This is a genomic window from Imperialibacter sp. EC-SDR9 (assembly GCF_902498805.1).
Taxonomy (GTDB): domain Bacteria; phylum Bacteroidota; class Bacteroidia; order Cytophagales; family Cyclobacteriaceae; genus Imperialibacter.
Map to the genome: position 1 here is coordinate 1 of NZ_LR701610.1, position 49,133 is coordinate 49,133.

Annotated in this window: 29 protein-coding genes, 1 tRNA gene and 1 other RNA gene; 12 read left to right on the forward strand and 19 right to left on the reverse strand. The window is 45.2% G+C overall.

Annotated features, from left to right (window positions below):
- Nucleotides 1-197: 197 nt before the first annotated feature.
- From GC130_RS23665 to GC130_RS23675, 3 genes are read right to left on the reverse strand one after another with little or no spacing between them, the layout of a single operon-like run.
- The gene (locus GC130_RS23665) at nucleotides 198-983 is read right to left on the reverse strand and encodes a hypothetical protein (protein ID WP_152000847.1); all 786 of its coding nucleotides are present in this window, start codon (nucleotides 981-983) and stop codon (nucleotides 198-200) included.
- A gap of 4 nt (nucleotides 984-987) precedes the next feature.
- The gene (locus GC130_RS23670; RefSeq protein ID WP_152000848.1) at nucleotides 988-2,379 is read right to left on the reverse strand and encodes a hypothetical protein; all 1,392 of its coding nucleotides are present in this window, start codon (nucleotides 2,377-2,379) and stop codon (nucleotides 988-990) included.
- Entirely contained in the window at nucleotides 2,372-2,929 is a 558-nt protein-coding gene (locus tag GC130_RS23675) for an RNA polymerase sigma factor (RefSeq protein ID WP_226940593.1), read from the reverse strand. The genes GC130_RS23670 and GC130_RS23675 overlap by 8 nt, the downstream gene beginning before the upstream one ends.
- A gap of 223 nt (nucleotides 2,930-3,152) precedes the next feature.
- Here GC130_RS23675 and GC130_RS23680 point away from each other — a divergent pair.
- Nucleotides 3,153-3,227 (forward strand) — tRNA-Pro (locus GC130_RS23680).
- A gap of 248 nt (nucleotides 3,228-3,475) precedes the next feature.
- Here GC130_RS23680 and GC130_RS23685 read toward each other — a convergent pair.
- Nucleotides 3,476-3,892, reverse strand: coding sequence for a RidA family protein (locus tag GC130_RS23685; protein WP_152000849.1), 417 nt, complete (start codon nucleotides 3,890-3,892; stop codon nucleotides 3,476-3,478).
- Nucleotides 3,889-5,181 (reverse strand): aminopeptidase P family protein, encoded by a 1,293-nt coding sequence (locus GC130_RS23690; protein ID WP_152000850.1) that lies wholly within the window; start codon nucleotides 5,179-5,181, stop codon nucleotides 3,889-3,891. The genes GC130_RS23685 and GC130_RS23690 overlap by 4 nt, the downstream gene beginning before the upstream one ends.
- A 32-nt stretch (nucleotides 5,182-5,213) precedes the next feature.
- On the opposite strand from GC130_RS23690, the gene GC130_RS23695 reads away from it, so the two are divergent.
- The gene (locus GC130_RS23695; protein ID WP_152000851.1) at nucleotides 5,214-6,695 is read left to right on the forward strand and encodes a S8 family serine peptidase; all 1,482 of its coding nucleotides are present in this window, start codon (nucleotides 5,214-5,216) and stop codon (nucleotides 6,693-6,695) included.
- Nucleotides 6,696-7,432: 737 nt separating this feature from the next.
- On the opposite strand, the gene GC130_RS23700 is transcribed toward GC130_RS23695, so the two are convergent.
- Nucleotides 7,433-8,176, reverse strand: coding sequence for a hypothetical protein (locus GC130_RS23700; RefSeq protein ID WP_152000852.1), 744 nt, complete (start codon nucleotides 8,174-8,176; stop codon nucleotides 7,433-7,435).
- Between the two features lie 1,072 nt (nucleotides 8,177-9,248).
- Nucleotides 9,249-10,370, reverse strand: coding sequence for a hypothetical protein (locus GC130_RS23705; RefSeq protein ID WP_152000853.1), 1,122 nt, complete (start codon nucleotides 10,368-10,370; stop codon nucleotides 9,249-9,251).
- A 247-nt stretch (nucleotides 10,371-10,617) separates the two neighbouring features.
- Here GC130_RS23705 and GC130_RS23710 point away from each other — a divergent pair, with 247 nt between their 5' ends.
- Nucleotides 10,618-11,517: a hypothetical protein gene (locus GC130_RS23710; protein ID WP_152000854.1), complete on the forward strand. Its 900-nt coding sequence runs from the start codon at nucleotides 10,618-10,620 to the stop codon at nucleotides 11,515-11,517.
- A gap of 48 nt (nucleotides 11,518-11,565) precedes the next feature.
- On the opposite strand, the gene GC130_RS23715 is transcribed toward GC130_RS23710, so the two are convergent.
- The 4 genes from GC130_RS23715 to GC130_RS23730 all read right to left on the reverse strand — a co-directional run bounded on the left by GC130_RS23715 (nucleotide 11,566) and on the right by GC130_RS23730 (nucleotide 15,526).
- Nucleotides 11,566-12,207 (reverse strand): class I SAM-dependent methyltransferase, encoded by a 642-nt coding sequence (locus tag GC130_RS23715; RefSeq protein ID WP_193217976.1) that lies wholly within the window; start codon nucleotides 12,205-12,207, stop codon nucleotides 11,566-11,568.
- A 280-nt stretch (nucleotides 12,208-12,487) separates the two neighbouring features.
- Nucleotides 12,488-13,615 carry a glycosyltransferase gene (locus GC130_RS23720; protein ID WP_152000856.1) on the reverse strand — a complete coding sequence of 376 codons (1,128 nt, stop codon included), beginning with the start codon at nucleotides 13,613-13,615 and terminating at the stop codon, nucleotides 12,488-12,490.
- A 56-nt stretch (nucleotides 13,616-13,671) separates the two neighbouring features.
- Nucleotides 13,672-14,490: a glycosyltransferase family 2 protein gene (locus GC130_RS23725; protein ID WP_152000857.1), complete on the reverse strand. Its 819-nt coding sequence runs from the start codon at nucleotides 14,488-14,490 to the stop codon at nucleotides 13,672-13,674.
- Between the two features lie 58 nt (nucleotides 14,491-14,548).
- Nucleotides 14,549-15,526 (reverse strand): AraC family transcriptional regulator, encoded by a 978-nt coding sequence (locus GC130_RS23730; RefSeq protein WP_152000858.1) that lies wholly within the window; start codon nucleotides 15,524-15,526, stop codon nucleotides 14,549-14,551.
- Nucleotides 15,527-15,617: 91 nt separating this feature from the next.
- Between GC130_RS23730 and GC130_RS23735 the strand changes: the two genes are divergently transcribed.
- Complete coding sequence (locus GC130_RS23735) at nucleotides 15,618-16,493, forward strand: cytochrome c (protein WP_152000859.1); 876 nt, start codon at nucleotides 15,618-15,620, stop codon at nucleotides 16,491-16,493.
- A 204-nt stretch (nucleotides 16,494-16,697) separates the two neighbouring features.
- Nucleotides 16,698-17,948, forward strand: a complete 1,251-nt coding sequence (locus GC130_RS23740) for a pitrilysin family protein (RefSeq protein WP_152000860.1) — start codon at nucleotides 16,698-16,700, stop codon at nucleotides 17,946-17,948.
- 11 nt (nucleotides 17,949-17,959) lie between these two features.
- Here GC130_RS23740 and GC130_RS23745 read toward each other — a convergent pair whose 3' ends face one another.
- From GC130_RS23745 to GC130_RS23760, 4 genes are all read right to left on the reverse strand, one after another.
- Entirely contained in the window at nucleotides 17,960-18,433 is a 474-nt protein-coding gene (locus GC130_RS23745) for a hypothetical protein (protein ID WP_152000861.1), read from the reverse strand.
- 60 nt (nucleotides 18,434-18,493) lie between these two features.
- On the reverse strand, nucleotides 18,494-22,042 hold the full coding sequence (locus GC130_RS23750) for a VCBS repeat-containing protein (RefSeq protein ID WP_152000862.1): 3,549 nt from the start codon (nucleotides 22,040-22,042) through the stop codon (nucleotides 18,494-18,496).
- A 197-nt stretch (nucleotides 22,043-22,239) separates the two neighbouring features.
- The gene (locus tag GC130_RS23755) at nucleotides 22,240-23,979 is read right to left on the reverse strand and encodes a RagB/SusD family nutrient uptake outer membrane protein (protein ID WP_152000863.1); all 1,740 of its coding nucleotides are present in this window, start codon (nucleotides 23,977-23,979) and stop codon (nucleotides 22,240-22,242) included.
- A gap of 65 nt (nucleotides 23,980-24,044) precedes the next feature.
- Nucleotides 24,045-27,311 carry a TonB-dependent receptor gene (locus tag GC130_RS23760; RefSeq protein ID WP_152000864.1) on the reverse strand — a complete coding sequence of 1,089 codons (3,267 nt, stop codon included), beginning with the start codon at nucleotides 27,309-27,311 and terminating at the stop codon, nucleotides 24,045-24,047.
- Nucleotides 27,312-27,939: 628 nt separating this feature from the next.
- Between GC130_RS23760 and GC130_RS23765 the strand changes: the two genes are divergently transcribed.
- The 3 genes from GC130_RS23765 (at nucleotide 27,940) to GC130_RS23775 (ending at nucleotide 31,237) form a co-directional block, all read left to right on the forward strand.
- The gene (locus GC130_RS23765; protein ID WP_152000865.1) at nucleotides 27,940-28,584 is read left to right on the forward strand and encodes an O-methyltransferase; all 645 of its coding nucleotides are present in this window, start codon (nucleotides 27,940-27,942) and stop codon (nucleotides 28,582-28,584) included.
- 155 nt (nucleotides 28,585-28,739) lie between these two features.
- Nucleotides 28,740-30,689 carry a LysM peptidoglycan-binding domain-containing protein gene (locus GC130_RS23770; RefSeq protein WP_152000866.1) on the forward strand — a complete coding sequence of 650 codons (1,950 nt, stop codon included), beginning with the start codon at nucleotides 28,740-28,742 and terminating at the stop codon, nucleotides 30,687-30,689.
- 122 nt (nucleotides 30,690-30,811) lie between these two features.
- On the forward strand, nucleotides 30,812-31,237 hold the full coding sequence (locus GC130_RS23775) for a response regulator (RefSeq protein ID WP_370455845.1): 426 nt from the start codon (nucleotides 30,812-30,814) through the stop codon (nucleotides 31,235-31,237).
- Here the strand turns inward: GC130_RS23775 and GC130_RS23780 are convergent.
- Together GC130_RS23780 and dnaX are read right to left on the reverse strand one after the other, a co-directional pair.
- Nucleotides 31,234-31,662 carry a hypothetical protein gene (locus GC130_RS23780; protein WP_152000867.1) on the reverse strand — a complete coding sequence of 143 codons (429 nt, stop codon included), beginning with the start codon at nucleotides 31,660-31,662 and terminating at the stop codon, nucleotides 31,234-31,236. The two genes, GC130_RS23775 and GC130_RS23780, sit on opposite strands and share 4 nt — an antisense overlap.
- 137 nt (nucleotides 31,663-31,799) lie before the next feature.
- The gene (dnaX, locus tag GC130_RS23785) at nucleotides 31,800-32,918 is read right to left on the reverse strand and encodes a DNA polymerase III subunit gamma/tau (protein WP_152000868.1); all 1,119 of its coding nucleotides are present in this window, start codon (nucleotides 32,916-32,918) and stop codon (nucleotides 31,800-31,802) included.
- 489 nt (nucleotides 32,919-33,407) lie between these two features.
- On the opposite strand from dnaX, the gene GC130_RS23790 reads away from it, so the two are divergent.
- Nucleotides 33,408-35,318: an AAA family ATPase gene (locus GC130_RS23790; protein ID WP_152000869.1), complete on the forward strand. Its 1,911-nt coding sequence runs from the start codon at nucleotides 33,408-33,410 to the stop codon at nucleotides 35,316-35,318.
- A gap of 200 nt (nucleotides 35,319-35,518) precedes the next feature.
- Here the strand turns inward: GC130_RS23790 and ssrA are convergent.
- Nucleotides 35,519-35,923, reverse strand: a transfer-messenger RNA (tmRNA) gene (ssrA, locus tag GC130_RS23795).
- Between the two features lie 94 nt (nucleotides 35,924-36,017).
- Between ssrA and GC130_RS23800 the strand changes: the two genes are divergently transcribed.
- The 3 genes from GC130_RS23800 (at nucleotide 36,018) to GC130_RS23810 (ending at nucleotide 44,201) form a co-directional block, all read left to right on the forward strand.
- On the forward strand, nucleotides 36,018-38,405 hold the full coding sequence (locus GC130_RS23800) for an alpha-amylase family protein (protein ID WP_152000870.1): 2,388 nt from the start codon (nucleotides 36,018-36,020) through the stop codon (nucleotides 38,403-38,405).
- 143 nt (nucleotides 38,406-38,548) lie between these two features.
- Nucleotides 38,549-41,344: a TonB-dependent receptor gene (locus GC130_RS23805; protein ID WP_193217977.1), complete on the forward strand. Its 2,796-nt coding sequence runs from the start codon at nucleotides 38,549-38,551 to the stop codon at nucleotides 41,342-41,344.
- A 31-nt stretch (nucleotides 41,345-41,375) separates the two neighbouring features.
- Complete coding sequence (locus GC130_RS23810; protein WP_152000872.1) at nucleotides 41,376-44,201, forward strand: carboxypeptidase-like regulatory domain-containing protein; 2,826 nt, start codon at nucleotides 41,376-41,378, stop codon at nucleotides 44,199-44,201.
- 55 nt (nucleotides 44,202-44,256) lie between these two features.
- Here GC130_RS23810 and GC130_RS23815 read toward each other — a convergent pair whose 3' ends face one another.
- Nucleotides 44,257-48,750: a T9SS type A sorting domain-containing protein gene (locus GC130_RS23815; protein WP_193217978.1), complete on the reverse strand. Its 4,494-nt coding sequence runs from the start codon at nucleotides 48,748-48,750 to the stop codon at nucleotides 44,257-44,259.
- Between the last annotated feature and the right edge of the window lie 383 nt (nucleotides 48,751-49,133).

Consider the following 49,133-nt stretch of genomic DNA (forward strand, 5'->3'; position numbering starts at 1 on the left):
TTGGCGTATGAACATGCATAAAGCTAGCAAAAGCCTCTCTGGGACACCCAAGACACCGTCAAAAACCCCTCTATTTTAACTTAATTGAGGATTTTCGATAATCTTATAAAAAAGTGCGGAAGTCAGGAGGGGGCCAAATGGCCCCTTTTTTAGTAATACACACGCTTCAGTCGCAAATCAAAATGCAAAACACCATTTTAATTGTCTTTGGCACCGTCGTCGACCCAGCAAGCTATTGTTTGAATTTCCAAATCAGTTAATGAACCCACCTTTGGCATTGTTTTGTTGCCCGTTTTCACCTTTATAGTGGCAGCATTTTCCTGAATAGCTCCAAATGAAGTGAAGTTTGGTATGCCGGCGGTTCCATTATGGCATGTGGCGACGGCGCAATTGGTGGAGATAATTGAAGAAACCTGATCTTTGAAACTCACGCCTGACAACACCAAAACCTCTTTGTCTTCTTCACAACCAATCTCATCCTTAACTGTGACAATGTGAAGTCCGCTTGAAACCCCGGTGAACTCACTTGCGCTGCCGAAGGCACCATCATCCAGCCTGTACTGGAAATTGCCACCATCACCCGTGGCTTCAACGGCAATTGCACCAGTCGACGCCCCACAGGTCGAGGAAGTGGAAGTAGCTTCGATGGTGAGGCCGCCTTCATCAGAGAGACTTGCAGTCACAGTCTTCATGCAGTCATTGGCGTCCCTCACGGTTACTGTGTAGGCACCTGCCTCTAACCCGGTAAAAAGCCCACTGCTTTGAAACGATTGCCCGTCGATAGAAAACTCATAGCTCCCGGCTCCATCAGTTGCCGCTGCTTCTATTTCCCCTATTCCTTGTCCGCAAACATCGTTTGACGACCCTGCAATGGATACGACAAGGTCGCTGACAGTGCAGTCTGGGGTGGCATCTTCGTCGCCTCCCCCGCAAGAGGAAAGAAATACGGCGAGTCCTGTTAATAAAAGTAAATTTCTTCTCATAGTCTTAGTTTATGGTTTTTTTTAAAAAATGATATTTGGCTGTGACCAGGGTTCCTGTGGTGAACAAATGCACATCACCGTAACCAACTCCACCCAGCGGGGCTTTTACAAAAGGCTCTAGCTGCACTGAAAAATGCCTGGTCAGATAGGTCTCGATGCTGAATGAAGCTGAAACCACGCTGAGGGGATGGTTGCTCCAATTTTCGCCGGACCAACCTTTGTAGCGCCCCTCCACGCCGTCCTCGTAGACGTAGCTATAGTTTTCTGACAGCATCCAGTAAGATGACATACCTGCGCTCACCCAAATCCGGGTTCTGCCAATATTAACCACCTGCAAGCTGACAGTTATGGGTACGTCCAGCACACTACACGAAGCGTCTGTGCGAATCGGTTCTATCCCACCGGGCCAGCCCGACCCAAACGGTGGGTTGTAGTCGCCTGCACCGGCGGCATATACCTTGTCGAACTTATACACACCACCGGATAGCTTCCATCGCCTGCCAGGGCTATACTCAGCTAAAAACCCAAACCCCTTACCTATTTCTTTCAAACTAGGGTGAAAGCCGATACTGCTTACATCCGGAGAGGCGGCCAGTCCAACCGCAAACCGGTAAAAACCTTCGTCAGGAATTGCCTCTGGTGGATTGGGCGCATACAGCGGTGCCAGGTTAAGGGCTGCCTTGTAACCGACCAGCGGGGAATGTGCCAATGGCTTGCTGCTCAGGTGGGTGATTACCGCCGGACGCTCTCCATCTTTGAGACCTATTTCTGAAAAATCATTTACGTTTCCCACACCGGGGTGATCTGCTGTTTGCAGTGTTTGGGGCACCACTTTGTTTCCATTTGATACTTGTGACTTGTCGGCATCAAAGATGGCTCCGGCTGGCTCTTTTGCTCTTGTTTGCTGAGAAGAGGATCCTCTTTGCTCCGCCCGGTCTTCACTGGCAATACCCGCTGCCCTCGAAGCCGAAACTTCTCCGTTTCTATCTGACAGCTCCTCTATGCCGGGAAATTTGGCGTCGGTTTCCGTTGGCTGATTCTCGTTTAAAATTTTCGGCTTGCTTACGCTTTCCTCTGTTGCCGGGCTATCCATTTGAAGAGTTGATGCGCCACTATTTTTTGGTTGGATTACTCTTCCGATCTCTCCATTTTTGCTCTCCCGGTTATCAAAATACTCTTTAAGAAACCACCCTGATAAGAAAGCGATGACGGTAAGCACTACTACTGCTGCAACAGCCTTCAGCCCTACAAAAGAACTCCCTCCTCCTCCTGTAGAAATAGCAGATGCGTCGAGCCGGGCCTCCATCAGCAGCCAGTCTTCTTCCCTGAAAGGAAAGTCCTTTTGGCCAAGTCTCTTCTTGAAAAAGTTTTCGATATTTTGCTCCTTATCAGACATTTTCCGATTCAAAGAAGTTTTTCAATTGTTCCTGAAGTCTCTTTCTGGCTTTAGCATAGTTAGATTTTGACGTTCCAACAGATATCCCCAGCTGCCTGGCTATTTCCTCATGCTTGTAGCCCTCAATGGCATATAAGTTAAACACCGTCCGATACGCTGGTGAGAGATTTTTCAATATCCCAAGTATCTCTTCATGCGAAATACCTGATATTACCGTGTCAGCGCTTTCCGCCGACTCCGCTTCTTCGAGGTCCTTCATCTCATTAAATCGAAGATCCTTCCGTGTTCGGTCGATGGCTGCATTGATCATGATCCTCCGCAGCCAGGGAACGAACGGCCTGGAAAGATCGAACTTGCCGATGTACTTAAATATTTTCATAAAGCCGTCATTCATAATTTCCACCGCATCTTCCCTGCTTTCTGCGTAGAGTACACAAATATTCATAGCATAGCTGTAGAATGACTGATAGAGCTCTTTTTGCTGAGCCCTTCTTCCATTCATGCAGCCTTTAATAATTCGCTTCAGCTCGCTATGATCAGAATCTTTCAATGACGGTGGTTGAGGTCTTTATAAACAGTACATGGTAACTAGTTGAAAAGGTTGCCTGCTAAAAAAACTATACTTCTTACAGTCAAAACAACAGAAGCGTTGCCTCACCGGAGGATATCATACAATACCGGGAGAAAAATTGTCACCTCTTCTCTAATTTAATGAGAGTCGACTTTTAGAATGTACGGGTGTTTTACTAATATTGCAATCCCTTTTGGGGAATCGAGGTGTAGCGCAGCCCGGTTAGCGCACCACGTTAGGGACGTGGGGGTCGGAAGTTCGAATCTTCTCACCTCGACAAAAGGCCAGCAGAAATGCTGGCCTTTCTGTTTTATTCAAAGCCAAATTATTGCAGGGACGTGGACGTCGGAAGGCTGGGCGCCCCCGTACGAATCTTCTCACCTCGACAAAAGGCCAGCAGAAATGCTGGCCTTTCTGTTTTATTTAAAAGCCAAATTATTGCAGGGACGTAGACGTCGGAAGGCTGGGCGCCCCCGTACGAATCTTCTCACCTCGACAAAAGGCCAGCCATTGTGCTGGCTTTTTTCATTCAACAGTGGCTATGCACTTTAGCTCAATTGCAATAGGCGTGGGCAAAGCAGTTACTTCCACCGTGGTTCGGCAGGGCTGGTTGTCTTTGAAATATTCTGCGTAAAGGCGGTTGTAGGCAGCAAAGTCGTCTTTCATGTTGGTGAGAAATACAGTCACATCCACCAGGTTTTCCCACTTGCTACCCGATGATTCAAGAATCAGTCTTACATTGTTAAAAACCGAACGGCACTGCACTTCAATGTCGTAGGAGACTATATGTCCGGCCTCGTCTAGTTCGACGCCCGGGATTTCCTTCGTCCCCTTTTTCCTGGGCCCCACCCCAGAGAGAAAAAGTAAGTTTCCTACCTTGCGGGCATGTGGATAAAGCCCTACCGGTTCGGGAGCTCCTTCTGCGTTGAAAGCATTTTTCACGACCTGTTCATCAAATCCTCGATCTCCTCTGCATGGCAGGGCGCACCTGCCAGCAAGTTGATATGGCCCTCTCCGGTGATCACAATATTGTCTTCAATTCTGATTCCAAGCCCTTCTTCACGGATATAAATCCCCGGCTCAACTGTGAAAACCATTCCCGGTTCAAATACCTTGTAAATACTGGCTACGTCGTGTACATCGATACCCAGATGGTGGCTTGTACCATGCATAAAGTATTTCTTATAAGCAGGCCACTCAGGGTTCTGGTTCTTAATATCTGTCTTGTCGAGCAAACCAAGCCCCAAAAGTTCGCCCTCCATAATTTTCCCAACCTCCTTATGGAACTCAGGTATCACGCCACCAGGCGTCAACATATCAATGGCCTCGTTCTTGACACGCAGCACCGCATCATACACCGCCCTTTGCCGTTTAGTAAACTTACCACTTACAGGCACAGTGCGGGTAAGATCAGCATTATAGTTGCCGTATTCAGCGCCAACGTCCATCAACAGCACATCACCGGATTTAAGTTGCTGGTTGTTTTCGATGTAGTGCAACACACATGAATTGGCGCCCCCTCCTATAATAGGGGTATAGGCAAAGCCTCTGGAGCGATGAAGAACAAACTCATATATATACTCCGCCTCCACTTCGTATTCCCACACACCTGGCTTGATCAGCCCCAGCATTTTTCGAAAGGTGTTAGCGGTGATATCACAGGCGTGTTTGATGATTTCGATCTCCTTCTCTGATTTTATGCATCGCAAGTCATATAGTATCGGAGCAAGTCTTTCGTAGTTGTACAAGGGATAGTGCTCCATGCACCATTTTACAAAGCGCTGATTGCTGGTGGTTACTTCTGAAGCTGCCCTTATATGCTCATTCGATTCCAGGTAAATGTTGGTGCTCTCCGCCAGAATGGTGTACAACACTTTATGAAATTCATGCGACCATTTCACCGTTGTGATACCGCTAATCTCACGGCCTTCCTCTTTTGTAAACTTGTGCCCCTCCCAAATCGCTATCTCTTCGCTCGTCTCCCGTAGAAAGAGCACCTCTCTGAGGCTCTCATCCGGGAAATCAGGTGCGAGCAGCACGATGGTATCCTCCTGATCGATTCCGGTAAGATAGAAGAGATCAGCGTTTTGCCTGAAGCCCATGGTGCCGTCGGCATTGGTTGGCATAATATCGTTGGCTCTCACAATAGCCACACTATTGGGCTTCAATCTTTTCTGTAGCTTTTCTCTGTTGTAAGTAAAAAGCTCCTTTCCTGCCGGGCGATATCTCATTCTATTAGTTAGATTTAATTCATCATTGGACAATGTCTGACTCAAAGATAGCACATCGGAAACATTTCAGAAGATGGTACGGGCTGTTAAAAGTCTCGTTCATCGGTCTTTTGCTGCTCGAATTCCTGCCTGTTCGTGCGCAAGACAAGTATTGGTATTTCTTTAGCGAAGATATTTCGAAAACTGAAAGCCGAAAAATACTTGAAAACCACCAACTGGAACCGGTGACCTGGAGCAAGTGGTTTCACGCATGGTCGGCCCATGGAGCTCTTGGTCACGTGGTGGATGGCGTAGACAGCAGCAGAATCGTGACTCCGCTGAAACTGCTGCGAAGTTCATTTGACGAGCCTGCGCTGGGCTTTGCCCTGGAGCAAATTGGTGCCAAAGCGATTATCGAGGATGGACTGACCGGAAAAGGTGTTAAAATTGGCATCATCGATGGCGGCTTTCTGGGGGCTGACGAGAATGCATCTCTGGCATCGATTATTGCAGATGGCAGGCTAAAAGCATTTCGCAACTATCTACAGCCGTCAGATACCATTCCGTTCGGTGGCTCCCGAAGTTTGGATGATCAGCATGGCACTGAGGTGTGGGAGCTGACGGGCGGATACAATGCTCAAAAGCGAATTCAGTTTGGCCTGGCCACGGGTGCTGACTACTACCTGGCCCGCACAGACCACGGAGCCCGGGAGCAGCGGCAGGAAGAAGATTTCCTCATCGCAGCCCTGGAGTGGATGGACAGCCTGGAGGTAAAGCTGGTCAATATTTCGTTGGGCTACAATACCAACTACGACAACCCGGCAGAAAACTACACGCCTGCAATGATGGACGGAAAAACCGCATTGGCTAGCCTTGCCTGCCAAAGGGCAACAGAAGAAGAAGGGATGCTCATTGTGGTGGCAGCGGGAAACGACGGCGACAGCGACTGGAAGGTGGTTGACGTACCGGCAGATGCCCCAGGTGTGCTGTCGGTTGGCTCGACCGATCTAAAGTTCTGGCGAAAAATGCCCTTCAGCTCAACGGGTACTGACTTTACCCAGTTTTTAAAACCCGACATAAGCTGCTTTGCCTCATCCGGCACGTCGTTTTCTGCACCAGTGATCACCGGCCTGGCTGCCTGCTTGTGGGAGAAGTCTCCGGCTCTGACAAATACTGCCCTCAAAGCACTTATTTTACAATCTGGCCACCTCGCCGGGGCTCCAAACAATTATATTGGCTTTGGTGTGCCCAGTTCAAACTGGCTGCTCTCGAAAATTACCCAGGGCCTGACGGAGATGACCGAACCACAGTTCGTCGCTCCAATATCAGCGAATAAGAAGAAGTCAATTAGGCTAGAGAGCGAAGGCAAAAAGAGCATAGTCCTTTATCATAAAAAGGACAGGTTCAACGTGATAAAACAGGAGTTTTTCAGCATCGAGGCAAACAGCCTTCAGGTGAAGCAGTTTGAAAATTCAAAGTTCACCACGGTAGTGGTTGATCACGAACTGGTGATGGAGGTGGAGTGGCTTAAATAGACCGATAAGTGGTAAAAGAGAGCAGGCATAAAAGTATTTACAAAACGAATTTATCGCAGTGAGCACCAAACTTCATCTGGCTGAGGGTGGCCTCTACCAACCAAAACACATTACTAAAAGTGCTCAACCTCCCGAAAGGGCGATATTCTTCTTTCACAAAGGACTTATCACCTATCGCTAAGTTAATCAACGTGCTGAAAGATCTAAAGACCGCTCTCAAACATTATGGATTAAAAATTTCCAGGAAATAATACTACGATGTCTCCCTGTTGTGACCCTGGCTTAGGTAAGAAATTACAGTTCTTTCCAGTTTGGTAGGCTATATTTTTACGACTATAGGCCTCCAATATCAGAGCTGGCTGGTCATAGAAGTTCTTTTTAGGCAGGCGAGACCTTAATTTGAACTCAAATGCCTTTTGTCGAACAGTTAGAACAGTATCAAATCGAAAATTTGGGTCTCATTGATACTATACTTACTCTTCACTCTGCTTCCCTGCATGATCAACAGACAGAACACTTTCGCAAGTTGGTCATGCAGCGGCAAAACCTTCGCTCTATACTAAACTCTATGCATTCCAGATTAACACGGAAGCACACTCTGTTATTGGTTTCAGCCGGATAGTGTAATTGAAAATTGAGTGGTCGAGTTAGGGGTGTTTTTTTGAAACCTAAAAACACCCCAAAAAAACCGTATCTCAGCCTCTTTCTATTCAAAGTAAAGGTTCGTCGGACAGTAATTAATATTGTAATATATAGAATGCGAATGCTTCCATTCTTTTGTTAGTTACACCTGAAAACTGTCCATCGCTCTTCCAAGGTTGATTCCATCCGACAGTAGCGTTATGTGCCTTGTACCACGTTGAAAAAGACGGATTAGTAGACCAAATTTTAAGCCCAATAGTTGCTTTGGACTGCCCCCTGGTGCCAGTAAACTGCCCCCAAGTTGCATTTGCAGACCATGTCAAATCTCCATACCTAAGTGCATAGTAAACAGCTGGTCGAGTTGGAACTAGAGCCGCCGAAGTTGTTAACCACATTCCCTCAAGCTTTTTTGACTGACCGGTATGCCCAACATATTGAGTGGGCTGCTCAACTCCTAAGTACTCAGCCTGGCTGAAGGGCCCAATGTCTCCATAATCCTGTTGATGACAATATCCAAATACATCATTAGGCCCGTATTGCGTATCATTCATTCTCCCATTACTCTCACCTTTTGGTAAATAGGCACTGTTTAGCTGACCAGTTGAAGCGTCATAAAGTTTGAAGACTTGACTGGCTTTTGCCAACTTGCCCTTGCCTATCAAATCAATTTCTATTGATTTAAGTAAATCAACAGGGAGTGCCTTAACAAGTTCACCATTAATATCTCTTATTCTGAATTCTGTGTCTATTTCCTCGATTTCAATTTCAGCAAAATCGTCATCGACATGACAAGATACAAACACCAACCCCATTAATACTAACATTAAATAGTTTTTCATATAGCTGTTCTTTAGTTAAAATTTTACAATTATATATGCAATAAATGGCATATACTATACCTCTTAATAAAAAATTTTTAACTGATAACAACCTTCCAACTATAACTTGAATATAGTTAAGTGCAGATTAAGCACGGGCGAGTTAGCAACCATTTCATCTTCTTGGTCATGTTGTGTAAGATTGCCTTCAAAGTATCGATGCCCTCTTTTTTCGCAGCAAGGAGTTGGAAAAACCAGCTACCTCAACCACATACGCCCTTTTAATCCCTGCTTTAGTACCTTTTCAATAACTACACTCTTTTCTTGCCTACAGCTCCTCTGTCCGGCTTATCTTCCTTCCGGCCGGCCACCAATGAGTATTTCGTCTAATTCACAGGTACCAGTTATTGTGAACTGGACGCTACTGGCCATCACCTTTCTTACCTCGGCCATAATTAATCAAGCTGCGGTTTGCTAAATCCTGTATTTTCTGGCCATCACCCGATGAAGAGCAGCCTTTTGCAGTAGTAGACATCTCAAAAAGAAGTTTGAGCGCTTTTCGCAAGACCAAGCTTTCCCTTATAAAATGAAGCATCAGATGTCGCTGAATTAATATTTCTGTAACCTTTGCAAACCCGACCGTGGTCTTTTTTTCTTCATCTAGAACTTCGAATCGTTAAATGCTACAAACAAAGTCCTCCCAATTTGATAGCGGACAGGATTCTTTGCACTTTTTATCATTTAAAACCTATTTATAAAATCTGCTAAGTTCAGGCCTTTAAATTGCCTCTATTCAAGCTAATTTAGCCAGCATGCTACCCATAATAGTGTTAGCTAAATAGCTAGTGATAGAGTCTTACTAGACGCCAAAACCTAGGAATTGGCTTGATATGGCCAAAAAGGAGGTTAATGTAATGACGAGGGAACGTCCTACAAGAAGGATAAGAAGCTGAAAACTTGAAAAATTAAATCAATTATTGGTCTAGAAAAGGAAATGAAGCGAAGAAAAAAATTCAGTAGTAGTCATCTACCAGCCAGGGTGCAGATCAAAAATTTTTTAAACATTATGTCGCATAATTAATTTGTACATAAACTAGGAGATGATGCTGTCATTGACGGCCCAAGAATTAAATGACAAATTTCCTTCGGTATGAATTGACTGAGTTTTCATTCTAGAAACCCAACTTTCTGGTGCTAGAAATCGATCATAGTATTCAATCACTCCTTTTCGTAATTCATCAATCTTGCTTTCCGAAAAATTAAGAACCTCCCTGATTTTTGTATGCACATTCTCCGTTCCCTCGAAGGTGATACAATTAACGCCTGGAGTAAGTGATGGATGAAAATATTCAGGGTATTCAAGTATTGGAATCACGCCAACCGCCATGGCTTCAATAACATTGTGACACATCGGCATGTGCGCACCCGGACAGGCTAGAAAAAAATCAAAACGACTAAGCCCCGGTAACCACTCCACAAAAGGAATAAAAACCGCCTCGCTCCTTGCAATAGTAAGTGCGTTTGAAAAACCATCACTCGACAATACTTCCTTATCTTTATTAATAATTCTTAGCTCATTCTGCATCAAAGTACTTTCGAGGAAAGATAACAACTCGTATCTCGGCACTTTACCAAAATAAGAGTCCACTCTTCCTGAAGAGTACTGCTTTTTATTCACATTCCCCGCAAAAATAATTCGGCCAACTTTCTCATTTTGTCGAAGATCAATCAATCCCAAATCTATCTCATTCGCATAAATCTGTGGATGCATCATATAAGGAAACGGCAAATAGTTCTCGCCTAATGACTTATTTTTTGATCTAGTTCCGAGGTTAACTATAATAATTGTCTGCTTCGTAAAGGGGAACCACAGCGCATCTCTATCGAAAGGCAGGTTGCTTACAATTCCGAAGTCTTCTGCCAAAAGCAACTCTTTATACTTCGTCAGTCTCGACAGGAACGAAAAGTTGTTGCTCAAGTAAACTTTGAAACCCGCTCTTTTCAGAGCTATGAACAATAAGTAGGCATACCTACCTCTGTCATAATGCCAATACTCACTTTTATAATTGATTACAACCGCCCGCCCATCATGAGATTGTTCATCTATTCCAGTTATTGACCGATTGAGCATCAACGATCGGTATCTTCGATGGCTTTTTACATCTATATTATTGAGTACTCTTTTTATGGTTCGTTCTGCTGACTTGAGGTTCATTGAGTATAGTTAGTTTTGACAAACTAAAGTTTTTGGAAGAGCTGGCTGCGACTGTACTTGTCAATAACCAAGGGTCACGCCATCACAAATCTCCACCAAAGTAAGTGATGTACCTCTCTAGTCCAACTCAATATCTTGAAGCAATTTTTCATTCAATCTTTTTTAAATAAAATGTGCTACTCGGAAAATATTTATACTTTTAAAAAAAGATTACAAACTTCAAATAGCCCAAAGCTTTCCTCACTTCATGGTAATTCTTGGCAAAAAATATGGCCGCCTAGCCAACCGACTATGGATTTTCAGTTATTTTGTATCGAACGCCATAGAGTATAAGTATTCATTGATATACAGAAATTTCGACGAATACATCAAACACTTCCCGAGTTGTAAGGAAAATGACTTTTTAGGCTATCCTATCAAAACTACACTTCACAAACTTAAGCTTGTAGACACCCTTTGGTATTGGTTTATGCAAGCCAAAATTGAGATTTTAGTTCGCATTAAGCCCGAAGGTAAAAAGCACTTTATTTATCACCTGGCCAAGCATGAGTTCCTTGATTTGAACTCTGAAACCTACTTGCAACTGGTAGGAAGAAAACAAGTAATAGTCAGAAACGGTGGTTTTCGCTATCAGGATGATAGAAACCTGAATAAGCATAAGAAGGAAATTCTTAAAATTTTTCAGCCAGAGGATCGATACCTGCAAAATATCGACGCCCTATTTTCTAAGTACAGAAATCACAAAAAAGTCTTGATAGGAGTGCATATGCGCAAATATGACTACAGAACATTCAGAAAGGGAATATTCTTTTATACGGATGATATTTATCTTTCAAACATGGCCTATCTACAGTCCCACTTTGCAAGCAAAGGAAAAGAAGTTCAGTTTTTGGTTTGTTCAGACGAAGCGCTTGATGAAAACTTTTTTCAAGGATATGATGCTTTTTTAGGGGCCGGCAATCTAATTGAAGACCCATACTCCTTTGCTAAATGTGATTATCTAATTGGGCCTCCAAGCACATATACGATGTGGGGTTCATTTTACGGGAATAGCGAACTAGCGTTTATTGAACCGGACACAAAGCTTGTCGACATTGAGAAGTTTCACGTTATGGATGGCATTGGATTTATTTTCAACTACCACTGATAGTTAAAACTAGGGTGAGATTTTTCTGGCTAGTACTTACTGTGGGGATTAGTCTGCTGGTTTCCACCCTTTTTCAGGTTTGTTACTGCGAAAGCGATCTGAAATAAATCTCAACTGCACGACCCTCGAAATCGTAGTTTGCACTTTCCATGCCTTTTTGTGGTGTTCAATATCAATGACAGATTCCAGAGGCAGTGCTTTAGATCCAATCCACATTCCGCCCTCCTTGGTGCGATAGTCTTGCAACAAAAGTTGATGTGGAATATCCCGCATGTACTTGAGGTAAGACTCCCTATTGGCATCGTGAATAACCACAACGCCATCATCTGCGATCATCTCAAACGCCTTTTTGGCGCAGTGTTTTCGGGCTCTTCCGTCAATAAGTATAAAATCATAAGGTTTTCCTTTCTCAGGCGATTCTATATAACTCTTGTATTGATCAAACGTTCCTTCTCCCTTAGCACCAGGAACGTCTGAAGGTACATATCTTATTTCAACATTATCTCCTTTATTCTTTTTTCTAACCACAGCTGCCCACTCCTCAATATGTTCAATACTTGTCCACTTAAAAGACCCTTTTAACAGCCCCGTGAAGTATGAAGTACTATAACCGCAGCCCCATTCGAGGCTATTTTCAGGTCTTCTGTTTTTCAAGATTTCCCACAACACTTCTATTTCTTTTTGCTTCATCCATGGTAGCTCAAGGTCTCTTTTCACCTTTCTGATTAACCTATTACGTGTATGGAGAAGAAATTGTATTAGACCTGATTTCCCAGACCTATACTGTAGTGAATACGAAGGCATAAATTTTTAAGATTACGAAGAATGACCATACTTTCCCATTAAACCATTACATAGCATATTAATAAAAATACTTAAGCTTACAAGACTGTTCCGTGTTCAGTGAGCTTCATCAATACCGGCTTTTGCGTTTAGCGCCGAGTAGCGAGAGAAATAGGTAGGTGTGAGCTTACTTGGATTCGTCTGCCACAGTCTGTAGGAGATGGAAGAGCTTATCAGCCTGAGTGTGAATATTGTAGTCCTGTTCTATGCGCAGACGGGCCTTTCTCCCCATCTCAGCGGCCAAATCTGAATCTTGTGCGAGCCTCAGCATTTGTCTGGCCATTCCCTCAATATCATGCTCTGCCACCAAATAGCCTGTCTCACCTTCAACTACGGCGTCCTTAATTCCTCCATGTAAAGTACTAACTACCGGAAGTCCACACGCCCCTGCTTCAAGAATGCTATTGGGCGTACCTTCCATGTCGCCGTCTCCGGACTGGACAGAATGTTGGACAAATACTGTTGCCCTGTTCATGAAATCGATAATCTCCGCATGAGGCATGCCCCCGGCAAATACTACTGACTCTTGAATGCCTAGTTCATCAATAAGCTGAACACATTTGTCGAATTCTCCTGACTTGTCGCCTACCATTATTAACTGACACTCTGGCATTGACTTAAGCACGATTGTAAAGGCTTTGATCGTGGATTGTGGAGACTTCTTTTCAACAAATCTCCCAACAGTCAGGAATACTGGCCGGTCAGTTTTGGGTTTGTCCGATGGCTTGAAAATGGACAAATCAACGCCATAGGGTATGATGTAAATCTTGTCGGCACTGGCTCCCACCTCTATCAACTTTTTCTTCATCTCGGTAGATACGGCGACAATGGCAGCGGCATACTTGAACAACCGCTGGTAGCCATATGCATACTGCTTGAAAACCTTGCTCTTGGAAGCATCTCTTCCGTGAAAATGAGCGACTAGAGGAATGTTTGCTTGCTTACAAACAGGAACAAAGTGTGAAGCCGTTGTTCCAAAATTGACCAGCACCACCTGAATTTTATTAATCTTCAAAAGCCTTGATATCCCATAATTTCCAAAATAGTTGCTTTGATGCCCGGTAATCCACTTATAAACCTGATGAATGAGCCAAAATGGATATGGCGACAGCAGCTTTCCATCGTCGGAACGCTGCGGAAGTCTGCCCGAATAAATAGGAAATACTTCAGCTCGCTCTGACAGTCCCTTGATCTGATTTCTAATGAATGTCTGGGTTAAGACATTCTTATGGGAGCGAGCGATACAAATTCTCATTTTCTATATTGAAGTGGAGGGTTTCGGTTTACTAGCTATCAATTTAACAGGTTTTGTCAAACATTTTCTCTGACAATCCCAAACTCAGTCCTCTTCTTGCCGGAGTCCCTGGTATTCTTTCGTATGGCTCTGTTTTTCAACACCGACTCCTGGGTTCTATAACCTCTTTTATGGTCAAGGTGAACGACAATCGCACTGTATCTTATTTGAACACCACTTATCCCCATGTTTACAAGCCTTTCCCCAAGCTCCCGATCCTGGCCGCCATACTGCATCCTTTCGTCGAACCCATTGGCTTCCAGAATGATACTCTTCCAGCCAGACGAATTATGACCATTCCAGGTAGGTTTGGTTCTAGTCAACCCGTTTAACAGGTATCGAAAAAGTCCCTTTGCCGATAGCTTCAGCGTTTTGATGCTTCCCTTCAGGCCATGCGCCTTAAGCCAACGTACTTTAAAGCACCTTTGCGTCAAAATATCTTCCTTCGCAATCGTTATGCTCGTTTGCATGGGAAGCAAAAAATACCCCCCGCTCAAAAAATGACCCTGCTTTCTCCTTTTTAAATGGACCTCAACAAAATCTTTTCTGGGAATGCAATCACCATCGGTGAAAATCAAATAGTCGGCTTCAGCCGCCACAATGGCCTTGTTAAGAATCCGTGACTTCTGAAAGCCATCGTCTTCCTGCCAAATATGTTTGACGGGCACTCCCATTTCCGGGCGCAGCCTTTCAATCAACTCTTTGGTTTCCTGCCCCGAGCCATCGTCGGCAATCACTATTTCGAAGTCTTTTGTCGTTTGCACGCTAAAACCCCATAGCACCTTTTCAAGCCAGGCGGGTGAGTTGTATGTACTGAAGATGACCGAAGCCTTCATGCTTTCACTTTTGATGGCAAAATGTAACAAAGGCCTCAAATTTACCAACGTCACATTACTAACTCCTCACATTGCTAGGACTTTCGCCAAAATATTTCTTGAAGGCAGTGGAGAAGTGATTGGCATTCCGATAACCAAGTTTATCCGCTACAAGGCTTATGGTGGTGCTTTTTTGTGAAAGTAATTGCCGTGCAAACTCCATGCGAAGCTCCTGGATATAGCCAAACACAGTCCTTCCGAAGTGAGCTTTGAACCCACTTTTTAGTTTACATTCATTAATTCCAAACTCCTTACCAATCGCTTTCAAGCTTAAATCGTCCTGGAAGTGCAATTGAAGATACTCTCGTATGGCATGCATCAATTCAACATCTTTGGCCGCAGGCTGGTGAAAGTCAGATGTTTCATACTCCCTTTGCCAAACCTCAATTTGCAAAGCCAGCAACTCGAAGACCTTCGACTCAATAAACAAGCGCCTGGCAGCTCCCTTTAGCGAGCAAAACCTGATGGACTGAATAATTGACTTTACTTGCACGGTAAGAGGCAAACTTGTTCTAAAGCCAGGAATCCCATTTTCCTTTAAAATACAATCCGCAAAACGATCATAAAGCGGGTCACCCTCGCCGATCAGCGAAAGTAACTTTTCCGCCTCAATGGTCATATGAAAAATGTTGTATGAGCTGCCGCTATTAAAATAATGAGCCTTGGCTGGATCCGGATCGAAAAAGAAGTTGTAGTACCCTTTCCCAAGGTCATAGCGTTGCCCACAGTGCCTGGAGGCTACGTTTCCTTCAAAATTAAAGCAAAAGCTAAAAGTGCGCCTGGGCTCTTCATAAGAGATTTCCAATGCACTGGAAAATTCAGCTAACAAAAATGAAGTTTGGATTCCTTCGAAAAAATGATTGGTGCAAATGTGGCTGCCAAAATCGGCCTTGAGCTTGAACTCTACATCGAGGCTAGATTGCACTTTGGGCTCAGCCTCAGGGGCAAATGGAAATACATCCGCATAAGCCAATTTCAAAAAATTATTGGATGGCATAAAAAATACTTTTTGCGTAGCAAACCCTCCGTTTTACGTAGCACCATGGCAAAGGTTTGCCCGTTAACCGCCTAGTCACAACAAATTTTTTATGCTAAAGAAAACATTTAAATGGGTCGGTATTGTTCTGGCCTGCATTTTTTCGCTGTTGATAATCGCTTACGCTTACATCTATTTGAGCACCGAGGCGAGGTTCAATAAAAAGTATTCGTTTCGGGAAGATCCTGTTACACTGTCTACAGACTCCGCTGTACTATCCAGAGGAGCCCACCTGGTGGCGATCAAAGCATGCGACGATTGCCATGGACCCGATTTGGCTGGCAAGGTGTTTATTGACGACCCATTACTTGGGAGAATCGTTTCCTCGAACCTCACATCCGGTAAAGGCGGTCGCCCGTCGGACTACGGCGTAGCTGATTGGCTCAAAGCGCTTAGGCACGCAGTAAACAAGGAGGGCAAACCTTTATTGTTTATGCCATCGCACGAAATCGTTCAGCTTAGCAAAGCGGACATAGTCGCTATTTTGTCATACCTCCAGACAATTCCACCTGTAGATAGCGACCTGCCAACACACGACATCCGCTTTCTTGGAAGAATACTCACCCATTTTGATAAGGTCCCGTTGCTGCCCGTCGACATGATCGATCATAACATGGGCTGGCCCAAAGAAGTAGAGGAAAATGTATCGGCTGCTTTTGGCAAGTATCTGGTAGCTGTATGCACCGGATGCCACAGAGAGAACCTCAAAGGGGGAGGACCAATCGCTCCCGGATTGCCCCCTGTTGCTGATATCACCTCCACAGGCAGAGCTGGTCAAATGACAGAAGAGCAGTTCATGAATACCCTAAGAACCGGAATTACTCCAGAAGGAAGAACTCTTGATCCAAAAGAAATGCCCTGGCCCATTACCTCAAAGTATACAGAAACAGAGCTAAAAGCCATTTATGCTTATCTCAAATCAATATAAGAGAACGTCATTTTTTTGTCTGTACGTCGGAAATCAATGAGCATGTTTGCGTAGTGTGAACCGGCAATTTTTTTGGCCAGGAAACTTCCTGGCCATTTTTTTTGAACTTTCTTTCATAAAACGCATTATAACTCCATCGGCATTGTTGATACCGTTAACCTTCATAAAGAGAAAAACATTAGTTTTGCAGGCTGACAAATGTAAATGGCTGAATTCGACCTTATTACTTTACCTAACGGTATTAGATTAATCCACAAGCAGGTAGCTTCAACAAAAATCGCTCACGTTGGCATCATGCTGGACGTTGGGAGCAGAGATGAGTCGCCCGACCAACTCGGCATCGCCCACTTCTGGGAGCATATGGCTTTTAAGGGCACCAAAAAAAGGAAGTCGTTCCACATCCTTAACCGACTCGACTCTCTCGGAGGAGAGCTCAATGCCTACACCACCAAAGAAAAGATTTGCTTTTATGCCAGCGTCCTCGACCTTCACCTGGAAAAGGCGCTCGAGCTTCTTACCGATATCACTTTCAACTCCACCTTTCCCGAAAAGCAAATCGAAAAAGAACGAAATGTGATCCTGGAGGAAATGTCGATGTATAAAGACAATCCGGAAGACGCCATCATGGATGATTTTGACGAGGTTGTTTTTGCAAAGCACCCGCTGGGACACAATATACTCGGCACTCAGGAAACCGTCGGAGGGTTCAGTCAAAATGATTTCAGAAGGTTTTTAGAAGAAAACCTCGACTCTGAAAGAATGGTCGTTTCCACGGTAGGCAATTTTTCTTTGAAGAAAATAGAACGGCTGGTGCGAAAACACCTCAACGACTCGCCAACTTTTAGTTCTTCTAAGCAGCGGAAGTTGTTTGGCCCTTATCGCCCATCGTCTCTATCAGAAGTGAAGCCCATCACACAGGCTCAATGTGCCATAGGCCGACCTGCCTACAAAATAGCCGACGAACGAAGAATTCCCTTTTTCATGCTGGCCAATATTCTGGGAGGGCCCGGGATGAATTCCCGACTGAATATGTCGCTCAGAGAAAAGTATGGCTACGTGTATTCCATTGACGCCAGCTATAACCCTTATGTCGACACAGGGTTGTTCTCAGTATTCTTCGGCACTGACCCCAGGCATATTTCCAGAAGCTTCCAGCTGATCCAAAAAGAGTTTGCCATGCTGAGAGAAAGAAAACTCGGAGAGGTACAATTTCACAAAGCCAGGGAGCAGCTCATGGGGCAACTGGCCATGAGCGAAGAAAACAATGGCAGCATGATGCTGATGATGGCCAAAAGTCTGCTGGATATGGGCTCTGTTCCCAGTTTGGAAAATGTGTTTCAGGACATTCGAAAGATCACCAGGGAGCATATCATAGAACTTGCCAATGAAATGCTGGTTGACGATGACATGAGCACACTGGTGTTTGTGCCAGAAAATGGCAAAGTCAACCACTAGCAACAACTATCCTACTCTTTGAGAAATTGATACCTCATACCCCAGCTCACGGCCGGTATCACATAGTACCACTCCCCATCAGGCACAATTTTTGGCGAAAATTCCCCAAGCAGGTAAAAATTAGGAGCATTCTTAAATGGAGCTGTCCGTATGCCCAAAGGAATAGTAACGAACCCAAGCCCACCTTCGCCGCCTTCCCAGGGACTATAGCCGAGTCCAAGACCCAGGGATAACGCTACCTGATCGTTGTGCATGATGTTAGCATTTCCTATCACCTGAGGTATTCCTTTATACTCGGCTACCCGAGCATCCTCAAAAAGTGTGTAGTAGGGCTTGGTGCTTAACCGAAATTCTCCCCAAATCTTCCTCTCGAAATTGGTGCTTACTGCTATCTCTCTTCCGCTGGAAAAAAAGGCTAGTCCGCCCTGAGCGAAAGCTGAAATAGCAAATGAAACAAGAAACAGAGCAGTTAGTATAGTTTTCATAATAATTGCATTGAATTGAATCACCAATTCAATGCAATTATTATGCCCATTGAGCGGTATTTATTGATTAGGTGATGAAACAACCCTGGAATCGCCGTTGAAATCAAATATTTCAACTTGCGTTACCCCTTCAGGCACCCTGATAGTCCGTGAAGACTGCGACAGAAACCCTGATCCATAAGTCAATTCGACCCTCTCAGTTTGTCCACCGCTATGCTTCAGTAAAGCATAAAAGTCAGTTGGGTTCGTTTTTACAACTGTGCCTTTGAATGCGTCATTCGGCAAGCCAAATACCTTCAGGTCTCCCCGGTTTTGACTGGCAACAAAAATATCGTTGCCCGCAACAGAGCTCAGTCGCACAAGTGATTTAGCATCGCCCTCTACTAAGAAGCCGCTCTTAGCTGAAAGTACTGGCGAGAAATTGCCCTTACCGTCTCCAAATAGCAGCAGCCCAGTTAGTGCGTCGTATCGACCAGGAAATACCTCGTTGCCATAGTCATTGCCAACCATCAGCACATCCAGATGACCGTCGCTATTGACATCGGTTGCTACCATGCCATTGATAGGGGCTATCTGCGCCCGGATAGGTAGCGCCGTCATTTTGAAAGTGCCATTGCCCAGGTTTTCAATATAGCTTGATTTCATGTAGTTCGCCTCCAATATCAGGGCTCCTTCCAACTGCTGTTTCGTAAACAGCTCAGCCATGGTGATTTTACCAAATTGCTTGTACCTGGAGAACATTTTGCGGAACATGGGGCTCTGCGAGTTCATCTCATCCCAGAAATGGAGAGGAAACTCTTTCATCTCCCCATTGTCAGTTTTAAAGTAGCAGCTCATAATCAAGTCAACGCTGGCATTGCCATCAAAGTCTTTGGCATAAGCCCTCAAAGGTTGCTCTGCTGTTGCCCGGTAGTAGTTGTTTTCCCCAAGGTTACCCGCCACATAGTCGGTATCACCGTCTTTGTCAAAGTCGCCGGACACAATACTGTTCCACCAACCCTTTTTCTCAAGAAGCCCTGTGCTCAGATCAACTTTGTAGGCACCATCCTCGTTTTTCACAAAAGTGATTGGCATAAACTCACCAACCAACACCATATCCACCAGGCCGTCCGCATTGTAGTCGGTCCAGAGCATGTCTGTTATCATACCTGCGTCAGCAAGAAAAGGCGCCTTCGATGCCGTAATATCAACAAGACGCCCGCCCTGATTCTCCAAAAGCACGCTTTGAGAAGGATAAGGATACGATGCCGGCACTACCCGGCCACCAACAAAAACATCCAGGTCACCGTCTTTGTCAAAATCGGCTGCCCGGGCAATCGACCCACTGAACTGAAGCTTCGAAGAAACTCCGTCTACTTGCAGCTTGAAATTGCCTCTTCCGTCGTTCAAGTAGAGGTGATCGGCATACTTGTCAGACGGGAATACGTACTCACCCCCACCTGAAACAGCATATAAATCGAGGTCTCCATCAATATCGATGTCAAATAGCAGAAGGCCCATGTACTCGTTTTGCTCCACCCCTTTCTTTTCGACGCCAATCTTCTCCTGAAACGAACCGTCTGGCTTTTGAAGAAAAAACTGAATGCCCTGATTCGCTGAGCCACCTGAAATAAAGTCTTCAAGCCCATCCCCGTTGATGTCGCCTACAGCTATTGCTGGCCCGTATTGAGTAAACTTGTGAGGCAGGGTTCTTTGAAGGTTAAAATCTATTTTATCTTCTTCTTCATGGGTAAAAGCCACCTGTAGCGATTTTGTCACGTCGGCAAGTACCGTTGGTTTACCGCCTAAGGCGGGCATCTCCCTGGCAAGATTGTCTCCTGCAGAAGCTGATGAGTAATCTACCGTCAGCACCTGGTCGACCGCCACGTTAGTGAGGACGCTGGACTTGCCATCGTACCAATCGACGACAACCGAGTCGACCGACGTCGTTTTCCCCATCCCAAAATGAGCAATATCTTCTACAGAAGACAGAAAGCCTCTATAGACTGAATGGTCATGATATTGCATTTGTCCATTGCCATACTTTAAAGTAATCTTCGTGCCAAGTCCTGCTTGATTCTCTTTATTGCCCTTAAGTTTGACTCGCAGAAAGTGAATCGAATCCTGCTTCGTATTGGCTTTGCTGTTCAATGTATTTTCGTACACCAGGGCCACGTCGTCAATGGTGTTTACAACGTAATCAAGGTCTCCGTCATTGTCCAGGTCGGCAAACGCTGCACCATTGGAGAAAGTGGGTTTATAAAGCCCCCATTTTCTCGTTGCATCGGAGAAGGTCAGGTCTCCATTGTTCTCAAAAGCGAAGTTTGAAATCTTTACAACCGGGATGGAATCGACCAACATATCCGGCCCTGCGATGTTACCTACATCCGCCCGGTAGCTCGCAAAATCCTTGTCGGTAATGTCTTTGGGAAAGCCATTGGTAATCAAAAGATCTCTGTCGCCGTCGTTGTCCACATCAGCAAGCAATGGCGACCAGCTCCAGTCTGTCTCAAATATTTCCGACATGAATCCTATCTCGCTGAAAGGAATGCCTGCGCCATTATTGAGCTGCAACATATTGCGCACATGCTGGTACTCATAGTCGAACTTTTCATTGTTCACATATACCTGATAAACATTCTTTCCTATCGTCGTCTTCTTGCGAAAGTTGGTCTCTGGCAGCATATCGAGCGTTACTATGTCGACCCAACCATCGTTGTTGATATCAGCAATGTCATTGCCCATAGAAAACTGGCTTGAGTGCCTAACATATTCACCCAGCTTATTGGTAAATGTGCCATCGCCATTGTTGATGTAGAGCAGGTCGTTGCTCAAAAAGTCGTTTGACACATAAATATCAGGCCACGAGTCATTGTTGACATCGGCAATGGCTATCCCGAGGCCAAATCCCTCGTAAAGGATGCCCGCTTCCTTGTTGGCTATTGAAAAGGTGCCATCGCCGTTGTTCTTGTAGAACCTGTCAGTGTTCGGTGCTGTTCCGTCCACTATTTTGGGCCTGTAGTTGGTTGGAATTCGCCCGCTTTGCACATTGGTAAGCACGTATAGGTCAAGGTCTCCGTCTTTGTCATAGTCCAAAAAAGCAGCGTTTGTGCTCCAGCCATTGTCGTTAACACCATATTGTCTGGCCATTTCTTTGAAAGTAGGGACGCCACCCGGCGAGCCTCCCTGGTTCACAAACAACATGTTCTCTCTCCTCAAAGAATCGCCGTACATGGTGGCGCACACATAGATATCCAACCAACCGTCGGCATTTATATCCACTAAAGCGATGCCCTGGCTCCACTTGTCCGGCGCTCCTATTCCCGCTTCGGCAGAAACATCATCGAACGCCAGACCTCCCTTGTTAATGAAGAGCTTGTTGCTGGTTTGGTTGCCTGTAAAAAAAAGGTCTGTCAGACCGTCGTTATTAAAGTCGCCGGCCCCCACTCCACCCCCGTTGTAGATGTACTCGTTGGTGAGGATATTAAAGGTGTCCGATTCTATGATCGTGTTGGAAAAGTCGATGCCGGTATGGGTTGCCTGTAGCTCCCGGAAGAGTGTATCAGGCTGGGTATCACATGAGGCCAAAAGAAAAGAAGTCAGACCAATAACTGTAAGCGCTCTAAACATATCGATGAACTTTTTACTTGATTGCAAATTTAGGGCTAAATGTCATTTTGAGTAATTTTTTAACGGTTACTTAGGCGTGAAAAGAGAACAAAAAATATGGCTGGCTAAGAATAAAGACCACTTTGAAATGGTTGCAAAAAAAAAGAGGTGACGATAACCGCCACCTCTTTTCATCTATTCAAATTATTTAATGCGAATTAGTATCCGTCATTCTGCACAAGCACACCATTCATCAGGTCAATTTGACCCTGAGGAAGAGGAAGCAGAACGTCTTTAGGATCAAACGAAGCTCCGCCCATAGCATTGATAAGGATTTTGCTTTCGTAGGCGAGATATGCGTTTAGGTCTTGAGCTGCAATTCCCCAGCGAACAAGGTCATAGAACCTTTGTCCTTCGCCGGCAAGTTCCAGCTTACGCTCCATTCTCACAGCCTTCTCTGCAGCAGTCTTATCTGTCCATGGTGTGTCATAGGTGCCAATTACATAATTGGCAGCAAAGCCTGAACCGTCATACTCAGTCACCCAAGAGGCGTCGTTCGCAGCTCTCTCTCTTACCATGTTCACATACTCACGTGCTTTTTCAAGGCTACCTACCTCAATTTCGCACTCGGCAGCCATCAGCAGCACGTCAGCAAAACGAATGATATTGATGTTCATTGCAGCATAGCCTGGTGTCCATGAACTGTTGTCCTGGTATGTTCCTACGTCTGTCTTGTAGTAGACATACTTCTTAGGAGAGTAAGGGCCAGCGTTGGCCTGGTTACGAATCCAGTCAAACCCAGGGTGCTCCTGCCAGTCAAGGTAAGGAATACCACGGCGACCAATGGTGAAGTCAATTCTAGGATCAAGATTGCCTGCGTCTTCAGTAAATGCTTCATCAGACTGTAGGCCCTGATCAGTTTTCACCTCATTGGCAGGGCTATTAAATGCTCTGTCGAACAAGGGAAGACCGATTGCGTCAGTTCTGTAGTGATTGGCTAGCTCGAAAGTAGGAGCAAAAAAACCACAACAGTTGCCAGGACCATTTGCACCCGTATTGTAAGGCCAGTTAAGGTCAAACTCAGGGTTGGCATTGTTCACACTACCAGTGTTGGCAGCTGACTGATACGCCCAAATTGACTCTTCGTGATTGTCATTTTCAGCTTTGAAGATATCTGGAAACGACGCCACCAAACCTACAGTTTTACCATTGCTGGTTTTACCGCTTGTAATTACCTCATTGAACAAAGCCAAAGCAGCTGCGTGGTTATTCTGAAACAAGTTGATTTTACCCAAATAAGCAGCAGCGGCAGTTTTGTTTACACGACCTGCCTGATCTTGCGTTTCCGGTAGGTTATCGTAAGCAAATTGCATGTCAGCCACAATCTTGGGATAAAGATTCTGATCATTTCCAACTTCATCGATACCGGTACCATAATCGATTGTTTCATCAATGTAGGGTGTGTCATCAAAGTTAATTTTCAACTGAAAGTAGAAATGAGCTCTCAAGAACCGAGCCTGCGCCTCTACACTAGTTTTGAACTCATCAGAAACCCCCTCGTCAGCATCCGCAAGAAGCGCCATGACATTGTTGCATCTGGCCACACCTTCGTACCATGATGTGTATGCTTCATTGATTACTCCCTGAGTAGGAAGGTACTCATACCGCTGAATTGGGTTGATGTCAGAGAAATCACCAGGGTCAGTGCCCTTGTTGTGTTCCCCACCACGGATGCTGCCCCAAACCCAATTGGAAGCAGACCCCATCCTACGGTTTCTGCCATTCACCTGTGAATAAGCAGCTATCAAAGACCCATCTATGCCTTTGGCAGAAGTAAGCTGAGCCCTTGAAAGTGTTCCCGTAGGGGCAATTTCAAGAAACTCGTCCTTACAACCGATCACCAGAACCGTTAAGGCAACAAACAGGCCTGCGGCTCCTTTTATTATGTTTTTTTTCATGGTCATCATTCTTTTATATTTTTCAAAAACATCAATATTAAATTGATCGTTTAATCAAATTGTTTTTAGAAGCCGAGTTGAATACCGCCCGTGAATCCCTTTGTGATAGGATAGTTTCCTACATCAACACCAAAGTTGATATCAGCGTTACCACCAACTGATGGATCAAGTCCCTCATACCCTGTAATAGTCATCAGGTTGTTAGCAGAAACGAACACTCTCAACTGAGTCATTTTCAACCTTGACAACAAGTCAGCCGGCATTTTGTAACCTAGAGTGATGTTCTGCAATCTTAAGTACGATCCATTCTCTACATAGTAAGAATTGGCTTGAGTGTTGGTGCTAAAGTTTGAAGACTTGTCAAACACTGGCTGATTGCTACCTGTATTGGTAGGGCTCCAGCTATCCTTTACACGTTCAGCAATGGCTGCACCTGCAAATGATGGATAGAAATCAGTGAACCAACGTGACTGGTTCCAAATCTCGTTACCTATAGAAGTGTAGAAATAGGCAGCAAGGTCAAAGTTTTTGTATCCAAGAGAGAAAGTAAGACCTCCTGTGAACGGAGCAACAGGACTACCCAGGAATTTTCTATCATCCTCTGTGATTTTTCCATCACCATCCAAATCTCTGTAACGGAAGTGGCCTGGAGCTGCTCCAGCCTGAAATTCAGTACTTCCATCTCCGTCAAGTGAATTGGCTGAAGTAACTTCAGCAGCTGACTGCCACAAACTTTCAACCTCATACCCCCAGAAGCTTGACAAGGTGTAACCAACAGGGTTACGGATTGGAGCAATTCCTCTATAGGTAGTTGTACCATCAGTAAAGAACAGAAGGTCACCATCCAGTTTCACGATCTCATTCTTAAGAAGAGATCCTGTCACATTCACTTCATAAGTAAGGTCTGAAGTAAGGTTGCCTCTGTTGATCAACTGCAAGTCGATACCCTGGTTCCTCATTTCGCCAATGTTAACCGATGGTGCAGCCGCATAAACGCCTAAAGGAAGTGGTACTGGTAGGTTGAACAAAAGGTCTTTGGTGTCTTTTCTCCAGAAGTCAACAATTACGTCCAACTTGCCATCGAACAATGTACCGTCGATACCAATGTTTTGCGTAACGGAAGTCTCCCACTTGGCAGCAGCGTTACCAATTCTACTTCTGTAGAAACCAGCTGCATTACCGTTAGATCCAGCAATATCATAAGAAGAGTTGGCGATTGTAGTTGCATACAAACTGTACTGGTTGTTAGGGTTCACGTTATTGGAGTTACCCATAGTGCCGTAACCACCTCTGATTTTCAAATCATCAATAAAGGTAAGTGATGACATGAAGCTTTCAGAGGAAAGCCTCCAGGCTGCAGAAAAGGCAGGGAATACACCGTACCTGTTTTCAGCACCAAAGCGGGAAGAACCATCACGGCGAATCACCGCACTAAAGATATACTTATCGTTCAGGATATAATTCGCTCTACCAAAATAAGAAGAGAAGTTAACCCCCTTGTCATAGTAACTATTGGGTGGGTTCCTTGATCCTAGTGTGGAAATCGTCACGAAATCTGGATCCTGAGAAAATGGATTCAAACCGTCAGCGCTCATACCACGAGATCTGCCAGTGTTCAATGCTTCCTGACCTACCAAGAGGTCTATATTGTGTACACCGAATGTCTTCTTATAGTTTGCCGTGTTGGTAAAGTTCCACTGAAAACCCCAGTTAGCACTTTCACTGTAGCTAAATGCTGAGTTGTTCTCAGAGTTCTCATACTGACGACGGCCATAGCCCCAGCTATAACCTGCTCCATACTGACCACCTACGTTGGTTCTCAGTGTCAAGCCTGGAATCGGATCGTACTCAAGATAGACGTTACCAAAGCCGCTTCCATTGAAGCCTCTGTTGTTTTTCTGACCGTCTCTTGTTGCTACAGGGTTACGTGGGTTGTTGAAACCTTTAGAAGCAGTACCAGCATAGCCGCCGAACTCGTCATATACAGGGATGATGGTTGGCATACGGAAAGCTGAAAGGATATCGTTTTCATCATCCGCTACGCCTTGTCCGCCTTCATTTCCTTGCTGAGCAAGCACCGAACGATAAGTGAACTGCATGTTTTCACCAAAACGCAGATTAGGAAGCAGGTCAAACTCAGAGTTAGCCCTGAAGGAATATCTTTTGAATTGGTTGTACGTTACGATACCAGCCTGATCCTGTGCACTCAAAGAGAAGTAGAAACGGCTTCTGTCGGTACCACCATGCAATCCCAAAGTTTGTCTTTGAAGTGGCGCTACTCTTGTAATGGCATCATACCAGTCAGTTCCTGCGCCAGTAGCCGCTCTTGTGATCTGATAAACAGAACCCGCAGCGGGATCCACATTGTACATTGCAGCTTCTGCGGCGGTATAGGTGCCTATACGGCCAGACTCACCACCAACGCTCAAGAAATCAGGCAATACTGGTGAAGAACCAGTACCAAACTGAGGATGGCTGAAAACTGGCTCACGGCTTTCAATGCGTGCCTGGTTGCGCTCAGCATTCCATGTCCACTCAGCAAAGTCAGCAGGGTTCATCATTTCAATTCCCTTTCCAGGAAATGTCATACCAAACATGCTGTTGTAATCAATACTGATCTTCTTAGCTGTCTTAGAGCCTTTCTTGGTAGTGTATACAATTACACCATTAGCCGCTCTTGCACCATAGATAGAAGCAGCAGCCGCATCTTTCAAAACCGTAGTTGACTCGATGTCATCAGGGCTAAGGAAGTTGGTGTCTCCTACAGGAACACCGTCTACTACGTAAAGAGGAGCGTTACCACCGAATGCGCCGAAACCCCTTACCCTGATCTGGCTGGTTGAACCAGGCTGACCATTGGTAATTACGTTTACACCGGCAATACGACCAGCCAATGACTGCTCTACGTTACCCGTTGGGATAACTGCGATGTCTTTCGGCTTTACAGTTGAGATAGAACCGGAAGTTTCACGGCGGTTATCAACTGTGTAACCAGTGATTACCAGTTCCTGAAGCTGCTTTACGTCGAGCGCAAGAGGAACATCAATCACACTTCTTGACCCTACTTCCACTTCCTGGGTAACGTACCCAATGAAGGAGAAAGAAAGTCTCGCACCAGAGCCAACCGAAAGGGAATAGTTTCCGTTAAGGTCAGTCACTGTACCATTGGAAGTTCCTACTTCCAATACGCTCACACCAGGGAAACCTTCCCCAGTTTCGGAATCTGTTATCTTTCCTGTTACTTGTCTGTTCTGTGCAGAGGCATCAGGAGCCACTGCTAGCAGAGCCAGGCAGATCAAAGGAAAAATGTACTTCAGTAATCCTTTTTTCATAAAAATGTAGTTTAAGTGAAGTTGTATATAATTGTTTGAAAAAGGCATCGTTGAATTCGGGCAAGCCATTTCAGCTCAGATACATTCTACTGCATCTGAACAAACCAATAGTCAGTTACGAACAAAGAGGTACTGAAAGTGAAATGGAAAAGCTTGCGCCTGGAACTGTCGCAGAAGGTGCACTCGGAAATGGCGCACAGCGTTTGGGGCACTTGTAACTAAGAACCATAAAACAAATAATTTAAGTAGGTATTGTTCTGAGCAATTGTCGAATTTAAAGAAATTATTTGTTAACGTGTCAAGTTTTCCCAAGAAAATTTGACTGCAATCGATTGCGGGAAATCCGTTTAAATCGTTTGCGTAACCGTTTTCGACTAATTATTCCTTAAATCCGCTCCCAGATTTATTTCGGGGATCAATATAAAACAGATTTTATACTTTTCCGATATTCCCAAAAAAATCTCACATAACTATTTGGCAATGAAAATGTGAATTATTCAAGGCTTGAGTTCCATTGTTAAAACGAGCAACCAACTCCCTCGCTATTATTGAAAAAATCATGTAAAACGATCTCGAAAGCCTACTTTTGAATTAATTGTTACGCTAGCAAATATTTTACAGCCGTATTATGGATTTCATAGATGCTGACCTCTTCCGCTATATTGAAGGGCACACTGAACCCGAGCCAGAGCTGCTCGGAAGATTGAACAGGCATACACATCTTAATGTGCTCAGGCCACGAATGCTTTCGGGGCACTTCCAGGGCCGGGTGCTCTCAATGTTTTCACACATGATCAAACCCACATCAATTCTTGAAATTGGTACCTACACCGGCTATTCGGCCATTTGCCTTGCCGAGGGGCTACAGCAAAATGGAAAGCTGACCACCATAGATATTAATGGGGAGCTTGAAAGCATTGTAAGGAGATTCATAGGCGATTCGCCATACGGAGAGCAAATCAAGTATATTATTGGTGATGCCATGGTAGAGGTTCCAAAACTGGATGCGACTTTTGACCTTGTATTCATTGATGCTGACAAAGCAAACTATACTAACTACTTTGACCTGGTGATTGACAAAGTGAAGCCAGGCGGATACATAATGGCCGACAACGTGCTCTGGAGCGGCAAAGTACTGGAGAAGAACAGAAAAAAGGATGACCCCGATACGCTCACTATTCTGGCATTTAACAAAAAAGTGGCCGACGATCCCCGGGTGCAAAACGTATTGCTTCCAATCAGAGATGGCCTTATGATGCTCAGGAAGATATAGTTGCTTTAACTATTACTTTGCTGTGGGCAATGTAATGAGTTGGAGTCCAGCAAGATATACTTCGATGTTTGACGATAACTACCTGAATACTAGTAGCTTACTTTGGAATTGGCTATTCATTTGTAACTTTGTTTCGAATATTTCCCAACTGGTGTATGCTGGCAAAGTGCCATTTTCGATTCCTTCTCCTAATTATTATCTTCTTCCCGGCAATTGATGGGCTGGCCGATACCGCCGCACCAAGGGTTCCATCTCAAATGGACTTTGCTGGCATGAAGCTCAAAATTACAGATGCAGCACGGTCTGATATCCAGCAGCAAGTAGACGCCCTGAGGGCTTCCGACAGATACTTCCGCTTAAGGCTTGATTTGGTGTTGCTGTACTTCCCCATTATCGAAAGAGTAATGAAGGAAGAAAACCTGCCCGACGATATTAAATACCTGGTGATACAGGAGAGCGGCCTGGTTTCTGATGCGGTTTCTTCTTCCAATGCGGTTGGGTTCTGGATGTTCAAAGAGCCAGCAGGCCGGGAAGTGGGCCTACGCATCGACAAGTATGTGGACGAACGGCTCAATATTGTTTCCTCTACCAGAGGAGCCTGTAAGTACATTAAGCGGCATAACTTCTTCTTTAATAACTGGGTTTACTCGGTGATAGCACACAATACAGGGAAGACCGGCGCTGAAAAGCACGTGAACAAATCCAATTTCGGCGCCGACAAGATGACCATTGATAAGGACACACACTGGTATTTTAAGACTTTTCTGGCTCACATGATCGCCTTTCAGGACGAATTGGGCGGACGTCCTTCATCGGGCCTGGAGTTGAGAGAATATACGAAGGGAGCGGACAAGCCGCTTGACAAAATATCGAAAGAGCTGAAGGCAGACGAGGCACTGGTATTTCAATACAACAAATGGTTAAAGAGAGGCCCGGTACCCAGTGAAAAGGAATACTCGGTGATCATTCCTGTGCAAAAAGGCGATAAAGTGGATCTCATTGCCAAAAATGAGCAAAAGCAAAGCCCGGCAGCCTCACCTTCTGCCGATAGCGAGGAAATAGTGGCGCCGGACGAAAATGCCATCTTGATTCAGGAAAAGTACCCTGATTTGAAAAAAACCATCGACAGTCGTATTGCTTCATTCATAGTGGAAATAAATGGGATTCCGGCCATTATCGCTACAAAACGTGATGACCTGAAAACGCTGGCGGCCAAATCGGGGGTGGACGTGACAAAGCTTGAGAAGTTCAATGACTTGCGTCCAAACCAGGCCCTTGAAGAAGGGCAGGTCTATTACCTGAAAAACAAACATTGGAGGTCTAACATTTACTATCATACCGTTAGGCAAGGAGAAACGCTCTGGGAGGTCTCGCAGGAGTACGGCATTAAGCTCAATCAACTGGCAAGAAAAAATAGAATGTTTACCATCGACAAACCTGAGGTGGGCCGGGTGCTTTGGCTCAGGCAAAGACGACCCTCTTCAGTGGATGTAGAGATAAAAGATAACAGTGAAGACTATTTGCCGGCCATTGTCAAAAGTGAGCCTGCACCGCCCCCACGCAGGGAACCAGCGGTAGTGGTGCGGGAGGAAGAAATACAAGTGACAGAGGCCGTAGAGCCTTTTGATGAGGAGCCCGCTTTGGCGACGGAAGAGCTGACGTTCGAAGATCAAAAAGAGCCCGAACCTGTTCTCAATGCCTCAAGTGTTGAACAAGAAAAGCAAGAGGAGCGGGTTTTGACTCCTGCCAACGAAGCCGCCCGGGATATTCATGTTGTAAACAAGGGTGAAACCCTGTACGGTATTGCCCGGCACTATGGAGTCACCAAAGCTGAGCTACAGCAATGGAATGACCTTTCCGACAACAGTATACTTTCGATAGGACAAGAGCTTCTGTTGATCAAGCGAGACACCAGTGATGTAAAGGAGGTTTTAAATCCGTCGGTGCTACCAGCCAACAGGGTGACGGTGCATGTGGTGCAACCCGGCGAAACGATGTATTCCATTGCCAGAAAATACGATATCGCTATAGAAAAACTGATGAAAATGAACGATAAATCAAATTTTGTCCTTTCGATTGGTGAAAACCTAAAAGTTACTGATTGATTTTTTTTCTCCCCTTAACAGCGTAAATTTAAAGTTAAAATCTCAGTCAGTCAGCTTTTTCATTTTGTTACTCGTTTCTTTTTATCACACAACCTGACAGTTTAGCCCAGAGCTTTTATTAAGTGGAAGAATTTGAACTAAATAATACCCCGAAAGTGAACCTTGTCATGCTGGTGGATGACAATGACACAGACAATTTTCTCAGTAAGAAGATAATGGAGCATGTCAATTTTTCCGAAAACATACTGATAAAAAATACGGGGAAAAGCGCACTTGAATACCTACACCAAAACCAGAACGACCCCGAAAAAATACCCGACATCATTTTCCTTGATATCAATATGCCCATTGTGGATGGCTTCGTGTTCCTTTATGAGTATGAAAACTTCCCCCCTCAGCTACACGAAAAAATCAAAGTGGTCGTATTGTCAAGTTCCAACAACAAAAGGGACATCAACCAGTTTTTGAACAACAGGTTTGTTCACCAGTTTATTTCCAAGCCATTGAGTGAAAAAGCCCTGATGGAGCTGGCCGCCACAGAGGCCTAAAAATCGGTATCTAAATAAAGCTTTTCTTTCAGTTTAAGCAGCAAAGGCTGCTTCTCGGCCAGGTAGTTGAACTTCTCCTTGTCAGTATAGAGTCTCTGCTTTAATTCTGCCTCTTTAATCGTTATCCGCAGTGTGATAGTTGGGTTCGAAAGCTCCTTTCTCAAAAACTGAACTAGCTCAGTTTCCTCTACTTTCAAAAATTTACGTTCAATGTCTGTAGACAGCTCTATTTCAACCACCGACTCCTCTCTCTTCAGCAATGGCTTCTTGAAAATCATCTTCAGTGAGTCGGAAATTTTGCCCGCTGATTTCTGCAGCGCAAATTTCTGCCAGGCTTCGGCGAGTTGGTCTAGCGTGTAATCGGACGAAGGATGCTGACTAACAGCCTCAGCCTCGTGGGCGTCATCCGGCTTCGCTTCCTGCACTACTTCCTTCCTTTCCGCCTTGACGGGAAAAATGCTCGGGGTTTCTTTCTTCTCCGTGCCGCTCTTGTAGGTGGTTACAACCGGACGAGGTGCAGCTGTTCCTACTACACCATTGGTTTCGATGGGCTTTTCAGCTGTTAGCTCACTTTTTTTTTTGCCCCATTTTCAGGGGCGGGCAAGCTGGCTAGAGAAAACGCTGCGTTCAAATGCGTCAGCTTCATAAGCGCCAGCTCCACGTGAAGGCGTTGGTTTTTGCTGGCCTTATATTGTATGTCGCACTGGCTCAAAATGTTCAGCCCCGAGAGCAGGAAAGAAAGAGAGGTTTTCGAAGATTGGTCGCTATATTTTGTTTTGATGCTCTGCGCCACCTGCAAGAGTGAAATCGTTTCCTTGTCTTTGCAAACCATCAAATTGCGAAGATGCTCGCTGAGCCCATTGATAAAATTGTGCCCATCAAAGCCGCTTCTGATTATTTCATCAAAAATGAGCAGTACGCCTGACAGGTTTTCTTCCAAAAAGAAATCTACAACCTTAAAATAATAGTCGTAGTCAAGAATGTGGAGGTTCTTGATGGTGTCCTGATAGGTGATTTTGTTGCCAGACGAAAAGGTGACAATCAGGTCGAAAATGGAAAGTGCATCTCTTAGAGCACCATCTGCTTTCTGCGAGATCAGGTGCAGCGCTTCTTCTTCAGCCTCAATCCCTTCATTCTTGGCAATTTTTTGCAACTGAGTCGTAATGTCCGAAATCTCAATCCGGTTGAAATCATAAATCTGACAACGGGAAAGGATGGTGGGGATCACTTTGTGCTTCTCTGTGGTAGCCAAAATAAAAATGGCATAAGACGGTGGCTCCTCCAGGGTCTTCAAAAACGCATTGAAGGCCTGGGTGGAGAGCATGTGCACCTCATCGATGATATATACTTTGTAGTTGCCCTGCTGGGGTGGGTACCGCACCTGATCGATCAGGTTCCTGATGTCGTCGACCGAGTTGTTGGAAGCGGCATCAAGTTCGTAAATGTTCAGGTTGTTGCCAGTAGCCAGCGGATTAGCGTTGTCGAATCCGTTGATCATACGGGCGACAATACGGGCGCAGGTAGTTTTGCCTACGCCTCTGGGCCCGCAAAACAGCAATGCCTGGGCCAGATGATTCTGGTCGATGGCGTTTTTAAGGGTGGTGGTGATATGCTCCTGACCTACAACCTCATCAAAACCAAGGGGACGATATTTTCTTGCTGATACTACAAAGCTTTCCATGGGGCACTCTCTATCGAGCAGGCAATTTATCCTGAATCGGAAATTAAATGAAATGAAAGAGGAGTTAATATAAGGGAGGAGGAGAAAAGTTATCCACAATTAGAGCCACTTAAATATTGGCTGAATTAACAAATTGCACTAACAGCATCGCTCTTATTACGCCTGTGATGAAGCTTAGAATATAACCGTCCGCATGTTCTGCATCTTAATTGACCAATTGTTCTGACAGAAATGTGACTTTTACCGTTTAGAAAAACAAGGCTTTTTAAAGCCTTGAGCAATGCCTCTCAAAATTAAATCGCAAGATTTGCGAGACATACAGCTATTAGCAGAACGTAATTGAGCGAAAACCATTGGAGAAAATCACATAGCACTTAAATACACTTTTCTGATACATAGAAATGCTTTAGATTGATTTAAAATATTCAAAGGATATCGCAAGCGGTTCATGTTGTCAAATCAATTATAACAAGCGACTCAAATACAACTATGAAAGAAGAACTGAAGCCTTTCATTGATTTTTTTTCCAGTGCAAAAAGAGATCTAAATCTCGAGCGAGAGGTTGCTTTCGAAGTTGGGTGCTCCGAAGCAGCGCTTCAGATTTTAGATGAGGCTATATTTGCGTCAGGCATTGTTGAGGAAAAATTTACGATCGGGCATCTAAAAATAAACCACGTCAACCAGTTTCATCCCAATATTAGCTCCATCCAAGGTGCGCTTCGATTCAGGGGACAACCTGATTCAAGTTTCGTTCGCCAACAAGATGACGACTGGAAAAATGATGCTAAGAAGTTAATTCAACAAGCTAGTGCGCAGATATCTTTTCAACTTCAACAATTAAATTTCAACCTAGCCTTCTTTGAAAAAATTGGGTATCTGAGTGGTCACATAGTAGCTATCGGTGCAAATGGCAGCGGTAAAACTACTTTGTCAAACTTATTTAAAACCTACCTCGGAGACAATGGGGTCGTTATTTCAGCACAAAGAATTCTTTTGGTACCCAATTTCGATTCCATATCGAATCCCACTTATACCGCAAATGAGCTAAGAGACTCACAAGCACGTGATAAAACCAACAAGCACCATGGTGAATTTGGCCACTTACAAAATGAGTTTGCAATTTTATTAAAAAATCTACTGGCTGATAATATATCAGCTGCCACTGCTTACAGGAAAAGAGCATTCGAATTGTCAGAGGAGGGTGGTGCTATCAGGGAACCAACCCCGACCAATCTTGACAAGACATTTACTATTTGGAATACTTTAATTGAACACAGAATTATTGACTGTGCTGACGGAATGAACATAACCGCCAAGCCTCAAGAGGGCAAAGATTACCCTGCCGTTCAAATGAGCGATGGAGAAAAGGTTATGCTGTATCTCATTGCCCAAGTTTTGCAGGCACCAGCCAATGGGTTTATCGTCATAGATGAGCCGGAGATGTATCTCCATAAGACTATATTAAAAAAACTTTGGGATACGCTTGAAGCAGAGCGGCAGGATTGCCTTTTCATCTATTTAACGCACGATCTTGATTTTGCCACGAGCAGATCCACAGCAAAAAAAATATGGATAAAGTCGTTTAGTCATCCTGATAGATGGGAAATAGAAGATATTCCTGAAAATGAAATTCCAGAAACTCTACTATTTGAACTGCTTGGTAGTAGAAAAAATATACTATTCTGTGAAGGCCAAAAGGGTAGTATTGATGAAAAAGTGTTGTCGATAATTTTACCTGAATTTACTGTAATGCCAGTTGGATCTTGCTTTGAAGTGATCAATCATACAAAGGCTTTTAACAGCTTGCGAAACGTGAATACTCGAGCTTTTGGCATCATAGATTCGGATCATCATGATCAAACACGGTTAGTCAAGTTGGTTAGCGATAAAGTCTTTTCACTCAAAGTCGCTGAGGTTGAAAACTTGTTCCTAGACGAGAAGTTTTTGAAGTTGATGGCTGCTCAGCTATTAGTTGACAAAGATTTAGTTCAAAACATAAAGCATGATATTATAGCAGAGTTTAATAAGCTAAAAGAAACTCAAACTGCTCACTATATCAGCACCAAGATAAATTACTATTTTAAGGATTCACACGTCTCAAGAGGTAATAGACTTGAAGAGGTAGAGAGTAATTTCAAAAAATTTACTGAAAGAGTGGATGTAAACAAGTGGTATAAGGCACGCATTGAACTTTTAGACAAAATCGTAATGAACGGAGAATATGAGTCCGTTATTTCTATATTTAATAATAAAGGGCTGCACCCAGTGGTGTCTCGACACTTCAAGATTTCAGATTTCACAGAACGTTGTATTAAACTTTTGCAAAGCTCCAAAGACTCTCGAGAATGCATTTTAGCCCATATGCCGACCGAGATAAGAGAGGCCGGGACAAGCCGATAAGGCCCGTAAACGCCGCCACTGTCAGGCGCACTGCCGCTTTCCATCCATCAGCTCCCCGGAGTGGCGCCGGAGAGGACTGAGCGTTAAGAATCGCTCCAGTGGAGCGATGTTAAATAATGGGACAGCTGCCACAAAAGCTGCCCCATCCGTTTCAAAAAACCATAAAATCAGGCCCAAAAGCCCAAAAACAAACATTTCTACAGTGGAGCCGGAGGGAGTCGAACCCTCGTCCAGATAAGGGAAAAATGTACCGTCTACATGCATAGTTACCGATTGAATTTTCGACTGCTTGCCGGTAGGCAACATACCAACGCACAGCTTAGCCACTTAATTTCGCAGGTGCTTAGTAGCCTCGCACCCACTAGTTCAACCATGTCGACACCCAAAATCAGCACCGGAAGAACGAGGCACTGGTGGATGTGGCTGGGGAATCTCGCTAGAGACTCAACCCTTTAAGCCTTTACCTCAACGTTAAGTTAAGATTAAGCAGCCATGGCGTAATTAGATTCGCCAATTGTTGTTTGAGTGAATTGCTCACGGATGTACACTCATCACCCGGCACGCAAGCACAAAATCCGTCCTTACTGTCAAAACCAGTCGGCCCCGGAATTCATATTTTGCAAATAAGGGTACAAATATAGCGTATTAAAAGTTCGCTATACGCCAGCGCCTCTAATTGTTTTTGATAACGAAACACAATTGCTTTTCGCCAATTTAAATGGCCTGGGCGTTGTCTCCCACTCCTGCGTGCCGCACACCTGCCATCCCTTTTTGCTTGATACTGAACAAATATTTGCTGACTATTCTCTGGGAAATACAAACAACACCATGCCGCACAAAAACATCAACCGAAGAAATTTTCTTCAGCAGGGCGCTATTATAACAGGAGGCGTAGCCCTTACACCACTTGTTGGCTATGCCTCTCCAAAAACCGTTACAGCACAAAGTGAATTGGCCGATGAGCCCATGTGGTACCAAAGGCCTCTTCGAATGCTGCAAACGGTGCTCCGTGAGCCTGATGCCACCAACTACAATGCGCAGGCAGTGGTGGACTATATGCTCAAAACTGACTGCAACACCCTGGTGGTAAACGCCGGTGGCATCGTCGATTTCTTCCAGAACCCACTGCCCGCTGCCAACATTAACACGTTCATGGGTAAGAACGACATCCTGAGAGACATCACAAATGCCTGTCATAGTGCAGGAATCAAAGTGATAGGTCGTGTCGACTTTCGTGGAGTAGAGGAAAAGATATTCCGGCAATTTCCCGACTGGTTCAGCTATGAGGAAACAGGCAAACCTATACAGCTTGGCTACACAAAGCCTCAGCTTTATGCCTCCTGCTACACCAGCTACCACCGGAATGAACATGCCGAAAAGTTCATCAAATACATCGTCGGGGAATATGATATTGACGGCATTTGGCACAACAGCATTGGCGTGGGTGGCATCTGCCATTGCTCCCGCTGCAAGGCGGCATACAAGGCAAAGACAGGAGCCGATCTGCCGGTTTATGCTACTGCCTCAGACGAAGATTTGAAACAATATATGGTTTGGAAATCAGAGGTGGCCGACCAACACATGCGACGAATGAAAGAAACGGTAAAGGCTTTTGGAAAAGAAAAGGCCTATTCGGCTGAAGTTTTCAGCATGTTTGAGTCGGGCGGGAAGGTCGACTCCGGGATTGACCTCTACAACGCCAGGGAGCATTTTGATTACCTTGTGAGCGTGGCTTTTCTCACGGAAAATTCGGAGCACATTCATTACGAAGACCTGAACTATGCCAATACCATCGTCAGGTTCCTTAAATCAATGGCACCGGAAAAAGAGGCTGTGATTCTATACGGTGGCAATGGCACGGCGCACCGCTATGTGATGGATCCTCCACAGGATTTGAAAATCTGGCTTTGGGAGGGATTGTCAGCCGGAGGCAGGTTTTGGAACTGTAGTTTCACCGGCCAGTACCCCGACGCCACACACGACAGAAGGAACGCCTACAACCACCAGGACACTTACAGCTTTATAAAAAAGTACGAGCATTTGCTTGCTCATCAGGTGCCGGTGGCCAATGTGGGCATTTACTACTCCAGGCCCACAAGGCTATTTTACAGAAACAAGCCACCAGAAGGAGACAGCTTCGATGAAGCCATCAAGGGAATAGAAAGGGTGCTGGCAGAAAATCACATCCCCTATCATTTTATTCCGGACGACCAGATAAGCACTGACCGACTGAAAAAGTACAAGGCCATTATCATGCCCGACGTCAAATGTCTTTCCGAAAATGAAGTAGCACTCCTTCAAAACTTTGTAGCCGGAGGCGGAAAGCTTCTGGCTACGTACGAAACCAGCCTTTACAGCGAGGATGGATTACCAAAAAAAGACTTCGGGCTAGCGGATGCTTTTGGTTGCCATTTTACCGGGAAGAAAGTGAACACAAGAAAAGACTGCTATCAATACATTAACGACCCCAGTCACCCGATAGTAAGTCCCGATAGTGGTAAAACTGAACTGCTTATCAACGCTGGGTTTACCCTTTTGTGCGAGGCGGAACCAAGTGCTAAGAAAATTTGCACATATACCCCTTTGGTGCACAACCAGCCCCCGGAAAAGGCCTGGACGAATGAGTGGGCAAAAGAACTCCCCACTGTTCTGGAGCATGACTATCAAAAAGGAAAGGTGATCTATTTTGCTAACCAACCAGACCAGGTTACCCACGCCATGGGGCACCCCGACATGAGCAACCTTATACTGAGGGGCATTCAATACCTTGCCGGAGAAGCGAACCTGCCAGTGACCACAAATGCCCCTGAGAGTGTTCATCTGGGGCTCACAAAGTCGGCCAAAACGGAAGGTGAGTATATACTCTCGCTAGTAAACACTACTTCCGGCCAGGGTAGGCCGGTCAGGCGACTGGTGCCTGTAAATGAAATTAAAGTTGTTCTCAACCTCCCCGGAAGTTCTTTGAAAAAATTCGAGGTGATGAAATCGCAGGGAGAATGCAAAGTGGAAGTAAGGAATGGCAAAGTCGAAGTGGCTGTTGAAAAACTGGAGGATTATTTCAGCCTATTTGTGAAAATGGGCATATGACGTAACTTATTTCAGCATATTTATTTTAGTTAGCTGAATTTAATTCGCTTATATTCATTCTCTGTTTATCAACCGACGAATAGAACTTGACAACACCTGCTTTGTACCGGACAAAAGAATTAATTCTGGTTTTATATTTATTGTTGAATTTCTTCATTTCACCAGCTCAAAGTATCACGGGCGTGGTGATTGACAGTGCCACCGGAAGCCCCCTCCCCTTTGCGAATGTATTTGTCGACAACACTACCATAGGCACAGTAACCGACGCCGACGGCAAGTACGTTTTGAAAGGAGTCAGCCCTGGCAAAATGACTTTGGCTGCTTCCTTCGTTGGCTATATTACCAAGGCGGTATCGATTGACCTCAAAGAAGGAGAGCCACTACAGAAGGACTTCTCCCTGACTCCTCAGGAAAAACAGCTCGACGAGGTAGAGCTTACTTCGAGAAGGGATAGAAAGTGGGAAAAACAACTGGAAAGGTTTGAAGAAGTATTTATCGGCAGCAGATACGACCCACTGGTAAATAAAACCAAAATTCTGAACCCCTGGGCCATTGACTTCGAAGAAGGAAAAACCAGCAATGGGATGCGCTATTTTTCCGCCACCTTCAACCAGCCTTTGGAAGTTGAAAACCTGGCCCTGGGTTACAAGCTGATTTATCATTTGAATGTGTTTAGCCAAACCCGAAACGGTACCTTGTATCAAGGCCCGGTACAGTTTATTGAGATGGACACCCTCTTCGAAGACCTGTCAAAAAAATGGGTGGACAACAGGCAAAAAGCCTATCAGTCTTCATTGCGGCATCTCTTCAAGTCGATGATAAGAAACGACCTCAGCGCACAACATTTTGATATTTATCAATCAAAAAGTTTCGGGCTTACATATATCCGAACCAATAGTTTCGACTACGAAAGAGGCAATTCCATTGAGGCTTTCTCTTTGGACAGGGCCATCAGGCCAGGACAGCAAATTGGCGAGTTCAAGATCGTTTCTTCCAAACGTTTGGAGGTGCACTACACTGGCATGTCGTGGCCAAACACCTATTATCACGACGTTTACCATCCCATTAGCTGGATCACCCTTAAGGGGGGCTCCACCGAGGTGACGAGTAAAGGCGTGCCTCTCGATCCCTCAGATATTGTCATCTCGGGGCACATGGCCAGGGCCAGGGTAGCTCATTTGCTCCCTCACAATTACACCCCGGGCGACACAGTGTCGGCATTTAGTTCGACGGAGGAAATCATGATCGCCCAGCAGCAATACAAGCAGAATAGCCTTCGTGAGAAACCCCATCTGATTACGGACAAGCCGTACTATTACCCTGGCGAAACTATTTGGTTCAGTGGCCAAATGCTGTACCAGAACGCCCTGATGGCCGACACCCTGAGCCGGGTGCTTTATGTTGATGTGATCAACCCATTCCGCCAGATAGTAAAAACGGAGGTATTTCCGATTGAGAATGGTAAAGTCACCGGACAACTAGCTCTTCCGTCATATATACAAGCCGGCGATTACAACCTAAGGGCCTACACACGATGGATGCAGAACTTCCCTTCGAGCGACATCACTTACCAGCCATTGCCAATAATTAATCTTTACGAGACGGTAGAAAATACAACGGTGCTCGGCGCTAACATGACCGATCCTGATTTACTGATCACCATCAGCACTGACAAAGACCGTTACCGACCCCGCGACAAAGTGCAAGTGTCTCTGAGCGTAATGGACGCTGACGGAGGGGCTATCTCCTCCAATCTGACTGTGTCGATTACTGACACACTTCGGGTAGCCTCGGTCCCAACAAGCCCAACGCTACAGCAAGCCTATAACTGGGTGCTCAACGGACGACCTACCCCCTACTTTACCCAACCGCAACATCAAATCGAATATGGCGTCAGTGTGAGTGGACAGTTTCTCAACAAAAAAGGAGAACCTGAAGCCGCCAATATTACCATCGTGCAAGGCGAATACGAAGACTATGGGGTGGTAGCAGCCGACTCGACCGGCAAGTTTTGGGCAAGTGGCTTGCAATTCAACGACAGCTCAGCCATGGCGATGGCTGCGATCAATGAAAAGGGCAGACCATACGGATCGGTGGTGCTGGCAAAGCAAGCTGTACCAGAAGTAAAAGCACAGCTTACCAACCTCAACCTGACTGTTAAAGAACAGGAGCTGCCGCAGCCCATCTTTTCTCTCCCCAACGATGTCGACTATACATTGCTCAATGAAGTGGTGGTAGAAAGCTCCAAGATTGAACCTCTGTCAGAAAGGAACTATGGCTTTGGCCCTGGCGATAAAACTTTTACCCAGGAGGATATTCAGAGATCTTCCGGGCAGGGAGTGATGTCTATTATTGAAAGAGGCATGCCTGGTTTTAATAGAAATGGCATGTATCGGAAAAACTATGGAACAGCCAGAGGAAACTATTATCCTACGCCGTTGGTCATTATCGATGGTCAGCGATTTCAGGAACAGGCACCTCCGGAGCCAGGCAATACCGGAGTTGATTATTTAGACCGGCTCAATCCCGCTGATATTAAAAGCGTCACAGTCTACACCTACAACGCCGGAGTCTTTGGTATGGCTGGGTTTGACGGAGTTATTATGGTAGAAACTAACCTTGGAGGAGAAAGAAAACAGAATGAAAAACCCACCATCTTCAACAAAGACGGCTTCAGTCTTTACACGATAAAAGGTTACACTCCAGCACAGGAATTCAGAGCACCCAATTATTCTCAGCGAAAGGAAAGCCATAGCGAGCCTGACACCCGCACCACCATTTACTGGAACCCTGCACTCACAACAGACAGTGAAACAGGTAAAGCCGGATTTTCTTTTTATGCCGCCGACTCTCCAACGGTTTACCGGATTGTAGTGGAAGGAATGACGGAGGATAATACGCCGGTGAGGGAAGTGAGGTACTTACAAGTCAGCAAATAATGGCACAAAATATCCTTCAAAATATTAAAAAATGGTGCCGTCATTACTTTTGAAACACCTATCGAAAATAGCACCACTTCTGCTTTTCGGGCTCCTCCTGTCATTAAATTCTGTTGCCCAGAGCTTCGTCTTATACGGCACTGTGTATGACAAATCCACCAATAAACCCCTTCCTTTTGCCAATGTGTTTATCAACAACACCACAAGCGGTGCCGTCAGTAATGGTGAAGGAAAGTTCAGCATCCCCATTCCTGGCCCGGGATACATTGAAGTAGTTGCTTCCTTTGTTGGCTACGTCACCAGTTACGAGAAGGTAATGGTTAGCGGCAATCAACATGTAAAAATATCCTTTGCGCTCGAACCTCTTGAAAAGCAACTCAATGAAGTAGAACTCAAGTCAAAAAGAGACAAGAAGTGGGAGAGGCAGTTAAAAAGGTTCGAAGAGGTTTTTATTGGCTCCTACAACGACCCTTTGTCTTCGCAAACAAAAATACTAAATCCATGGGTGCTGGATTTTGACGAGGGCAAACTCAAAGGTGGGCAGAGGTACCTCGCCGCTACCTGCTATCTACCACTCGAAATTGAAAACACCGGCCTGGGCTACAAAATCATCTATCACCTGGAGGGTTTTCAGCAAACGAGAAGTGGTTTTAACTATGAGGGTCCCATACAATTTATAGAAATGGATTCCACCGAAGCTATGTCGAAGACATGGGATACTAACAGGCAAGAGGTATACCTCGGCTCGGTGAGGCACATGTTCAAAGCACTTATCAACGACCGGTTAAAGCATGAAGGATTCGAGGTTTACACTGTGAAACCAGAGGGCAAGCATCATGTAAGAACAAAGCGGCTGGAAGTTGATAAGGAGTTTATGCTCGACACCATTTCGAGGTCCAAAATGCTAAAGCCCGGAGACCGAATAGGAGACTATAAGGTTCGGTCACAACCCCCTCTGGAAGTTCATTATTTCAAAAAAATATGGCCCAACCTTGTCTATGCCGATGCCTACTATCCGGTAAGCTGGCTCACTTTCAAAGACTCGACGGTTGCAGTAAGCATCAAAGGTGCGCCGTATGACCCGAGTGAGTTGATAATTGCGGGCTATATGGCCAGAGACCGGGTGGCCCGAATGTTACCTTACAATTTCACCCCCGATAAAAGTTATACTTCATTCGACCCCGAGCCTTCTGAGATTGCCGTCAGGGGCATTAAATACAATGCCCTGCGGGAACGCCCGTATGTTCAAACTGATAAACCTTACTATTATCCGGGGGAAACCATCTGGTTCAAAACCCAGATGCTTTTTCAAAACCCCCTTATGACCGACACTTTGAGCAGAGTCGTTTACGTCGACCTGTTGAACTCAGACAAAGCCATCATTCAAAGCAGTGCCTTGCCGATCAAGGATGGAGTTAGTCATGGACAACTACAACTCCCCGGTAATCTGACTCCCAGCCAGTACACCCTTCGATCCTACACGAACTGGATGCGCAATTTTGATGATAAGGACATTTTTTATCGATCAATCCCTGTGCTCAACCTTTACGAACAGGTGCAAAACACTGAAGCAAGACCTTCAAGAATAAAGAACCCAGATATAATGGTCTCTTTAAACACGGAGAAGGTGGTTTACAAACCAAGAGAAAAAATCGCTGTACAAGCTGTTGTCACCGATTCTGATGGAGTCCCATTGATGGCGAATTTGTCTGTTGCCGTAACTGACACCTTGCACGTGGCTTCAGTGCCGTCCTCCACTACCCTGGAAGACGCATATGAATGGACCTATCAGGCCTCCAGCGCTCAGCCCAAAAGCCCACCCGACTATCAAATAGAATATGGCATTAGTGTAAGCGGAGAATTCAGAAACAAAAAGAAACTACCGGAGCAGGCATCGGTTACCATTGTGCAGGGAGAGTATGAGGACTATGGCATTGTTGAAACAGACAGCGCCGGGAGGTTTTGGGCCAGCGGGCTGCAGTTTGAAGATAGCGCTCAGGTGGCCTTCGGGGTAATAGATGCCAAGGGACGTCCTTTCGGCTCGGTAACAATCGATGAAAAAGTCCCGCTTAGGGCACCAGACTCTCTGCCTGTGATGCACCTGAACATAAAAGAAACTGCGATACCTCAACGCATTTTCGTTTTGCCAGATGAAGATGAGTACACGCTGTTGCAGGAGATAGTGGTAGAGGACACACCTATTGAACCGATGTCGGAAAGTCAATACGGCTACGGCGCTGGCGACAAGACTTTTACGGAAAAAGATTTTGAAAAAAATCCCCAACTCACCGTATTTGAATTCCTTGGAAGAAATGGCACTGGGCGAACTAGCTTCCAACGGCACAATTGGGGCATCAAGGCAGCACCGCCTCTTGTTATCATTGATGGATCGAGATATGGTGGAATCTACGGAGAAACGCCATGGCAATACCTGGAGTCGCTGACAGTTGACATGATCAAAAGCATCAATGTGTACACTTACGGCGCAACCATTTTTGGCATGACAGGATCCGGCGGCGTGATCATGATTGAAACAAAGCGCACGGAAAGAAAGGCAGACGAAACACCCACCATTTTCAATAAAGACGGCTTCAGCCTGTACACGATAAAAGGCTACGCCCCAGCCCGGAAATTCAAAGCACCAGACTATTCTCAACCAAAGGAAAGTCATAACGAGCCTGACACCCGCTCGACCATTTATTGGAATCCTTCCCTCACCACCGATAGTGAAACAGGTAAAGCCGAGTTTTCCTTTTATGCCGCCGACACACCTACAGTTTACAGAATTGTAGTGGAAGGCATGACAGAGGACAATACGCCGGTGAGGGAGGTGAGGTATTTGACGATTGAAAAATAAAAGAGAAGCCGAAATTGATCGGCTTCTCTTCTTGGTGCCTCAATTGGCCTGCCGCTCACTGCTTCACGAACCTGCCAACACTAATGCCGTCTGTAAACTCCAACTTCAAAAAGTAAACTCCTGATTGCAGTTTATTCAAATTGAGGTGCAACTGAGTTTGTGCCTTCTCAAACGAAATCTCTATGATTTGCTGTCCGCTCATGGAATAAACTTCAATGTATTGAAGCATTTGGATTCTCTCAGAGTTGAGCGAGATTGTTAATTGGTCACTTACAGGGTTTGGATACATTTGCAATGAACTGAACTCTGCTTCCAGTCCCTGCACTACTTCTTCCTTTCCCACCATCGTCATAGTCAGCGAAATATCCTCGGTAAGATTAATGGTCTCTGCCTCTTCAAAAGTGAGCGCCGACGGATAATAAGTGATAGAGAACAAACTTGCTTCTGACTGGAGTGGGCTAACTTGCAGTACATAATTTCCTTCCTTCAATCCACCAATTTCTAAAGAGCCCTCGCTGATGGATTCCTCACCAGCTACTGCACCCTCAGTTGTTAATAGGGTTGCGGTTCCTGTCTCGAGCACCACTCCTTCGGCTTTATTGACCATGAGTGTAATTGACAGAAATGGTTTTACCAACAGCGTTTTACTGATACTGGCTGGCAGATTAGTGGCATCGCCTGCCTGAAGAGCCTTAACTGACAGTTCTCCTGGGCCAGTAAAGGTTAGCTGGTTTCCATCAAAGCTTGCCGATCCACTAACTAGTTCAAAGCTGACAGGCAAACCCGACGAGGCAGTTGCAGAAAGCATGAGAGGTGACTGGTCGGGGTATACGCTGGAAGGTAGATCAAAAGTAATGGTCTGTTCACTTTTCAGGTTAGCCGTAGAAATAGAAAACGCTTTGCTAAATACTCCTTCTGAGGCATCCTTTGATTGAATTCTGACAGAATAGGCTTCCTTTTTGTTATCGGCTATTGCTTCATTCGTTAGCAGCTTGTTGTCAGCAATGCTAAACAAGGAATTGTCGGTGCTACCGTCGCCAGTGACTAATTCATACGTGTGTGTATCGCCTTCATCCTGATCAGTCGTGCTTAGAAGACCAATCTGGAATCCCCCAACTATCTGTTCGGTAATCTCGCTGGCAGAAAGAAGGATGTCTGATGGGAGGTCACTAGCATTGATAATAGTCAGTGCAAAAGCCTGGCTGAAGCTCTTGCCGTCGCTATCCTCGCTTTGCACTCTGATTGTATAGGCAGACTTCGTTTCAAAATCAAGTACTGTACTGGCCAACAGTTTGTCGCCACTAATGGTAAAACTAGCGTTGTCGGTGTCACCTTCACCAGTAACCAGGGTGTAAGTATGGTTGTCGGTTTCATCCTGATCGTTGACGCTCAATGTAGCCAACTCACTGCCAATAGGGAGGTTCTCAGTAAATTCACTGGCGCTAAGTGAAATGGCCGTAGGTGCATCGTTGGCATCGATGATAGTAATAACGAAAGCATCGCTGACCACAGCCCCAACTTCATCCCTTGTCTGAATTCTTACGCTGAGGCTGGCTTTTGCTTCGAAGTCAAGCACCGCTGCTGTTTGTAGCTCATTTCCTTGAATAACGAAGCTGGCATTGTCAGTGCTTCCTTCGCCTGCAACCAGTGTATATGTATGAGTATCTCCTTCATCAGAGTCTGTCGAAGAAAGGAGGCCTACCTTGGTGTTTTCTGGCAGGTTTTCTGCGATTTCGGTACCATCAAGCGCCAACGCCGTTGGTGCACTATTCACCCTGTTAATTGTGAAGGCCTTGGCAAAGGTATTACCATACTCATCGGTTGCCTGAATTCTGACAGAGTAAACCGGCTTGGCCTGTAAATCGAGCATTGTGGCAGTCACAAGACTACTTCCGGAAATGGTAAAACTTGCGTTGTCAGCGCTTCCTACCCCTGCTGCAAGAGACAACGTTGGCATGTACTCACCACTTTCATTTATGATAGAAAGCACACCCACTTCTGTGCCATTTGTGTGGGCTTCAGGAATTTCATTGGCGGAAAGTTGAAGATCCATCACTGTTTTGACTTGTTGGGGAGATTTTTTAAATGCTGCACCATTTCCCAATTGGCCGCTCAAATTTCCGCCCCAAGCCCAAAGAGTTCCATCTGACTTAATTGCCATTGAATAACCATTTCCGGCAACAGTTTCTACCCAATCGGTCGCATCACCTACTTGGGTAGGAGAGCTTCTATCAGTCGTCGTGCCATCGCCTATTGCACCGCCATTTTCACCCCAGGCCCACAACGTACCATCGTTCTTTAATGCGGTATTGTGATAAAAGCCTGGCTCAATATTTGTCCAATCACTATCAGTGCCAATTTGCACTGGACTTGATCTATCTTCGGTTGTTCCATCCCCTAACTGACCGGCAAAGTTGTAGCCCCAGGCCCATAATGTTCCATCAATTTTTACCCCAAATGAATTGTAAAACCCACATCGAACTATTGACCAGTCGCTATCAGTCCCAACTTGGGCAGGGGTGTTGGTACTAGTATTGGTTCCGTCTCCCAGTTGGCCGTAGTCGTTGAAGCCCCAAGACCAAAGGGTACCATCTTCCTTTAGCGCTATTGTGTGATACCTTCCTTCGCTTACAAAAGCCCAGTCAGTATCCGAACCGACCTGTGTCGGACTAGTTTTATAGATAGTAGTTCCATCCCCCAGGCCACCATAGGGGTTATTACCCCACGCCCAAAGTGACCCGTCGTCTTTGATTGCAAATGACGAGTAATGCCCAGCAAAAACACTTTTCCAATCAACATCTGTTCCGACTTGGACGGGCAAGGATCTATTAGTTGTTGTACCATCACCCAACTGACCGTTTGAATTCCACCCCCAAGACCATAGAGTCCCATCCGACTTCAATGCCAACACGTGACTTCTTCTAATGCTAATTGACTCCCAGCTTTCCCCTTCAGATACCTGAACTGGAACAGATTCATAATTTAATAACCCAGTACCAAATTGGCCTAACGAATTACTCCCCCAGCCCCATATAGTTCCATCTGTTTTTACGCCCAACGAAGTAGAAGTACCTGCATATACTTTTGTCCAATTCAACTCGTCGTTTGTTTTCCCTGGCACTATTTGCAAGCTGCCTGTCCCCTCACCGGCTTCACCATTACGATTTGTTCCCCAGGCCAATACAGTTCCATCATTCTTTACTCCCAACGAATGCCAATAACCGGCCGAAATTGTTGTCCATGATGTTTCGGAGCCGACTTGAACAAGATTTAAAACTGAGTTTGACGTTCCAACTCCTAGTTGGCCGTTGATATTCCCGCCGACTGCCCACAAAGTACCATTGCTTTTAGTGGCTAATGTATGATCATCCCCTTCCACGACGGCTTTCCAGTTATCGTCTGATCCTACCTGGAAAGGTGTCAACAAATCGTTTGTCGAACCGTCTCCAAGTTGACCAGTCGAATTAGCACCCCAGGCCCATAAAGTACCATCTGACTTAATTGCCATGGTGTTTGAATTGCCTGTGGTCACAAGCGACCAGTTGGTGTCTCCGTTAACTCTAATGGGTGACTTCCTTTTTCCCACCTTCCCTTCCGCACATAGATAAAGCGTAATAGGGCCCGGCAAAGGTTCCAGGCCTTCCGAAGAAATAGTTGAACCAGCGGGGTTTACTATTGTGAAGGTTATTTCGGAATCCCAGTCACCAGAAACAAACTCGAACGAGAGGCTAACTGCACCATTAGGCATTGAAACTACCTCCGATCCTTCAAAGCCATCATCCAGCGTGTAAAGAGATTCGTTTCCGTCTATTATGACTTTTATAGAAGCGCCATTCCAGCCATCACCGTAATCGTCCTCAAAGTTAATTACATAATCCCCTGTTGGGTTTGAAATCGACGGTTCTGTACAGTTAACAGTTGCCTCATCACCAAGGAAGTTGTGTCGGTTATCTCCCCAAATCCATAACGTACCATCGGTTTTTATGGCGGCTGAATGATAGTACCCAGCGCTTACACTTGCCCAGTCAGTATCGGCACCTACTTGAATGGGTTCGGATTTATCATCCAGGCTTCCATCACCCAGTTGGCCAAATTCATTTCTACCCCATGCCCACAATGTGCCATCCGCCTTGATAGCAAGCGAATGCTCTTTGCCTGCACTTATCGCCTTCCAATTTGAGTCTGCCCCAACTTGAGTTGGAGTAAGGTTATCGTCGGTAGTTCCATCCCCCAGTCGGCCAAATTCGTTCTTGCCCCAAGCCCACATTGTGCCGTTCGTTTTGATAGCCAGGGAATGTGATTCGCCTGCTTCAATCTCGAACCAGTTGTTATCACTGCCAATCCTTGTTGGGGTGGATTCATCGTCGTTCGAGTCAGTACCAAGCTGACCGTTGGCATTGCTGCCCCAAGTCCAAAGGCTTCCGTCTTTCTTTATCAACAAGGCATGGTTAGCGCCCGCTGAGATCTTTTGAGCATATGTGTCAGTCGTCCAAATCAAAGACAGGCAAAGACCCATTGCCAGACAACACAGTATTTTTCTTTTATGCATCGCAATTATTTTATCTACATTTAAGCGTTGTGAGTTATCAGTGCCATCCATTTCTTGCTACAGTCGATAGATTGCGACAAATATGGATATTGATAAGGTATGAAAAATAGGACTGACAATTGGATAAAAAAATATTCAACAGCAAAAAAGCATAGAAATCTATCTTTTTGACTCGAAATAACTGCTACCAAAGGAATACGGCTTCAAAGGCTGTCGGTGTGCTATGAAACAAAAAAAGGCCGCTGTAAGCGGCCTTCTCGACTTTGGCCTTTTACTAGATAAGCAATAAATAAGCTCAATATTTTGATTTTGAGTTTATTTTTTGTGATTTTTATATCTAGTTATATGACTAGATATTTAGATATGGGGTTTCCAACAAAGAT

What these genes read in the sequence shown, in the direction of transcription:
- GC130_RS23690 (WP_152000850.1), bottom strand. Translation starts at nt 5,181, where the DNA reads ATGAGATATCGCCCGGCAGGAAAGGAGCTTTTTACTTACAACAGAGAA.
- GC130_RS23815 (WP_193217978.1), bottom strand. Translation starts at nt 48,750, where the DNA reads ATGCATAAAAGAAAAATACTGTGTTGTCTGGCAATGGGTCTTTGCCTG.
- GC130_RS23765 (WP_152000865.1), top strand. Translation starts at nt 27,940, where the DNA reads ATGGATTTCATAGATGCTGACCTCTTCCGCTATATTGAAGGGCACACT.
- GC130_RS23750 (WP_152000862.1), bottom strand. Translation starts at nt 22,042, where the DNA reads ATGTTTAGAGCGCTTACAGTTATTGGTCTGACTTCTTTTCTTTTGGCC.
- GC130_RS23745 (WP_152000861.1), bottom strand. Translation starts at nt 18,433, where the DNA reads ATGAAAACTATACTAACTGCTCTGTTTCTTGTTTCATTTGCTATTTCA.
- dnaX (WP_152000868.1), bottom strand. Translation starts at nt 32,918, where the DNA reads ATGGAAAGCTTTGTAGTATCAGCAAGAAAATATCGTCCCCTTGGTTTT.
- GC130_RS23770 (WP_152000866.1), top strand. Translation starts at nt 28,740, where the DNA reads ATGCTGGCAAAGTGCCATTTTCGATTCCTTCTCCTAATTATTATCTTC.
- GC130_RS23695 (WP_152000851.1), top strand. Translation starts at nt 5,214, where the DNA reads ATGTCTGACTCAAAGATAGCACATCGGAAACATTTCAGAAGATGGTAC.
- GC130_RS23710 (WP_152000854.1), top strand. Translation starts at nt 10,618, where the DNA reads ATGGTAATTCTTGGCAAAAAATATGGCCGCCTAGCCAACCGACTATGG.
- GC130_RS23790 (WP_152000869.1), top strand. Translation starts at nt 33,408, where the DNA reads ATGAAAGAAGAACTGAAGCCTTTCATTGATTTTTTTTCCAGTGCAAAA.
- GC130_RS23700 (WP_152000852.1), bottom strand. Translation starts at nt 8,176, where the DNA reads ATGAAAAACTATTTAATGTTAGTATTAATGGGGTTGGTGTTTGTATCT.
- GC130_RS23730 (WP_152000858.1), bottom strand. Translation starts at nt 15,526, where the DNA reads ATGCCATCCAATAATTTTTTGAAATTGGCTTATGCGGATGTATTTCCA.
- GC130_RS23740 (WP_152000860.1), top strand. Translation starts at nt 16,698, where the DNA reads ATGGCTGAATTCGACCTTATTACTTTACCTAACGGTATTAGATTAATC.
- GC130_RS23715 (WP_193217976.1), bottom strand. Translation starts at nt 12,207, where the DNA reads ATGAAGCAAAAAGAAATAGAAGTGTTGTGGGAAATCTTGAAAAACAGA.
- GC130_RS23725 (WP_152000857.1), bottom strand. Translation starts at nt 14,490, where the DNA reads ATGAAGGCTTCGGTCATCTTCAGTACATACAACTCACCCGCCTGGCTT.
- GC130_RS23705 (WP_152000853.1), bottom strand. Translation starts at nt 10,370, where the DNA reads ATGAACCTCAAGTCAGCAGAACGAACCATAAAAAGAGTACTCAATAAT.
- GC130_RS23670 (WP_152000848.1), bottom strand. Translation starts at nt 2,379, where the DNA reads ATGTCTGATAAGGAGCAAAATATCGAAAACTTTTTCAAGAAGAGACTT.
- GC130_RS23760 (WP_152000864.1), bottom strand. Translation starts at nt 27,311, where the DNA reads ATGAAAAAAGGATTACTGAAGTACATTTTTCCTTTGATCTGCCTGGCT.
- GC130_RS23810 (WP_152000872.1), top strand. Translation starts at nt 41,376, where the DNA reads ATGGTGCCGTCATTACTTTTGAAACACCTATCGAAAATAGCACCACTT.
- GC130_RS23665 (WP_152000847.1), bottom strand. Translation starts at nt 983, where the DNA reads ATGAGAAGAAATTTACTTTTATTAACAGGACTCGCCGTATTTCTTTCC.
- GC130_RS23755 (WP_152000863.1), bottom strand. Translation starts at nt 23,979, where the DNA reads ATGAAAAAAAACATAATAAAAGGAGCCGCAGGCCTGTTTGTTGCCTTA.
- GC130_RS23720 (WP_152000856.1), bottom strand. Translation starts at nt 13,615, where the DNA reads ATGAGAATTTGTATCGCTCGCTCCCATAAGAATGTCTTAACCCAGACA.
- GC130_RS23735 (WP_152000859.1), top strand. Translation starts at nt 15,618, where the DNA reads ATGCTAAAGAAAACATTTAAATGGGTCGGTATTGTTCTGGCCTGCATT.